Origin of the sequence: Antarctobacter sp. (assembly GCF_965277915.1) — a bacterium.
GTDB lineage: Bacteria > Pseudomonadota > Alphaproteobacteria > Rhodobacterales > Rhodobacteraceae > Antarctobacter.
Genome location: NZ_OZ255848.1, coordinates 57672 through 113121, shown reverse-complemented (window position 1 = coordinate 113121; position 55450 = coordinate 57672). Strand labels below are relative to the sequence as shown.

General features: G+C 63.7%; 57 protein-coding genes (2 of these 57 only partly in view). 32 read left to right on the top strand and 25 right to left on the bottom strand.

Annotated features, from left to right (window positions below; all coding sequences use genetic code 11):
• Nucleotides 1-182 carry the 5' end (the start) of a beta-keto acid cleavage family enzyme gene (locus ACQY5B_RS00560; protein ID WP_420328880.1) on the bottom strand. Its footprint begins 622 nt before the window's first position, so only the first 182 of its 804 coding nucleotides appear in the window; its start codon is at nucleotides 180-182; the stop codon falls past the left edge of the window.
• 155 nt (nucleotides 183-337) lie between these two features.
• On the opposite strand from ACQY5B_RS00560, the gene ACQY5B_RS00555 reads away from it, so the two are divergent.
• Both ACQY5B_RS00555 and ACQY5B_RS00550 read left to right on the top strand, forming a co-directional pair.
• On the top strand, nucleotides 338-1261 hold the full coding sequence (locus ACQY5B_RS00555; protein ID WP_420328879.1) for a LysR family transcriptional regulator: 924 nt from the start codon (nucleotides 338-340) through the stop codon (nucleotides 1259-1261).
• A gap of 228 nt (nucleotides 1262-1489) precedes the next feature.
• Nucleotides 1490-2284: an alpha/beta fold hydrolase gene (locus ACQY5B_RS00550; protein WP_420328877.1), complete on the top strand. Its 795-nt coding sequence runs from the start codon at nucleotides 1490-1492 to the stop codon at nucleotides 2282-2284.
• Nucleotides 2285-2358: 74 nt separating this feature from the next.
• On the opposite strand, the gene ACQY5B_RS00545 is transcribed toward ACQY5B_RS00550, so the two are convergent.
• Nucleotides 2359-3378, bottom strand: coding sequence for a Gfo/Idh/MocA family protein (locus tag ACQY5B_RS00545; protein WP_305969079.1), 1020 nt, complete (start codon nucleotides 3376-3378; stop codon nucleotides 2359-2361).
• 353 nt (nucleotides 3379-3731) lie between these two features.
• On the opposite strand from ACQY5B_RS00545, the gene ACQY5B_RS00540 reads away from it, so the two are divergent.
• The 5 genes from ACQY5B_RS00540 to ACQY5B_RS00520 all read left to right on the top strand — a co-directional run bounded on the left by ACQY5B_RS00540 (nucleotide 3732) and on the right by ACQY5B_RS00520 (nucleotide 8708).
• The gene (locus tag ACQY5B_RS00540; protein ID WP_305969080.1) at nucleotides 3732-4199 is read left to right on the top strand and encodes an OsmC family protein; all 468 of its coding nucleotides are present in this window, start codon (nucleotides 3732-3734) and stop codon (nucleotides 4197-4199) included.
• A gap of 49 nt (nucleotides 4200-4248) precedes the next feature.
• Entirely contained in the window at nucleotides 4249-5196 is a 948-nt protein-coding gene (locus ACQY5B_RS00535; protein ID WP_420328874.1) for an AEC family transporter, read from the top strand.
• Between the two features lie 314 nt (nucleotides 5197-5510).
• On the top strand, nucleotides 5511-6158 hold the full coding sequence (locus ACQY5B_RS00530; protein ID WP_305969082.1) for a tripartite tricarboxylate transporter TctB family protein: 648 nt from the start codon (nucleotides 5511-5513) through the stop codon (nucleotides 6156-6158).
• 27 nt (nucleotides 6159-6185) lie between these two features.
• Nucleotides 6186-7670 (top strand): tripartite tricarboxylate transporter permease, encoded by a 1485-nt coding sequence (locus ACQY5B_RS00525; RefSeq protein WP_305969083.1) that lies wholly within the window; start codon nucleotides 6186-6188, stop codon nucleotides 7668-7670.
• A 66-nt stretch (nucleotides 7671-7736) separates the two neighbouring features.
• A complete protein-coding gene (locus ACQY5B_RS00520) occupies nucleotides 7737-8708 on the top strand; it encodes a Bug family tripartite tricarboxylate transporter substrate binding protein (protein WP_420328869.1) in 972 nt (323 codons plus the stop codon).
• A gap of 59 nt (nucleotides 8709-8767) precedes the next feature.
• Here ACQY5B_RS00520 and ACQY5B_RS00515 read toward each other — a convergent pair whose 3' ends face one another.
• A complete protein-coding gene (locus tag ACQY5B_RS00515) occupies nucleotides 8768-9814 on the bottom strand; it encodes an Ldh family oxidoreductase (protein WP_420328868.1) in 1047 nt (348 codons plus the stop codon).
• Nucleotides 9815-9846: 32 nt separating this feature from the next.
• Between ACQY5B_RS00515 and ACQY5B_RS00510 the strand changes: the two genes are divergently transcribed.
• From ACQY5B_RS00510 to ACQY5B_RS00495, 4 genes are all read left to right on the top strand, one after another.
• On the top strand, nucleotides 9847-10263 hold the full coding sequence (locus ACQY5B_RS00510; RefSeq protein WP_305969086.1) for a cupin domain-containing protein: 417 nt from the start codon (nucleotides 9847-9849) through the stop codon (nucleotides 10261-10263).
• A gap of 136 nt (nucleotides 10264-10399) precedes the next feature.
• Entirely contained in the window at nucleotides 10400-11086 is a 687-nt protein-coding gene (locus ACQY5B_RS00505; RefSeq protein WP_420328866.1) for a FadR/GntR family transcriptional regulator, read from the top strand.
• A gap of 105 nt (nucleotides 11087-11191) precedes the next feature.
• Nucleotides 11192-12262 (top strand): Gfo/Idh/MocA family protein, encoded by a 1071-nt coding sequence (locus ACQY5B_RS00500; RefSeq protein ID WP_420328864.1) that lies wholly within the window; start codon nucleotides 11192-11194, stop codon nucleotides 12260-12262.
• A gap of 146 nt (nucleotides 12263-12408) precedes the next feature.
• Nucleotides 12409-13299: an AEC family transporter gene (locus ACQY5B_RS00495; RefSeq protein WP_420328862.1), complete on the top strand. Its 891-nt coding sequence runs from the start codon at nucleotides 12409-12411 to the stop codon at nucleotides 13297-13299.
• A 3-nt stretch (nucleotides 13300-13302) separates the two neighbouring features.
• On the opposite strand, the gene ACQY5B_RS00490 is transcribed toward ACQY5B_RS00495, so the two are convergent.
• The 9 genes from ACQY5B_RS00490 to ACQY5B_RS00450 form a co-directional block, all read right to left on the bottom strand.
• Nucleotides 13303-14163: an NAD(P)-dependent oxidoreductase gene (locus ACQY5B_RS00490; RefSeq protein ID WP_420328861.1), complete on the bottom strand. Its 861-nt coding sequence runs from the start codon at nucleotides 14161-14163 to the stop codon at nucleotides 13303-13305.
• Between the two features lie 52 nt (nucleotides 14164-14215).
• Entirely contained in the window at nucleotides 14216-15592 is a 1377-nt protein-coding gene (locus ACQY5B_RS00485; protein WP_420328859.1) for an SLC13 family permease, read from the bottom strand.
• A 9-nt stretch (nucleotides 15593-15601) separates the two neighbouring features.
• Nucleotides 15602-16576, bottom strand: coding sequence for a quinone oxidoreductase family protein (locus tag ACQY5B_RS00480; RefSeq protein WP_420328857.1), 975 nt, complete (start codon nucleotides 16574-16576; stop codon nucleotides 15602-15604).
• Nucleotides 16577-16585: 9 nt separating this feature from the next.
• A complete protein-coding gene (locus ACQY5B_RS00475; RefSeq protein WP_305969093.1) occupies nucleotides 16586-16891 on the bottom strand; it encodes a DUF1330 domain-containing protein in 306 nt (101 codons plus the stop codon).
• A gap of 19 nt (nucleotides 16892-16910) precedes the next feature.
• A complete protein-coding gene (locus ACQY5B_RS00470; protein WP_420328855.1) occupies nucleotides 16911-18218 on the bottom strand; it encodes a TRAP transporter large permease in 1308 nt (435 codons plus the stop codon).
• A 51-nt stretch (nucleotides 18219-18269) separates the two neighbouring features.
• Nucleotides 18270-18770 carry a TRAP transporter small permease subunit gene (locus ACQY5B_RS00465; protein WP_305969095.1) on the bottom strand — a complete coding sequence of 167 codons (501 nt, stop codon included), beginning with the start codon at nucleotides 18768-18770 and terminating at the stop codon, nucleotides 18270-18272.
• Nucleotides 18771-18864: 94 nt separating this feature from the next.
• On the bottom strand, nucleotides 18865-19926 hold the full coding sequence (locus ACQY5B_RS00460; RefSeq protein ID WP_305969096.1) for a type 2 periplasmic-binding domain-containing protein: 1062 nt from the start codon (nucleotides 19924-19926) through the stop codon (nucleotides 18865-18867).
• A gap of 159 nt (nucleotides 19927-20085) precedes the next feature.
• Nucleotides 20086-21006, bottom strand: coding sequence for a dihydrodipicolinate synthase family protein (locus tag ACQY5B_RS00455; protein ID WP_420328853.1), 921 nt, complete (start codon nucleotides 21004-21006; stop codon nucleotides 20086-20088).
• A 12-nt stretch (nucleotides 21007-21018) separates the two neighbouring features.
• Nucleotides 21019-22170 (bottom strand): zinc-dependent alcohol dehydrogenase, encoded by a 1152-nt coding sequence (locus ACQY5B_RS00450; RefSeq protein ID WP_305969098.1) that lies wholly within the window; start codon nucleotides 22168-22170, stop codon nucleotides 21019-21021.
• 250 nt (nucleotides 22171-22420) lie between these two features.
• On the opposite strand from ACQY5B_RS00450, the gene ACQY5B_RS00445 reads away from it, so the two are divergent.
• The 12 genes from ACQY5B_RS00445 (at nucleotide 22421) to ACQY5B_RS00390 (ending at nucleotide 34374) form a co-directional block, all read left to right on the top strand.
• Nucleotides 22421-23068, top strand: a complete 648-nt coding sequence (locus ACQY5B_RS00445) for a FadR/GntR family transcriptional regulator (protein ID WP_420328851.1) — start codon at nucleotides 22421-22423, stop codon at nucleotides 23066-23068.
• 4 nt (nucleotides 23069-23072) lie between these two features.
• Nucleotides 23073-23714, top strand: coding sequence for a glutathione S-transferase family protein (locus tag ACQY5B_RS00440; RefSeq protein WP_420328850.1), 642 nt, complete (start codon nucleotides 23073-23075; stop codon nucleotides 23712-23714).
• Nucleotides 23715-23804: 90 nt separating this feature from the next.
• Nucleotides 23805-24398, top strand: coding sequence for a carboxymuconolactone decarboxylase family protein (locus ACQY5B_RS00435; protein ID WP_305969101.1), 594 nt, complete (start codon nucleotides 23805-23807; stop codon nucleotides 24396-24398).
• A gap of 131 nt (nucleotides 24399-24529) precedes the next feature.
• Nucleotides 24530-25552: a tripartite tricarboxylate transporter substrate binding protein gene (locus ACQY5B_RS00430; protein WP_305969102.1), complete on the top strand. Its 1023-nt coding sequence runs from the start codon at nucleotides 24530-24532 to the stop codon at nucleotides 25550-25552.
• A gap of 216 nt (nucleotides 25553-25768) precedes the next feature.
• Entirely contained in the window at nucleotides 25769-26800 is a 1032-nt protein-coding gene (locus tag ACQY5B_RS00425; protein ID WP_420328848.1) for a Bug family tripartite tricarboxylate transporter substrate binding protein, read from the top strand.
• 64 nt (nucleotides 26801-26864) lie between these two features.
• Nucleotides 26865-27431, top strand: a complete 567-nt coding sequence (locus ACQY5B_RS00420) for a tripartite tricarboxylate transporter TctB family protein (protein ID WP_305969104.1) — start codon at nucleotides 26865-26867, stop codon at nucleotides 27429-27431.
• On the top strand, nucleotides 27431-28948 hold the full coding sequence (locus ACQY5B_RS00415) for a tripartite tricarboxylate transporter permease (protein WP_420328847.1): 1518 nt from the start codon (nucleotides 27431-27433) through the stop codon (nucleotides 28946-28948). The genes ACQY5B_RS00420 and ACQY5B_RS00415 overlap by 1 nt, the downstream gene beginning before the upstream one ends.
• A gap of 12 nt (nucleotides 28949-28960) precedes the next feature.
• A complete protein-coding gene (locus ACQY5B_RS00410) occupies nucleotides 28961-30085 on the top strand; it encodes a Gfo/Idh/MocA family protein (RefSeq protein WP_420328845.1) in 1125 nt (374 codons plus the stop codon).
• 7 nt (nucleotides 30086-30092) lie between these two features.
• On the top strand, nucleotides 30093-31022 hold the full coding sequence (locus ACQY5B_RS00405; protein ID WP_420328843.1) for a TRAP transporter substrate-binding protein: 930 nt from the start codon (nucleotides 30093-30095) through the stop codon (nucleotides 31020-31022).
• A 63-nt stretch (nucleotides 31023-31085) separates the two neighbouring features.
• Nucleotides 31086-32342: an LVIVD repeat-containing protein gene (locus ACQY5B_RS00400; protein WP_420328841.1), complete on the top strand. Its 1257-nt coding sequence runs from the start codon at nucleotides 31086-31088 to the stop codon at nucleotides 32340-32342.
• A gap of 42 nt (nucleotides 32343-32384) precedes the next feature.
• The gene (locus ACQY5B_RS00395; protein ID WP_420328839.1) at nucleotides 32385-33101 is read left to right on the top strand and encodes a cytochrome b561 domain-containing protein; all 717 of its coding nucleotides are present in this window, start codon (nucleotides 32385-32387) and stop codon (nucleotides 33099-33101) included.
• Nucleotides 33102-33222: 121 nt separating this feature from the next.
• Nucleotides 33223-34374: an alpha-hydroxy acid oxidase gene (locus ACQY5B_RS00390; RefSeq protein ID WP_420328837.1), complete on the top strand. Its 1152-nt coding sequence runs from the start codon at nucleotides 33223-33225 to the stop codon at nucleotides 34372-34374.
• Between the two features lie 18 nt (nucleotides 34375-34392).
• Here ACQY5B_RS00390 and ACQY5B_RS00385 read toward each other — a convergent pair whose 3' ends face one another.
• The 3 genes from ACQY5B_RS00385 to ACQY5B_RS00375 all read right to left on the bottom strand — a co-directional run bounded on the left by ACQY5B_RS00385 (nucleotide 34393) and on the right by ACQY5B_RS00375 (nucleotide 36914).
• Entirely contained in the window at nucleotides 34393-35322 is a 930-nt protein-coding gene (locus tag ACQY5B_RS00385) for a hydroxyacid dehydrogenase (protein ID WP_305969111.1), read from the bottom strand.
• 79 nt (nucleotides 35323-35401) lie between these two features.
• Nucleotides 35402-36118 (bottom strand): cytochrome b561 domain-containing protein, encoded by a 717-nt coding sequence (locus ACQY5B_RS00380; protein ID WP_305969112.1) that lies wholly within the window; start codon nucleotides 36116-36118, stop codon nucleotides 35402-35404.
• A 169-nt stretch (nucleotides 36119-36287) separates the two neighbouring features.
• Nucleotides 36288-36914, bottom strand: a complete 627-nt coding sequence (locus tag ACQY5B_RS00375; RefSeq protein ID WP_420328833.1) for a GntR family transcriptional regulator — start codon at nucleotides 36912-36914, stop codon at nucleotides 36288-36290.
• A 42-nt stretch (nucleotides 36915-36956) separates the two neighbouring features.
• On the opposite strand from ACQY5B_RS00375, the gene ACQY5B_RS00370 reads away from it, so the two are divergent.
• From ACQY5B_RS00370 to trxB, 6 genes are all read left to right on the top strand, one after another.
• Nucleotides 36957-37082 carry a hypothetical protein gene (locus tag ACQY5B_RS00370; RefSeq protein ID WP_305969114.1) on the top strand — a complete coding sequence of 42 codons (126 nt, stop codon included), beginning with the start codon at nucleotides 36957-36959 and terminating at the stop codon, nucleotides 37080-37082.
• 13 nt (nucleotides 37083-37095) lie between these two features.
• Nucleotides 37096-37980: an NAD(P)-dependent oxidoreductase gene (locus ACQY5B_RS00365; RefSeq protein WP_420328831.1), complete on the top strand. Its 885-nt coding sequence runs from the start codon at nucleotides 37096-37098 to the stop codon at nucleotides 37978-37980.
• 219 nt (nucleotides 37981-38199) lie between these two features.
• Nucleotides 38200-38415 (top strand): hypothetical protein, encoded by a 216-nt coding sequence (locus ACQY5B_RS00360; protein ID WP_305969116.1) that lies wholly within the window; start codon nucleotides 38200-38202, stop codon nucleotides 38413-38415.
• A 391-nt stretch (nucleotides 38416-38806) separates the two neighbouring features.
• Entirely contained in the window at nucleotides 38807-39556 is a 750-nt protein-coding gene (locus ACQY5B_RS00355) for a hypothetical protein (protein WP_420328828.1), read from the top strand.
• A 24-nt stretch (nucleotides 39557-39580) separates the two neighbouring features.
• Nucleotides 39581-40273 carry a carboxymuconolactone decarboxylase family protein gene (locus ACQY5B_RS00350; RefSeq protein WP_305969118.1) on the top strand — a complete coding sequence of 231 codons (693 nt, stop codon included), beginning with the start codon at nucleotides 39581-39583 and terminating at the stop codon, nucleotides 40271-40273.
• A gap of 148 nt (nucleotides 40274-40421) precedes the next feature.
• Nucleotides 40422-41396, top strand: a complete 975-nt coding sequence (gene trxB, locus ACQY5B_RS00345) for a thioredoxin-disulfide reductase (RefSeq protein WP_420328825.1) — start codon at nucleotides 40422-40424, stop codon at nucleotides 41394-41396.
• Nucleotides 41397-41577: 181 nt separating this feature from the next.
• Here trxB and ACQY5B_RS00340 read toward each other — a convergent pair whose 3' ends face one another.
• From ACQY5B_RS00340 to ACQY5B_RS00295, 10 genes are all read right to left on the bottom strand, one after another.
• Nucleotides 41578-42417, bottom strand: coding sequence for a 3-oxoadipate:acetyl-CoA acetyltransferase (locus tag ACQY5B_RS00340; RefSeq protein WP_420328821.1), 840 nt, complete (start codon nucleotides 42415-42417; stop codon nucleotides 41578-41580).
• Nucleotides 42418-42446: 29 nt separating this feature from the next.
• The gene (locus ACQY5B_RS00335) at nucleotides 42447-43199 is read right to left on the bottom strand and encodes an SDR family NAD(P)-dependent oxidoreductase (RefSeq protein WP_420328819.1); all 753 of its coding nucleotides are present in this window, start codon (nucleotides 43197-43199) and stop codon (nucleotides 42447-42449) included.
• Nucleotides 43200-43248: 49 nt separating this feature from the next.
• Nucleotides 43249-44397, bottom strand: a complete 1149-nt coding sequence (locus ACQY5B_RS00330) for a M24 family metallopeptidase (RefSeq protein WP_420328817.1) — start codon at nucleotides 44395-44397, stop codon at nucleotides 43249-43251.
• The gene (locus ACQY5B_RS00325; protein WP_305968928.1) at nucleotides 44373-45383 is read right to left on the bottom strand and encodes an ABC transporter ATP-binding protein; all 1011 of its coding nucleotides are present in this window, start codon (nucleotides 45381-45383) and stop codon (nucleotides 44373-44375) included. Before ACQY5B_RS00325 ends, ACQY5B_RS00330 begins: the two co-directional genes overlap by 25 nt.
• A complete protein-coding gene (locus ACQY5B_RS00320; protein ID WP_420328815.1) occupies nucleotides 45380-46357 on the bottom strand; it encodes an ABC transporter ATP-binding protein in 978 nt (325 codons plus the stop codon). The genes ACQY5B_RS00325 and ACQY5B_RS00320 overlap by 4 nt, the downstream gene beginning before the upstream one ends.
• Nucleotides 46358-46359: 2 nt before the next feature.
• A complete protein-coding gene (locus tag ACQY5B_RS00315) occupies nucleotides 46360-47250 on the bottom strand; it encodes an ABC transporter permease (RefSeq protein ID WP_420328812.1) in 891 nt (296 codons plus the stop codon).
• Entirely contained in the window at nucleotides 47247-48224 is a 978-nt protein-coding gene (locus ACQY5B_RS00310; RefSeq protein ID WP_420328810.1) for an ABC transporter permease, read from the bottom strand. Before ACQY5B_RS00310 ends, ACQY5B_RS00315 begins: the two co-directional genes overlap by 4 nt.
• Nucleotides 48225-48245: 21 nt before the next feature.
• Nucleotides 48246-49853 (bottom strand): ABC transporter substrate-binding protein, encoded by a 1608-nt coding sequence (locus ACQY5B_RS00305; RefSeq protein WP_420328808.1) that lies wholly within the window; start codon nucleotides 49851-49853, stop codon nucleotides 48246-48248.
• A gap of 138 nt (nucleotides 49854-49991) precedes the next feature.
• Complete coding sequence (locus tag ACQY5B_RS00300; RefSeq protein WP_420328806.1) at nucleotides 49992-51431, bottom strand: NAD-dependent succinate-semialdehyde dehydrogenase; 1440 nt, start codon at nucleotides 51429-51431, stop codon at nucleotides 49992-49994.
• 90 nt (nucleotides 51432-51521) lie between these two features.
• On the bottom strand, nucleotides 51522-52640 hold the full coding sequence (locus tag ACQY5B_RS00295) for an NAD(P)/FAD-dependent oxidoreductase (protein ID WP_420328804.1): 1119 nt from the start codon (nucleotides 52638-52640) through the stop codon (nucleotides 51522-51524).
• Between the two features lie 97 nt (nucleotides 52641-52737).
• On the opposite strand from ACQY5B_RS00295, the gene ACQY5B_RS00290 reads away from it, so the two are divergent.
• The 3 genes in view from ACQY5B_RS00290 to ACQY5B_RS00280 are tightly spaced (at most 16 nt apart) and all read left to right on the top strand, a layout consistent with a single transcriptional unit that may run on beyond the window.
• Nucleotides 52738-53568, top strand: a complete 831-nt coding sequence (locus tag ACQY5B_RS00290) for a sugar phosphate isomerase/epimerase family protein (protein ID WP_420328803.1) — start codon at nucleotides 52738-52740, stop codon at nucleotides 53566-53568.
• A 16-nt stretch (nucleotides 53569-53584) separates the two neighbouring features.
• Entirely contained in the window at nucleotides 53585-54523 is a 939-nt protein-coding gene (locus ACQY5B_RS00285; protein WP_420328802.1) for a dihydrodipicolinate synthase family protein, read from the top strand.
• Nucleotides 54520-55450, top strand: the 5' portion of a protein-coding gene (locus tag ACQY5B_RS00280) for an NADH:flavin oxidoreductase/NADH oxidase (protein ID WP_420328800.1). 173 nt of this gene lie beyond the right edge of the window; only the first 931 of its 1104 coding nucleotides appear in the window; it begins with the start codon at nucleotides 54520-54522; its stop codon lies off the right edge, out of view. The genes ACQY5B_RS00285 and ACQY5B_RS00280 overlap by 4 nt, the downstream gene beginning before the upstream one ends.

The window sequence follows — 55450 nt, the reverse complement described above, 5'->3', positions numbered from 1 at the left end:
GCGTCAAGCAGGTGCCGACCCGAAGCATCGCGTATATGCATATGCAACCCGTCCGCACCGGCCAACTGGCACGCACGCGCAGTTTCCACAAGCTCGTCGTCGGTCACCGGCAGCGCCGGGTGATCTGCCTTGCCGCGTCTTGCGCCATTGGGCGCAACCATCAGGCGTGGCAGCGGCGTCAATGAACCTGAATGCCTCGGGGAAATGCTGCTTGGGCTGCAGGTCCCAGTCATGGCGATGTCCTTCGATCCTATTCTTCCTGCCTAGAATAGGTCGCCGGGGCCTTCACAACTACTAATAATACCGGATATCACCTACAAGAGAAACGGATGGCCAAATGAAACTGCAACAACTGCGATACTTCGCTGCGGTCTACGAGCAAGGATCCTTCTCTGCCGCTGCGGAAAAGGTGAATGCAACGCAGTCCGGACTGTCGATGCACGTCAGCCAGATCGAAAAACGCTATGGCGTGTCCCTGTTCGTGCGCAGCTCTTCCGGGGTGACGCCCACCGAAACGGGGCGAAACTTTTACCTGGAAGCCGTGAAGGTGCTGGCCGCGGCCCGCCATGCCGAGGATCGCCTGCAAGCGCTGTCCGGGGCAGTCGTCGGCCATGTTCACGTCGGGCTGATGCCGACCTTTACCCGTGCGGTGCTGACCTCGGTATTGCTGCGCATCGCAAAGGAATACCCCGAGGTCCGCGTTTCGATTTCCGAGGCCTACTCCGGTGTTCTTGCCGATGGCGTGGCAGAGGGGCGGCTGGACTTCGGTGTGGTGCCATCGTCCTTCGAAGTGGACGACCTGCTGATCTCCAAGCCGATGGGAGAAGACCGTGAATGCCTCGTCTGCAGCCCCGGCCGCGACGTCCCATTGACAAAGGGCGGGGTCCAGCTTCGCGATATGGCACCGCTGCGCATGGCCCTGCCGGGACCGGGCAACGCGCGCCGCAACAGGATCGAGAACTACCTGAACGTGAACCAGATCGAAGTGGCGGAACTGCTGGAGCTGGACACGATGCACGGAACGCTGAGTCTTGTGGCGAATTCGGACTGGGTAACGATCCTGCCCGGCATCCTGTGCCTGCCTGACCTGGATGGCAGCCGCCGCAAAGTGGTACCGCTGGCCGATCCGCCGCTGTATGTCGATTACATGCGGATCGAAACGCGCCAGCGCCCGCTGAACCCCGCGGCTCAGGTCTTTGCCGATGTCTTGCAGGAAGAGTTGAACTCCGCCCTGGAAATCGATCCGACAAGCCGGACATAGTTGGGACCGACGGCTATCGGATTTGTCGATACCTGCCCTGACCATATATTATTTCTGTGTATGGTCCTGCCGCCCTAAGCTGGCGCAAGGAAGGCGGCTGTCGCCTTCGCCTTGTGGAGGAGGCCCCATGCCCGGGCAATTGGCTGTGGCCGCGCCACGGATGCCTAGCCACGGACCAGCGCGCCGACTCTCACGTTTGCGCCACAAATTCAGAAAGCTTGGATACGCATGACCGCAGTAACTCTTCATTCCATCGTTTCAGGGCGTGAAAACGCGCCCGTCCTGCTGTTGCTGAACAGCTTCGGCGCCACGCACAGGATGTGGGATCCGCAGATGTCGCTGCTGGAATCGCATTATCGCGTGATCCGGTGCGATACCCGTGGCCACGGCGAAAGCCCGACGCCCACCCCGCCCTATTCCTTTGACGATCTCGTGGCCGACGCCTTTGCCGTGCTCGATCGGCACAACGTGGAAACCGCAACCGTCATGGGCCTGTCTCTTGGCGGCATGACGGGGCTGGGCATGGCCCTGGCCGCACCGGAACGGATCAACAGCCTGGTTTGCTGCGCAGCGCGGGCCGACGCGCCAGAGCCCTTCGTGCAGAACTGGCACAACCGCCTGGGCATGCTGGAGCGCGGCGGGGTCGAGGAAGTGTGGAACAACACGGTCGGCATGTGGCTGGGTGAAGAAACCCGCCGCGATCATCCCGAGCGGGAGGCCGCCCTGCGCGAAAGCTTCCTGAACACGACCGAAGACGGCTATCGTGGTTGCGCACATGCGCTGATGGGGCTGGATTACCTGCGCCACCTTGGTGACATGAAGGTGCCGACACTCTTTATTGCAGGCGAAAACGACATGGCCGCGCCGCCGGATGCCATGCGCGCCATGAAAGAGGCCTGCCCCGGATCCGAACTGGCCGTCGTGCCGGGGGCCAAGCATATCGTGAACATCGACAGCCCCTGTGATTTCAACGTGGCCGTCCTTGATACGCTCGGCCTTGAACGGGGCTACCAGAAGGCCTGACTTGGCCCCGGCCAGAAATGAAAGCGCCGCGCATCCCGTCAAGGGGATGCGCGGCGCAAATCGTTTGGCCCGTCTTAGACGTCCGCCAGCTTGACCGACTGTCCCGTTTCCGCGGAGCGCGCGATGGCCTCCAGCACCTGGATGTTGTGGACCATTTCCGCGTTGGTGAACGGATAGGGCGCACGGCCCTTGGCCGCATGGGCGAAGGCCTCGATATTGGCCGTTACCGCATCCTCCCAGTTGTACTCTGCCTGGCTCACGTCCTTGCCGGATTCCGCGGTCAGGACGCGCACGATTCCGTCCGGCGTGTCGGGATGGCTGTCGTTCAGGACCTCGACCCATTTGTCGGTGCCGAAGACATGCATCCGGATGAAATGCGGCGTATGCAGGACCGCGCTGAAGGTAGCCGTCATGCCGGCCTCGAATTTCATCTGCACCGTCACAACGTCGCCGGTTTCCCAACCCAGAGAGCGGTCCGCGGTAAAGGCGTGCAGGGTCTCCACCGGACCAAAGAAGGAAATCAGCAGGTCGCTCAGGTGAATCCCCATCGCCGTCATACCCGCCGCGGGCGCGACATCCTTGCGGGTGCGCCAGTCGTTGGCGGGGACGTTGATCAGCTTGTCATGACTGAAGGCCGCCTCGGCGTGCATCACGGTGCCAAGCTCACCCTTGTCCAACGCGGAACGCAGCGCCAACATCGCCGGTTCGAAGCGCCGCTCGTGCCCGATCCCCAGCTGCACCCCGGCGTCTTCGCAGGCCTTGACCGAACGGCGTGCGGAGTCCGCGTTCAACCCCAATGGTTTTTCGCAAAAGACATGCTTGCCCGCCGCGGCGACAAGGGCGATCTGCTCTTCGTGCAGGGTATTGGGCGTGGTCAGAATGACCGCGTCGACCTCATCCATCGCCAGCGGGGCGTCGAAATCCGCCCAGGCCGTCAGCCCCATGTCACCGATTGCCGCGTGGTTGGCCGTGACCGGTTCAATGATACCCGCCACGCGCAACCATGGATGGCCCTGCAACCGGGTCGCGATGTGTTTGCCCCACCAGCCAAAGCCGGCGATGGCAACGGTAAAGGTCTCGGTTGCCTCGGTCATTGATGTCTCCCTGTCAGATAAAGTCGTCACACGGCGCACAGGCTCCGCCCGGCGCGTACCCGCCGAATCTACAAAGCGTCTGCCATCGGAACCAACGATGTAATTTGATGATACGCTCCATGAAAACTGATAGCGCAGCAGGCCTCTTTCTATCAGGTTTTCTGAAGGCAGCTAGGAGTAAACACCATTTCCATTGAACATTGAGAGCAGGCATTGTTTTTGTCATCAGAACCGCGTTCCAGGGGAGGGGGCCGCGAGATCAGGCAGCGACTTGAGAGGCGATCTACCGGCCTTTCTGCGCGCCTGCAGCCTCTCCCACCCCACAGAACCGACAAATGCAAGAAGGACCCGAAATGGCCGTCAAGGAAAAACCGATCTGGAAATTCAGTGTAAACGGGCGCCAGAACACTAAAACGCAATCCGTGGCCGAGGCGCGGGGCAAAAGCGTCATCATCGACGAACCGGTCCAGCGCGGCGGCACCGACGAAGGCCCCATGCCGGTTGAATACGTGTTCATGGGACTGGCCGGCTGCACGCATGTGATCTCGAACAAGCTGGCGGCTGCGAACGGCATCAAGTTCACGGCGATGGACATCGACATCAACGTGACAATGGACAGCCACGGCACCCGCTTGATCAACCCGATCGACGTGCCCTTCCCTTCGGTCACGCTGAACATCAAGGCCGACTACGAAGGCCCCCGCGAAGGCGCCATCGAGGTCAGCAGGACGCTGCGGGAATACTGTGCGGTGTCCAAAATGCTGCAGGAATCCGGCACCGAAGTGAATGAGAACTGGACCCTCAACGGCGAAGCCGTCTGAGGCCGAGACCTGGACCGGAGCGATCCCGTGACCCCGAGGACATCACGACATGCTGATGCAGATGGTCGACATACTCGGTCCCATCATCGCGATCACCTTGATCGGCTACCTGATGGGGCGGTCCAAGGTCGGGCTGGAAACGCGCTCGCTTTCGACCGTGGTGATCAACGTCGCGACGCCGGCGCTGATCTTCCACACGCTGACATCCTTGCGGGTCACGCCCGAAACGATCCAGACCATGGCAGGGGCCGCGCTTATGTGCGTTACCATCGCCGGGGTGCTAGGCCTGGTCGGTCTAAAGCTTGCTCATGGGTCCGTGCGCAGCTTTCTGCCGCCGCTCATGCTGCCGAACTCGGGCAACATGGGGCTGCCTTTGGTGGTGCTGGCCTTCGGTCAAGACGGGCTGCAACTGGGCGTCGCGTACTTCTTCGTGGTCGCTTTGGTGCAGTATTCGCTGGGCCTGTCGATCTACGCGGGGTCTTTGCGGCTGTCGATGCTGTTGCGGCAACCGCTGATCTATTCGGTGTCGGCCGTGCTGCTGGTCACCTGGACCGGGCTGCCGGTGCCGAAGATCCTGCTGACCACGACCGAGATCCTCGGCGGCATGATGATCCCGGCAATGCTGATGCTGCTTGGCGTGTCCCTGGCGACACTGAAGGTCGCGGATCTGGGACCGGCGCTGATGGTGGCCGTCGGGCGGCTGGTGCTGGGCCTTGTCTCGGCTTGCGTGGTGATCTGGGCACTGGACCTTCACGGCGTCACCGCGGGAACCGTGTTCCTGCTGGCCACGATGCCGACCGCGATCGTCAGTTACGTGTTCGCCGAACGGTATCAGCACAATGCCCGCCAGGTCGCGGGAACGGTCGTGGTTTCGACCCTGCTGACATTCATCTGCCTGCCGGGCCTCGTCTGGCTGGCTCTCGCGATCTCGGGTTCGGACGGCATCTCGCCGGAACCGGCCGGGACAGCGAAGGATGCCGTTGAGTTGACCCAGTAGATCGACCGCGCGCAACCGAATACGACCCGCCCGCCGGAAGGGAGAACCGGCCCGGGTGCGACAGGACAATCAGGGCGAGTGGAGCGCCCGCAAAGAAGGGAGGACACCATGCAGAACAGATCCGTCCGGATTCACAGCGTTGTGCTGTCCGATGCAGCGCGCACGTCCCGAGGGACAGCGTGATGCCCCGCACCGACCGTCCCGGCATCGCATCAGGGTTCCGGATCTCGCCAAATCGGGCGCAACAGGCCACAAGTCAGCCGACCCGCGCGCCCCGTGCGGCATAGGATCCCGTAGCGAAGGAAGTCTCCTGCATGACCGACAGCCCCGTAATCACCAATGACGAGCTGCCGACGGCCAACGCCGAGGCGCGCTCCACACAACAAGGGAGGATCACCGTGACCCGCAAGAGAGTCCTCAGCTCACCCGAAACGCTGACACTTGTCGCGCTGCTGCTGGCGGCGGTGCTGTCGCTGATTTTCATGCAATACCTGGTTGCAGCCCCGAAAGTGTTGTTCGGTCGCTCCCTCTCGCCCATCGCGCCCAGCCTGTTCCCGACCATCGTGTTGGCACTCATGGCGGTGATGTGCGCCGGCGCGCTTTGGATGATCCGCTCGGGCGTGGTGGCCGAGCAGTCAACGCGGATGACATGGACCGAATGGGTGCGTGCGATCACGCTGTTCGGGATCATGATCCTTTATGCGCTGACGATGAAACCGTTCGGATTCCTGATTTCCACGGCCATCGCGACATCCCTGATCTCTCTGCACATGGGCGCCAGGAACGTGATCCAGATCGCTGCCGTGGCGCTGATCGGTCCGGTCGCGCTGTACCTCGCCGCGACCCAGCTTCTGGCGGTGTCGCTGCCCGAGCTCGACGTGGTCGAAAAGACCTATTCCAGCATTCTTTCAGCCGGATCCGCCGGACCTGCCGAGGCAGTCGATCCGACAGTTGCCGAATGAAACGAATCCAACTCTGAGGCCAGAACCATGCTAGACCAATTCACCGAAGGCTTCGCCATGGCCATGCGTTTCGACACCATGGCACTGATGAGCGTCGGCCTCTTCGCCGGGATGCTTGTCGGGTCGCTGCCGGGGTTCACCACCCTGATGGCGATGGCGATCCTGCTGCCGATCTCATTCTTCCTCGATCCCATCGTGGGCATCCCGTTCCTGCTGGGCATCTACAAGGGCGGGATCTTCGGCGGTTCGGTTCCGGCGATCCTGATCTCCATGCCCGGCACGGGCGCCGCCGTGGCGACATCGCGCGACGGGTACAAGCTGACGCAGAAGGGCAAGTCGCGGAAGGCCCTGGACATCGCCCTGTTCTCGTCGGTCTTCGGCGACACGGCCAGCGACATCTTCACCATCATGATGATCTTTCCGATTGCCTTCCTCGTCATGCAATTCGGTCCGCCCGAGCTGTTCGCGGTTCTGCTGATGAGCCTGGTGATCATCGCGGCCACCTCTGGGGCCAACCCGCTCAAGAGCCTGATCATGATGATGCTCGGGCTGTGGCTGTCCTTTATCGGGACTGATCCGCTGGGTGGGGTAGAGCGCTTTACCTTTGGCCTGTTCGAGTTGAAGTCCGGCATTCCGCTCTTGCCGATGCTGATCGGCGTCTTTGCCCTGCCAGAGGTCGCCAACGTGATCATCCGCAATGAAAAGGGCAAGAAACTTGCTGCGCTGGTCGGCGAACGACTGAGCCGCGTGGAGTTCCGTCGCTGCCTGCCCACGATCTGCCGCTCGACGGCCATCGGCGCCGGGGTCGGGATGGTTCCCGGACTGGGCCAGATCGTTGCGGCCATGATGGGCTATTCCGCGGCAAAGAACGCATCGAAGCACCCGGAAACCTTCGGCGAGGGCGAAATCGAAGGCGTTGCCGCCGCAGAGGCCGCAAACAACGCGGTCAACGGTCCGACGATGGTGCCGCTGCTGACGCTGGGCATTCCCGGCGACAACGTGACAGCCATCCTGCTGGGCGCCTTCGTGGCCCAGGGCCTGCGTCCCGGCCCGGAACTCTTCGAGCAGCAGGGCGCGACCGTCTTTGCCATCCTGGTCGCCATGGTGATCGCCAACCTGCTGTTTCTGGTCATCGGTTACCTGTCGATCCCCATGTTCTCGCGGCTGGTCACGATCAAGACATCGATCCTGATCCCCGTGGTGATCATGTTCGCCTTTGCCGGAACCTACGTGTTCCGGTCGGACATCAACGACCTGATGATCCTGGTGGCCTTCGGTATCTTTGGCATCATTGCCAAGGCGGCAAGGTTCGACGTCATGCCCATGGTGATGGGCTTCATCCTCGGACCGTCGATGGAATATGCCTTCGGACAGACTGTCGCCATGTCGCAAGGCAACCCGCTGGGGTTCTTCTTCACCGACCGCATCGGCGCACTCTGTGTCCTGCTGTCCACCCCCATCATCGGATACCTGCTGTGGAAACGTCTCTACAGCTCACCGGTTGCAGCCTGACTGCAAGGACAGGTGCGGCGCCGGCCGGCGCCGCGCCGAAACAAGACCAAACCAAGGGAGAGACCCATGTTCAAAGACTTCGCAAAGAAATCGCTGGCCGCGCTGGCCGTGACGGGGGCCGCGATCGCGTCCTTCGCGGCGCCGGCCCAGGCGGAATTCCCCGAGAAACCGGTCACGATGGTGATCCCGCTGGGCGCGGGCGGCTCGCACGACCTGAATGCGCGGGTCATCACCTCGATCATCCCCAGCTACCTGAACCAGGCGATGATCGTGCAGTTGTCCCCGGGCGCCGGCGGCCAGAAAGGCACGCATGAGGTCGCCCGTGCTCCGGCAGACGGTTACACGCTTCTGTTCACCCACAACTACATCGACATGCTGCAACAGCACGTCGAGAACCTGCCCTATGATCCGCTGGAGGATTTCGTCACCGTGGCGCGGGTGAACTATGCGCCCATCGCCGTCGCCGTCCGTGCAGACAGCCCTTACCAGACGATGGACGAACTGATTGCCGCCTCAAAGGAGAATCCCGGTGGCATCCAGATGGCCCATTCCGGCAACTGGGGCGCACTGTTCGTGCCCGCCGCGCAGATGATGCAGGCGCTGGACATGCAGTGGAACCTGGTGCCCTACCCGGGTGGCGGACCCGCCCTGCAGGCGCTGCTGTCGGGCGATGCGGACGTGACCATGGGCTTCCCGTCCTCGCTGTCCAGCCATCTTGATGCAGGCACCGTTCGCGTGCTGGCCACCGCAGGCGAAGAGCGCATCTACGAAGGTGTGCCGACCTTTGCCGAAGTGGGTGTCGAAGGCGACGTCGGCTTCATGCACCGGGTCGTTCTGGCCCCGAAAGGCACGCCCGAGGAAGCGCTGACCAAGCTTTCCGAAGCTTTCAAGAAGCTGGAAGAGGACTCCACCTTCACCCGCATGATGGGTCGTCTGGGCGAGAACATCAACATCATCTCCGGTGATGAATACGACGAGATGCGCGCCGAGCAGTCGAAGGCCTATGAGGTCCTGGTCGACGAGCTGACCTCGCAGTAATGTACCGTCGGACGAAACCGATTGCGCCGGGCCTTGTGCCCGGCGCTTTTTTGTTCGCGTCAGAGCGCGGCGACACCAAGATCCTTGGCCAGGTCGTCCAGCGTCTCGCGGAGCGCCGGCGGGATCGGGATTCCGGCTTCGGACCTGTCGTGCATCACCCGGTCAAGCCGCTCCCCCGGCAGGCGGATCTCGTCGACACCGGGCATTTTTTCCGAGGATTTCATCTGCCGCCAGACATCATCGATCCCGGCGCGGAATTCATCGGGATCGGCAAATGCGGCGATATCAAGTGCAAGGATGACCTGTCCGGTATTGGTCACCGTCTTGGGGTCCGCGTTGAAATCCACCACGTCGCGGCCAAGAGCCGCCCCGTTCAGCACACCCGCCAGGATACCGAAGATCAGCGACAGCCCATAGCCCTTGGGGCCGCCGATCGGCAGAAGGAAACCTTCGGCCGCGCGGCGGGGGTCGGTCAGCGGTTTGCCGTCGCGGTCGATCATCCAGCCCTCGGGTATGGTTTCGCCTCTCTGCGCGGCGGTCTTGACCTTGCCATAGGCCGCGACCGTTGTTGCCATGTCGAGCACGATGGGCGGAAAATCCTTCGACGGCAGCGCCACCGCGATCGGATTGGTCGAGAGCAGCATATCCGTCCCGCCCCAGGGCGGCATGTGATTTGCGCTGCCCACCGCCAGGTAAAGCCCGATCATGTTTTCGGCCGCCGGCATCATCGCATAAAGAGACGCGGGCCCCGCGTGGTTCGACTGTCGCGCCCCAACCCAGGCAACACCGGTGGTCCGCGCCTTTTCCATCGCCAATTCCGTGGCGTGCTGCATCACCAGGTGACCCATGCCATTGTCGCCATCGATCAGCGCCGTGGCCGGGCGTTCCTTGAGCCGGCGGAATTCCGGCGTCATGTTCATGCCGCCGGCACGAATGCGCCTGACGTACATCGGCAGCCGAAACACTCCGTGGCCGTCCTGCCCCATCAGGTCAGCCTTGGCCATCAACCCGCCGACCCTGGCAGCATCCGGGGCCGGCATTCCGCAAGCCTCGAGGCAGCGGGCGATGAAAGCAGCCAGATCGGCATGCGTGGTCTTGTCGGTCATGAAGATTTCCTCAAACTTTGAAAGGACAGGATATGGATTCCGAAACACCCCAGGGCACCATCGTGCGCCACGAAGAGATCACGCCCTTCGCCCGGGGCGACGGCGTCGAGACCCGGTTGATGGTTGGTCGTGAGACCGACCCGGCGGCCCCCTTCACCACCGGAACGACGACCTTTCCGGCAGGCTGCGCCGCGCCTTTGCACACGCACAACTGCGCCGAACAGGTCACCATCCTCGCAGGCCAGGCAGAGGCCATGGTCGGCGGCGAGGTGATGCAGCTTGGCCCGATGGACACCAGTTTCGTGCCCGCCGATGTGCCGCACTATTTCCGCAACACCGGCGACGGGCCGCTGACGATCCTGTGGATCTACGGTGCCCGCGAGGTCACGCGGACGTTTGTCGAAACCGGGGAAACGGTGGCGCATATGTCGCCTCGTGATCAGGTGTAGGTGCGAAATTGGTTGACCAATTTGCCGGGGCCGTGCCAGAAGGGCAGAAACCCTTTGCCACAATAGCTATAGGCGCTCCGATGCGAAAGCCTTATGGCGGTGAGTGGCCTCGAAATTAACGCGATTTGGTGAACCAATGCATGACACCGTCCTGACGCGATTGCGCAACTGGATCTCTGGCTCCGGCCTGTCCCGCGGGGATCGTATGCCGCCCGAGCGCACGCTCTGCGAAACGCTTGGCGTCAGCAGGGCCGAACTGCGCAAGGCCCTGCTGGTGCTGGAGACCGAAGGCATCCTGGATCGCAACGTCGGGCGCGGCACGTTCCTGGCAAAGGCCCCCCGCACCACGCGAGGCGGCGACAGGATCGATCGATCCATCGCGACGCTGTCCGAAAGCACCGGCCCGGTCGAAGCGATGAATGCCCGCCTGGCCTTTGAACCGCAGCTTTGTCAGCTGGCGGCACTGCACGCCACGCCGAAACAGTTGCGGGACTTGCGCAGAATGTCCCAGGCCATGCGCGAGGCCACGAACTGGAGCAACTACGAACAGCTCGACAGCGACTTTCACGAGGCCATTGCAGCCGCCTCCGGCAATGGATTGCTGCAATCACTGCACCGCATTCTGAACGGTGTCAGGTTGGCCGTGGTCTGGCGCAGGCTCAACACCTCGGATCGCGGTCCGCACCCGGATTATCACTCTTTCGATGAACATGACGCCATCCTCGCGGCGCTGGAAAGCCGCGATCCGACCGCGGCCGGAGAGGCGATGCGCGCCCATCTGGAAAGCACCCTTTCACAGATGACCGCCGCTTCGCGGGCCTGAACAGCGGCTTCAGAAGAATGCATACCGGGTATCAGGAATGCTTGTTTGTAGCGGCATTTTCCATTTGCGAAACTGATCAGCAACATTGACACGTTGGGAGCGAGAATGAGACAGGTTGAAGTGGCCGTGATCGGCACTGGCTGGTGTGGCGGAATGCGAGCGGAGTCGCTGGCGAAGTCGGCCTTGGTCGACAAGCTTCATATCTGCGAAATCCGGCCCGAGCGGTTGCAGGAAGTGAAAGAGCTGACCAACCCCGCGACGGCAACGGATGATTACCAGGACATCGTCCGCAATCCCGCGATCGAGGTGGTCTACATCTCCACCACGCCGGAACCGACGCATTATCCCATCGCGCGCGATTGCCTGAAGGCGGGCAAGCACGTCCTGCTAGAAAAGCCCATCGCGATGGAACTGGCCGAGGCCGACGACCTGATCAACATTTCCAGGGAAAAGGGCGTCAAGTTCACCATCGGCTACTCGCAGCGTTTCAATCCGAAAATCGCCTGGGCCAAGAAGGCGATCGCCGAGGGCAAACTGGGCAAGATCGTCAATGTCATGGTGTCGCGCCACCTGTCGCGCAGCCTCGGGTCGCGCATCGCCGGCCGGGTCAAGCTGTCGCCCGCGGCGATGGAAAGCACGCATGACCTCGATTTCGTCTACTGGCTGCTCGATGCCAAGCCCACCAAGGTCTATTCGCAAGGCGCCTATGGCTACATGAAGGAGCTGAACGGCTCTTACGACTGCATGTGGAACACGGTGAACATGGACAACGGCGCGCTGGTCGTGATCGGCGGAGGCTGGAACCTGCCCCCGTCCTATCCAAACTACTGCGCGACCTGGATCGAGATCACCGGCACCGAAGGTTCCCTGGTGCTTGACGACACCTCGCGCGACAACTGGTTCAACACCGTCGAGGGTGGCACGCGCTTCCCCATGTCGACCATGCCGGGCGAGCATGTGGACCACATGTATGCCGGTCAGATGGGGCCGGAAACGTTGCATTTCCTCGAATCCGTGTTGCTTGATCGCCAGCCGCTGGTGGCGCCGGAACATGCGCGGATGGTGATGGAAAGCTACCTTGCCGCCGATATCTCGGCCGAGATTGGCGAGCCTGTGGGCCTGCCGCTGTCCAACCACGCGATGGCAACCCTCGCGGACATGAAGGCGGCGGAGTGACCTTTTGCGTCGTCGAGGGCGCGGCCCCTCTGTGCCGCCGTTGACACCAATCCGTCACGGCGGTCGCCGCCGGTCTTGCCGGAGGCCGGCAAGACCGGAGTGGCGGTACGATTTAATGTCTCGGGCTCCACATGATCGGGGGCAACTTGGTATTTGAAATCTTTGAGATAATCGCGCCCATCTTTGTCGTGGCGGCGCTTGGTTTCCTTTTCGAAAAACGCGGGCCCAGCTTCGATTCCACCACGCTTAGCCGCCTTGCCCTTTGGATCGGCACACCCTGCCTGGTGTTTTCCTCGCTGACTAACACGGCCTTGCCGGACGAGGCTCTGGCCCGGATGATCGGGATAACCTTTGCGGTGGCTGTGCTGGGCGGTGCCCTTGCCTGTCTGGTGCTGGTCCTGTTCCGCCTGCCTCAACGCACGTTTCTGTCCCCTCTGGCGCTACCCAACGCAGGGAATGCCGGGCTGCCGGTTGTCTTCTTCACATTCTCGGATGCGGGCTTGGCGATTGGCGCCGCGTTCTTTTTCGTCATCGCACTGGTTCAGTACACGGTTGTGCCTATGGTGGTTTCCGGTGAACTGGGCCTGCGGAAACTGTTGAAGGAACCGCTGATCTGGACAGTGTTGGCCGTCATCGGGTTCCGCGTGGTCGATGTGACGCCCCCCAAGATCATCGCCGACACCACCGCCCTGCTGGGCGGGATGATGATCCCGGTGATGCTGATCCTTTTGGGCGGCGCGCTGGCCCGTTTGCGCGTCAAGGATATCGCGACGTCGATCCTGCTGGCGATGTTGAGACTGACGATCGGCCTCGCGACCGGATTGTCGATGGTCTACCTGTTCGGTCTGGACGGAATCGAGGCGGGTGCGGTCTTTCTCATGTCGGCCATGCCCTCTGCGCTGGTCACCTACGTGATTTCCCAGCACTACGGGCGCGAGCCAGAACGGGTGGCGGCGTTTGTCGTCAGCTCGACCGTGCTGAACTTCTTGTGCCTGCCCGTCCTGATCGCCGCCGCCCTGCATATCGCGGCGCTGTGACGCCTAGGCCTTTGCCATCCGCAGAACCGCCCGGAACACCGCGGAATTGTCGAGATCGCTGTCGCCCGCGGCCTCGGCATTCTCCATGACTTCAAGATAGCGGTTGACCATCGGCATGCCTCCGTGACCGAAACGGCCGGCCATATCGTGGATCAGCTTGAAATCCTTCTGCGATTGGGCAATCCGCCCCAACGGCGTGAAGTCCCGCGACACCATCAACGGCCCCTTGGCGGCCATCACGTCCGACCGCGCGGCGGACCGCAGGGCGGTCTGCAGGAACGTTTCGGGATCCAGCCCCACGGCCTCGGCAAAGACCAACCCTTCGGCCACCGCGGCGCGGGTCAGGCCCAGCACGCAGTTGATCGCCAGCTTTGTCCGGTTGCCGTTGCCGATGGCGCCCACCCGCTCCCGCTGGGTCGAAATCGCGTCCGCGAATTCCTCGAACTCGTCCAGTCCGGTGTCATTCCCGGCCAGCAGCAGCAGCGCGGTGCCCTGCTGCACCTGAAGACTGGTGCCGGAAATCGGCGATTCCACCAAGGTGATGCCCTTGGCGGCAGCACGGCCTTCCAACGCGGCGACCTGTTCGGGATCGCAGGTGCTCATGGTGACCAGCACCTTGCCCGTGCCGTCCGGGGCGGCCTCGATGATATCGGCCAGCTGGTCGGTGCTGAAAACGGCGGACAACAGTACGTCCGTCTGCCATAGCGCCGAAGGCTCTGCCCTGCGTCCCCCCTTCGATTCCAAGAGGTCCAGCCGCCCCTGGTCGACATCGGTTCCAAGCACGGTGTGGCCCGCGGCAAGCAAGCGTTCCGCCAGCGCCATTCCGATCAGGCCAAGCCCGAAGATGCCGATTGTCCTTGTCATGTTTCCTCCTTTGCCCGGTTTCGGGTCTTCTGATGATCTCCGCTGCCCGTTTTCAAACGAAACCGATCACTTGCCACCACAGGTAGGTCAGCGGCAAACCGACCAGGGACACCGCCAGCGCCAGCCAGACACAGAGCCTGACGAACACGGCGTTTGGCACCTTGGAAATCGACATCGCCACGATCAAAGGTGGCGCCTGGTAGGCCAGGACCGGTGTTGCGATCCCGATCATCTGCACCATGGAAACCGCCTTGAGCGACAGGCCCGTCGCCTCGGACAACGAGGCGGCGAAGGGCACCAGCACCGCCGGAGCCGCGGGCGCCGTCGTCAGATGAGAGATGATGACGGAGAACCCATAGACCGCATAGACCGATGACAGGTCACCGGCGGGCGACAACGGCAGGCGGGCAATAAATGCATCCGCCAGAACCCGGTCCAGCCCGGCCTCGCGGGCCACGGCCACAACGGTGACGAGGGCGGCAAAAAAGATCGGCGGCGAGAAATCGATCCTCTCGCGCATCGCATTGCCATCAAGCATCCCGAAACGGGGCCAGATCACGATGGCCGCCGCTGCCATGGCGATCCAGGCGGGTTCGATCCCGTGCATGAAATCCGTCATCCAGCCAAGGATGGCCACCCCCAGGACGATCAGAAGCCGCCGCTGTTCCGGGCGATGCGGCGCCGCCCCCGCTTCGTCGTCACCAGCGCAAACAGGCGTTTCCGTGGTGAAGCGCATCATCAGGACCGCGATCAGCAGGAACCGCAGCGCATTCACCGGCCACTGCTGAATCATGTATTCGGAATAGGTGCTGGCGATGCCATAGCTTTGCTGCATCGCGCCGACCTGTACGATGGTAGGAAGGTTCGCGGTCAGGATCGTGTAGGTCGGCAGCAACGTCGCGGTGACGGCGGTTGCGATCAGGCCGATGCCCCCCCGCCCCTTGGGGTCGAGCCCTAGCCGCTCGGCAAAGGCGGCCGCGACCGGGACCATCACGATGACCCGTGGCATGGTCGAGGGCACCAGGATGCCCAGCAGCAGCCCGGTCGTCGCAATCACCAGCGTCGCACGCCCATAGGACGGGCCCGCCAGCGCGAACAGCCGGCCGGATATCCGGGCCGCCAGCCCCGTCGCGGTGATCGCCGTTCCCAGGATGATTCCCGACACGATCAGCCAGAACCCGCCGGACATGAACCCGGAAAAGATGATGTCGCGCGGGGCCGTACCCAACCCCAGAGCCACCAGGAAAATGGCAATGGCGGCCACGACCTCGGGCACCGCGCGGGTCGCGAACAATGTGATCCCCGCCAAGCCCAGCCCGGCGGCCGTCCATAGGGCACCGGACGCGCCCAGGACCAAGCCATAGGCAATCAGGCCTGCGCCGGTGGCCACGCCGAAGCCGGCCACCGCCAGGGGAGAGACAAGTCGCATGTAGCCGCCTCAGGGGATCAGGATCGTGGATCCGGTCGTCTCGCCTGCCTCCAGCGCGCGATGCGCATCGACCACCTCTGCCAAGGGCAGGCGCCGGCCGATATTGACCGAGACATGCCCGGCCTGGATCATCTCGAAGACCCGTCCGGCCGAATGCTCCAGATCCGCACGGGGACCGACGTAATTCGCCAGCGTCGGCCGGGTAAAGTAGAGCGATCCGGATTTCTGCAGCAGGCTGGGCGGCACCGGTGGGGCCTCTCCGGTCGTGGCGCCGTAAGAAACGAACAGCCCGTAGGTCGCGAGGCAGGCGATTGAGGTCTCGAAGGTGGCCTTGCCGATGCTGTCATAGACCACCGGCACGCCTTCGCCGCCGGTGATCTCCTTGACCCGCGCAACGATGTCCTCGGATTTGCGGTCGATGGCATGGGCATAGCCCAGGTCCAGCGCACGGGCGCAATTCTCCGGCCCCGAGGTGACGGCGATCATCTCTGCGCCCAGGTGCCTGCCCCATTGCCCCGCGATCTGCCCGACGCCGCCGGACGCCGCGAAAAACAGGACTTTGTCTCCGGGTTTCACCTTGTAGGTGCGCTCCAGCAGATATTCGACTGTCATGCCCTTCATCAGGGAAGCGGCGGCCACCTCGTCTGAAATTCCTTCCGGGATGCGGACCATACGCGCGGCGGGGGCGTTGCGCCTTGTGGCATAGGCCCCCAGCACACCGCCATAGGCCACCCGGTCGCCCACCGCGAGACCCTCGACTCTGGCCCCGAAGCCGCGCACCGTTCCCGCCGCTTCGAGGCCCAGCGGGCTTGGCAGGTCCAGCGCGTACAGGCCCGAGCGCTGGTAGACGTCCATGTAGTTCAGGCCGATCGCGCTCTGGTCGATCTGCACTTCCCCTTCACCGGGGTCCGGCAGTTCGGCATCGGTCAGTTTCATGACCTCCGGCCCGCCCTGCTCTTCGATGATGACTTTGGATACTTTCATGGTTCGACCTCAATCCGTGGCGTCGCCGCTTTCGACGACAACCGTCTGCACCTCTCCGGCACCATTGGCGCGACGGAACGCGGCGGCGTCCTGGTATTCCTGCGACTCGAAACAGGTGACCCCTTGTTCAAGCGTGGGAAATTCGATGACCACGAACCGATGGAAATGCTCGGGGCCTTCCATGATCTGGTACTTGCCGCCCCGCGCCAGGACCTTGCCACCGTGTTTCTCGATGATCTCGGGAACCAGGTCGGTATAACGTTTGTATTCGACAGGATCGTTGATCCTTGCGCGTGCTATCCAGTAAGCGGGCATGCGATTTCTCCGTTTGTTTCTACATCACCCTGTTGGGCAACCAGTTGGCGAACTGCGGGAACAGCACGAGCAGCGTCGCTGCCACCAACATGATGCCCCAATAGGGAATTGAGCTCTTGAAGATGTCCCCGACGCGCACCTCGGGATCGTTGATCGCCGCCTTCACCGTGTAGACCAGCAGGCCGAACGGCGGGGTCAGCAGGCCGGCCTCGATCGCGACGATTCCGACGATGGCAAAGGTCAGTTGGTCGAACCCGAAGGCCACGGCGATCGGCTCCACGATCGGCACCGTCAGCAACATGATCGAGATGCTGTCGATCACCATGCCCAGGACGAACCAGATCAGGATGATGATCCCCAGCACATGCCAGGCCTCGAGGCCGGAATTCAGGAAAAACTCGCGGATCGCGCTGGTGACGCCGGTCATCGCCAGCGTTCGGGAATAGAGCGCCGCGGCAAAGAGCAGGATCAGGATGGGCGCGGCGGTCTTGCCGACCGAATAGACCGCGTCCAGGAACTCTCGCAGGTTCATGCCCTTGAAAAATGCAAAGATCAGCGCCAGCGCGGCCCCGGCGCCCGCGCCCTCTGTCGGGGTGAAGACGCCGAACCAGATCCCGCCCAGCACGGCCGCGACGATGCCGCAGACGCCCAGAACGCTGGTCCAGAGTTGCCGTGCCGGCAATTCGGTCTTGTCGCCTTGTGTTTCACGCGCCTCCGGCTCGGCGCCCTCCCCCACGACCTCGGGTGTCGCGATGGCCATGGCAACGATGTAAAAAATGAACATCGACGCCAGCAGCAGCCCGGGGAACACGCCGGCCAGGAAGATCCGGCCGATGGACTGCTCTGTCAGGATACCCCAGACGATCATCAGCACGGAAGGCGGTATCAGCATCCCGAGGCAGCTCGACCCGGCGATGGCCCCCAGGGCAAAGCCCCGGTGATAGCCGAAGGTACGCATCTCAGGATAAGCAATCCGCGAAAATGTCGCCGCCGAGGCGATGGACACGCCGGTGACAAAAGAGAACACCGTATTGCCCAGAACAGTCGCGATCCCCAGCCGCGCCGGCAGTCGCCGCAACCCCCGGTTGATGCCGTAGAATATGTCGGTCACGGAGCCGGATCGCCCCATGAACTCGCCCATCAGCATGAACAGCGGGATGACGGCAAAGGTGAAGCTCCTCAGGGCCTCGGCCGCGGTCGAGGCGACCATCGCCTCGACGATGCGCATGTTGCCGGTGACCAGGTAGATACCCAGCACGCTGGTCACCCCCAGCGCCACGGCCACATGGACTCCGATGACCACCAGCCCCATCAGGACTCCGGCCATCAATATGGCAGTGCTGGCGTCAAACACGGTCCATACCTCGATTTGTGAAGGTCATCGGAACCAGAGCTCCTCGGATTTTCCGGTCAGCTCCACGATCGCCAGGATGACGTAGTTGAGGGCCGCCAGCGCGCTGCCGAAGATGATCATGAAACGTGCTGGCCAGACAGGAACGCGCAACGCGCCTTCGCCGTCGAATTCACCGTTGGCAAAGGACCTGAGGGCGGGGGTTATTCCGGCCTTGGCGAGCAGCAGGAAAAACGCGGCGCCCAGGAGGAAGCCGAGGATCGCCAGAGCGCGGGCAGCGCGCGGGCTCAGAAAACTGGTCAGGAAGTCCGTCCTCAGCATGGAACCCGAGCGCACCGCGAAACCGACCTGGAGAAAGACGATCATCACGACCGAGTTGGCTACGATCTCCTTGGTGCCCTGCAGGGGCATGTTCGCGGCCCGCGCGATGATATCGGCCATGATGAAGAAACACAGGGCAAATGCCCAGGCGGCGGCGAGGACCAAAAGCGATCTGGTCAGACCATCCGCGACCTTGATCAGGAACATGGCATCAAATCCATAAATTCGACGGAACGGCAGGATTGCCCGCGGAATGCAGCGCCGCCGGGGGAGTCCGGCGGCGCCTCCGGATCGGGCCCAGTTACTCGATCACGTAACGAACCGGCCATTCGTGACCGCGCTCTTCCGCCTTGTCGAGCACCAGGTTCAGGACCTGCTTGGCCGGCAGCCCCTGCTGTTCCAGATCGTCGGCCAGGGATTGCGGCCAATCGGCAAGGCTCTGGGCCCAAGCCTTGCGGACCTCGGGATCGATCTCCGAGACGGTGATCAGGTCACGCAATTCGCCGACGAGGCGGTCGTACTCCGCGGCATTCACGATACCCGTCTGTTCCTCGTAGTCCGCCGCGACCTCCAGCAGGATTTCCCGCACGTCGTCGGGAAGCGCGTCGTAGGTCTGCTGGTTGATCGTCAGCCCGTGCCAGGTCATCGAGCCAAAGCCGATCAGCGTGTAGTACGGCCCCGGCTCGTAAAGCTTAAGGTTCACCCAGGCCGAGGGGAACATGATCCAGCCCTCGTAGACGTTGGTGGTCATCTCGGTATAGGCGGTCGCAAGCGACGACTGCACGGGCGAGACGCCAGCATATTCGAGCCAGTTGAGATTCAGGCCCGCCCCGGCGATCTTCTGATCCTGGAGATCGTCCAGGTCGTCCCAGGGAAAGGACGTCCCAAGGTTGTAACCGCCGTCCGCGATCCGCGACAGAAGCACCTGGTTGAACCGGTCCGGAAAGACGTTTTCAAGGTAGGGCACCTCGGCATAGACATCCTGCGCAATCGCAAGCGACATCTCCGGGTCCATGGTCCCAAAGGGCATCATCACCTGGAACGCGTGCAGCGGCAGGTTGGACGGCTCGAAGCAGAAGCAGAAGCCGCCGATGTCGATGATCCCGTCCTGAACGCCCTCAAGAACTTCCGTCACCTTTACGATGGAACCAGAATAACCCTCGACAAAACTGATGGTATGGTCGGTGCGTTCTTCGACCCGGCGCTTCAGCTCTGGCTGGAAATAGTCCTGCATGAGCCCCGCATAGACGACCCCCGGCGGGTGGCCGGATCCGATGCGCAAGGTGATGTTGTCGGCCTGGGCGGCGTGCCCGAGTCCGATCGCGGCAATGGCAGCAGCGCTGCTGGCAAAGAGTCTGTTCATGATTCCCCTCCCGGAATGATGTTTTGTCGTGCCATTCCGACGTTGTGCCCGCCGCTTGGCCTTCTTGCTGTTTCGCTCGATCTCCTTTCGCGGTTCCGGAACCGGGTGGCGTCCCGCCACCTGGTCCGGCCGTGGATATTGCGTTTGCGCGCCCCGGGATCAGGCCGCGCTTGCAGCGACGCCAAGACCGCTGACGTCGGCTTTCAGCCCGGTCTTCTGTTCGTCGGTCAGCGGAACCAGCGGCGGCGCCATGCGGGTCCAGGTGTCGTCGCCCGTGCGCCAAGCCTCCAGCTGTTTCATGGCGGCCATGAGCGGGTATTTCGACGCCGTGGCGCGGGCGGTCTTGACCACCTCCAGCGCGTCCTCACGCGCCTTGCCCTCGGCCGCCAAAGCCGCCTGAACAAGGTTGGCGGTGACATTGGTCGATCCCGAGATGATGCCGGCGCAACCACCGTCCAGCCCGTCAAAGACGAATGCCTCGCTCGAAGGGTAGACATCGAAATCGCCGTCGACACCGCCCGTCGCCTTGGCAAAGGCCAGCGATTGCGACAGGTCTCCGCTCGAATCCTTCAGACCGGCAATGACGGGTCCGAAGTCGGCCTTCAGGCGCTTGACCAAATCCACCGAGAACGGCGTCATCGACATCTGCGGGAAGTGGTAGAGATAGACGCGCAGACGGTCGTCGCCGACTTTCTCGATCAGCCTGGCATAGTAGGCATACAGTCCGTCATCGGACGGGTTCTTGTAGTAGAAAGGCGGCAGCAGCAGGACGTTGAAGAACCCCGCCTTCACCGCGGCGCTGGTCACGTCCACCGCGTCTTGCGTGGCACAGGACCCGGTTCCGAAAATGACCCGGTCGGCATCGAACCCCGCTTCGGCAAAGGCGCCCGGCAGCGCGATCCGGTCGCGGTAGGAAATCGAATTGCCCTCGCCCGTAGTCCCGGTCGGCGCAACACCATCGCAACCGCCATCGGTCAGCAGGTGTTTGCAGTATGCGGTGAGCTTCGGCACGTCGACCGATCCGTCGTCATTGAAAGGGGTGATCGCGGCCGCGTAGATGCCTCGCTTGGCTTTTGTCATCTGGTCTTCGTCCTATTCTGCGGCAGAGGATTCGGCGCTGTTCTCGCGCATCGAAACCACCACCTTGATCGCGTCGTCGATCCGCTCGCGCGCGTGTTTCAGCGCGTTGGGCAGGTCATGCATCGGGAAGGTGTGGGTATGGACCTTGGTCGCGTCGAACCGCTTGTCCGCCATGAACGCCATCGCGCGATGGGTGGCGGACTTGCCCTCTCCACGGATGCCGTAAAGGTAGATGTTGTTCACCGCGAGATGGCCCAGGTCGAATTCCACGGGCTTTTTCGGGAAGGCGGCGAGGCAGACCTTGCCGCCGCGATTCGTCATGTGGATGGCCTGGTTCACTGTCGTTTCGCTGCCGGCACAGTCGACGACATAGTCGGCCCCCTTGCCCCCGGTCAGCTCCTTGACCCGGGCAAGCGCGTCCTCGTTGCGTGCATCGATGGTGACATCCGCGCCCAGCTCCTTGCCGATTCGGTTGCGATTCTCGCGCGTGCCGACCAGCACCACCGGATCCGCCCCCAGCGACTTTGCCACCGCAACCGCAAGCAGGCCGATGGGCCCCGGCCCGATGACGACCACGCTTTCTCCGGCAACCAGGCCGCCCAGCTCCGTCAGGCCGTACATGGACGTGCCGGCGGTCACGACTAGCGTGGCCTCGGCGTCTGACATCTGGTCGGGAACCTTGATCATCGTGTTGATGTTGTTGACCGCGTATTCCGCGAACCCGCCATTGGTGGTGAAACCGTTGGCGCGGTGCCCCTTGTCGCGGTCGCCGTAGTTCAGGCCGTAATTGTGGCATGACGTGTACATGCCCGACCGGCACCGCTTGCACTGTCCGCAGCCGGCATGGATTTCGACGGTCACGCGGTCGCCGATCTCGAACTCGTCGACACCGGGGCCAAGCGCGGCGATCGTCCCCATGTATTCATGCCCGGGCGTGAAGTTCTTGTTGAACGGCGGACCGCCCTCGAACATCGCCGGTGTACCGTAGCTGATGATTTCCAGGTCGGTCGCGCAGATCGCGACCGCATCGATGCGCACCAGCGCTTCGGCACGGCCCGGAGCCGGCACTTCCTTGTCGATCAGCTTGAGTTCGTCGGGATCCCCGAGAACCCATGCCTTCATCTTCGCCGGAACGGGCATCGAGTCGTCGTACTTGACGGTCATCGCAGGTCTTTTCTCCACCCTGCTCCCCCTCGTTTGTATCAAAAATCAATGCGCAAATTGGTTGACCAATTTAGATATTGGCAAGCCGTATCGCGCCCTCTGATTATCGATAATATCGAAATTTTTGGCGCAGTAAATGATATTCTTCTGTTGACAGGTGGCTTCTCCTGCCGTTTCCTTCAACTCGAGGAGGCCGGATTGGTTAACCATTATGGACGTGCACGACAATCATACCGAACCCAGATGTGTCTTGGCCAATTGGCTGGCGTCCTCCGATACCGCTGTCGGCGACCGGCTCCCGCCGGAGCGCCGGCTGGCCGCGGAGCTGGGCGTTTCGCGTGGCGAATTGCGCAAGGCCCTGATGGCGCTGGAGGCCGAGGGCATCATCGAACGGCATGTCGGGCGCGGCACCTTTCTCAAGTCGCCGGCAGACATGGAGGATACCGGCGAAGCGATCGTTCAGCGCCTGTCAGAGATCTCCAGTCCGCACGCCGCGATGATGGCCCGACTTTCACTGGAACCCGAACTTGCCGGACACGCGGCCATCCATGCCGCCCCGCGGCATCTGGCCGAACTCAGGCGGCGATGCGAAGCAATGCGCTCGGCCACGACCTGGGCGGAATACGAACACCACGATTCGCGGTTTCACCGGCTCATCGCCATTGCGTCGGGCAACGCGATCCTGCTGGAACTGCACCGAATCGTGGACGCTGTGCGCGTCTCGGTCGTTTGGTCGGGTCTCGACCTGCCGCAGGGCGGTCCGACGCGCGATTACCACTCCTTTGCCGAACACGACGAGATCCTGGAAGCGCTGGAAAGACGCGACCGCGCCGCCGCTTACCAGGCGATGAAAACGCATCTGAAATCCGTGCGAGCAACCCTACTGAAGGACGACTGACACTGTGATTGACCTTTACACATGGATCACGCCAAACGGCCGCAAGGTTTCCATCCTGCTGGAAGAACTGGGTGTGGATTACACCGTCCACGCGATCGACATCTCGAAGGGCGAACAATTCGCGCCCGACTTCCTTGCAATCGCGCCGAACAACCGGATCCCGGCCATCGTCGACCATGAGACCGGCGTCCAGATGATGGAAACCGGCGCGATCATGCAGTACCTGGCCGAAAAGCACGGCCGGTTCCTGCCGCAAGAGGCAGAACATCGCTGGGCCGCGATCGAATGGCTCAACTGGCAGATGGGCGGGCTGGGCCCCATGCTGGGCCAGGTCCACCATTTCGTGAAGTACAACCCTGGCAAGTCCGAATATGCCGAGGAACGCTACTCCAAGGAGGCGAACCGCCTTTACGGGGTGCTCAACAAACGGCTTGAGGGGCGCGATTTCATTGCCGGTGCCGGGCGCGGGGAATACTCGATCACCGACATGGCCTGCTGGCCGTGGATCTCGCGGTTCGACTGGCAACAGATCGAGCTGAACGACTATCCGAATGTCCGGGACTGGTACCTGCGCATCGCCGAACGGCCCGCCGTGCAGCGCGGCTACGATGTGCCGAAATTCGTGAACGACATCCCGAAACCGTGACCGCGGACCCAGCCGCCCGGCGGATCAGCCGGACGGCCGACCGCCAAACGATTGCCGCCACTGAAACATACGAAAGCTGAAAGCAAGAACATGCCATATGTAGCCCCGCTCGACCTCAACGATTCCGAAGCCAAGGCGGATATCGAATGGCTCGCCTCGGCCACCGGATTTGTCGCCAACTCCATGCTGGCCCTGTCGCACCGGCCGGAAATCGCCAAGGCCGTGCTGGAACTGATCCGCGCCGTGGTCCGCAATCCGGACGGCACGGTCGATCCCGCGCTGCGCTGGATGGTGGCCCATGTCACCAGCCTGGCGAATGGCTGCGAATACTGTTCCGCCCATACCTTCAAGAACGGTGCCGACAACGGGGTGCCTCAGGACAAGCTAGAGGCGCTGTGGGAATTCGAGACCTCGCCGCTGTTCTCCGAGGGCGAACGCGCCGCGCTGCGGGTGGCGATGACCGGCGGGCAATGCCCCTCCTACGCCACCCCCGAGGACATGGCCATCCTGCGAGAGCACTTCTCGGAGGCGCAAATCGTCGAGATCGGGGCGGTGATCGCGCTGTTCGGTTTCAACAACCGCTGGAACGCGCTGATGCAGACCGATCTCGAAGACTCCGTGACCTCGTTCATCGGCAATAGCGACTACCACGGCCCGGGCGACCTGCCCGGCAACAAGACCTGACCCAAGCAGGCTCGACAACCAACATAAGGGAGGAAGACATGACGGACTTCAATCGAAGGACTCCGACCAGACGGGCTTTCCTGGGGGGGGCGGCCGCTGGCGTCGCGACGCTTCAGATCACCATGCCCACCATGGCACGCGCAGCCGGCTACCCGGAACGGCCCGTCAATATCGTGGTGATGTATGCCGCGGGAGGCGGCACCGACACGGTCATGCGCAAGGTGGCCGACGGGATGGCCAAGGCAAAGGGCTGGACGATCCAGGTGCAGAACCGGCCCGGCGCGGTCGGTGGCGTGGCGACACGGTTCGTCGCCAATGCCCCCTCCGACGGCTACACCATTCTCGGCGCCGGCAACTACAACAGGTTCGTCCGCGTCCTGGGCCATGCCGAGTTCACCCCCTGGGAAGACTGGCTGCCGTTCAAGGCCGCCGCGGCCTCGGCCTCCTGGGCGGTGCGCGCCGACAGCCCCTTCAAGACGCTGGACGACGTCATCGAGGCGGCACAGGCCAACCCGGGGACCGTGACACTGTCGACCTCGGGCACCGGTGGCAACTGGCACGAGATGGCGATGATCATCGCCGACGCGGCCGGGATCGACCTGAAGTACGTCCCCTACCAGGGCGGCAAACCCGCAACGCTGGCCGGCCTGCAGGGCGAAACCGATATTGCCGGTGGCGGCCTGCATGAACAGATCGACCTGATCCGTTCCGGCGATCTGCGCTGCCTGCTGCAGACCTCGGGCAAGGACGTGACGCTGGACGACGGCACCGTGCTGCCGACGCTGGGTACGGTCATTCCCTCCGCGGCCAACCTGCCCGTCACCGCAACCATGAACCTGATGGTGCCCCGCGACGTGCCTGCGGACGCGCTGCAGGAAATCGCCGATGCCTTCCTCCAGGCGACCAGCTCGGACGAGTATCGCGAATTCCTCGCCTCCAAGTACCTGCTTGCCGACATCAAAATCGGTGAAGAGGCCGACCGCGAAGGCGCCCTGATGGAGTCGATGACGACCCAGATCTTCAACAAGTACTCCGACCAGTTGGGCACCGAGGTCCGGACCGCAGAGGAACTGGGCCTGCCCGACCCCGCCGATTTCGACAGCTGGTGGCCGCCACAGGGCTATGTGCCGCCGCCGATCAAGTCGAACACCTGACAAAGGGCAGCGACCCGCGCCGATGCGGATACCCGTCCCCGGCGCAGGTCCAGGCAGTCACGAGTGCCGGGCGACCTGCCCGAAACAAGAGCCTGAACCGAGCAGAAACGTCACACCCAAAGGGAGGATGAAATGACAAAGTTCAATGGAAATGGTCCTAGCAGACGGACATTCCTGGGAGGCGCAGCCGCCGGCTTCGCATCCCTTCACATCACCATGCCTTCGGCGGCACTGGCCGCTGGCTACCCGGAACGCCCGATCACCATCGTCGTGATGTACGCGGCGGGCGGCGGCACCGACACGATCATGCGCAAGCTGGCTGAGGAGATGGCCAACGCAAGGGGCTGGACGATTCAGGTCCAGAACCGGCCCGGCGCGGTCGGCGGCGTGGCGACAAGGTTCGTCTCGAATGCCCCGGCCGACGGCTACACCATTCTGGGCGCCGCCAATTACAACCGCTTTGTCCGTGTCATGGGCCATGCCGAGTTCACCCCCTGGGAAGACTGGCTGCCGTTCAAGGCGGGCAGCGCGCCTGCCGCCTGGGCCGTCCGGGCCGACAGCCCCTATCAGACGATCCAGGACGTGATCGATGCCGCCAAGGCCGATCCCGGCGGACTTTCGATCTCGACCTCGGGCACCGGTGGGGTCTGGCACGAGGCCGCCCTGATCATCGCCGACGCGGCGGGGATCCAGCTCAAGTACGTTCCCTACCAGGGCGGCAATCCGGCAACGCTGGCCGGGCTGCAGGGTGAAACCGACATCTCCGGCGGCGGCCTGCATGAGCAGATCGACCTCATCCGCTCGGGCGACATGCGGTGCCTGGTGCAGACCACCGGCAAGGACATCACCCTGGAAGACGGCACCGTGCTGCCCACCCTCAGCACCGCGATCCCGGGCGCCACGAACACGCCGGCCGGCTCGACCTACAACTTCATGGTGAAGCGGGACACGCCGCCGGAAATCCTGCAGGAGATCTCGGATGCCTTCGTGGAAGCAGCAAGCTCCGAAGGGTTCCTCGAACTGTTGGCCTCCAAGTACTATCAGGCCGACATCAAGATCGGCGAGGAAGCGGACCGCGAAGGCGCGTTGATGGAGGCGCTCACCGCCGACATCTTCAACAAGAACGCCGACCAGATCGGCGCCGAGGTCAGATCCGCCGAAGAGCTGGGCCTGCCCGCCCCGGCCGATTTCGACAGCTGGTGGCCGCCGCAGGGCTACGTGCCGCCGCCGATCAAGTCGAACACCTGATACCTGACACCTGGCAGGGGCCCGCGCGTGCGCGGGCTCCTCTCCTGAACCGACGGAAAACGTCATGTCCAATTCCAAAGACCCCGAGTTCGAGTTCGAGGGCGAAGAGGCCGGCACCGGCTACGCATCGCCCGTGCTCGACCTGGTCGCCACGGCCATCCTGATCACGATTGCGGTTGCCGTCATGATCGCCTCGCTGCGCCTGCCGGTCCCCGGCGGGCTGAGAACCGCGCCCGGGCTGCTGCCCTTCATCGTGTCGGCATCGCTGCTGCTCATGGCACTGGGGCTGGGCGCATCCGCGGTCTCGCGGTATCGCAGCGGCGTGCGCGTTCCGCTTCTGGACGGCCGCGATGTGGCGACCGACCTGCGGACCCTCATCCTGGCTGGGGGCGTCGCGACCTATATTGCCGCGCTCCAGTTCCTGGCCTTCCAATACCGGCTTGACCTGTTGGGGCTGAACCTTTCCTTCACGGCGTTCGAACCGGCCACGATCCTGACGCTTGCCGTGATCATGCACCTCAGCTGGCGCGGCCCGATCTGGATCACGACAACCATCGCGACTTGCTGGACGCTGGTCCTGTCGCTGGTCTTCCAGCTGGTGTTCAAAATTCCACTTCCGGGGACATTCTGATGATCGACGGCCTTCTTCTTGCGCTGACGCCCTACCTGCTGATGATGACCCTTGCCGGGGTCAGCCTCGGGATCATCTGGGGCGCCCTTCCGGGCTTGTCGACAACGATGGCCATGGGCCTGCTGATCGGCCTGTCGGCCGGCATGTCGCAGGAGGTCGCCATCTCCTTCATGCTGGGCGTCTACACCGGCAGCGTGTTCGGTGGCGCCATCTCTGCCGTGCTCATCAATATTCCCGGCACGCCCGACGCGGTGCCGACCATGATCGAGGGTCACCAGCTTGCCCAACGGGGCGAAGGCGGTCAGGCGCTTGGCATGTCGATCGCCGCCTCCTTCATCGGCGGCGGCATCGGGATCATCCTGCTGGTCATGATCATCCCGGTGATCCTCAGCTTCGCTCTTAACTTCCGCTCGTGGGAGATGTTCTGGCTGGCGGTGATCGGGATCATGGTGTCCGGCACGATGGCCGCCGGATCGCTGCCCATCAAGGGCTGGATCGCCGGGTGGCTCGGGATGCTGATTGCCTTCATCGGGCTGGATTCGATCCACGCGGTGCCCCGTTTCACCTTCGACTCCTTCGCGCTCTTCGATGGCGTTTCCTATGTCGCGGTGCTGATCGGCCTGTTCGGCATGGCCGAGATCCTGCGCACCCTGCCGGCCAAGGACATGCCGACGATCCCCTCGGATGTGGGACGCGTGTTCCCGCCGCTCCGGCTGCTGGCGCGCTATACGCCTTCGGCCGTCCGTTCGGGCATCATGGGCACCTTCATCGGCGCGATTCCGGGCGCCGGGGCCAACGTGGCCTCGTTCCTGGCCTATGACGTCGGGCGGCGCCGCGCGAATGCCGAGGACCGCGCGAAATGGGGCAAGGGCAGCTATCATGCGCTGGTCTGCGCCGAAACCGCCAACAACGCCAATATCGGCGGCTCGATGCTGCCCACCCTGGCGCTGGGGATCCCCGGAAACGCGGCGGCCGCGGCGCTGCTGGCAGCGCTGACGCTCAAGAACGTCGTCGTCGGCCCGACCATCGAAATCGATCACCCGGGCCTGATCTACTTCATCTACTCGGCGCTGATCGTGGCCAACATCCTGATGTACCTGGCCGCCTTCGCCCTGATCGGCCCCTGCGTCAAGCTGTTCAGCCTGCCGCGCGGCATCCTCATGCCGATGATCCTGCCGGTCTGCATCATCGGCGCCTACGCGGTGAAACTGTCGATGTTCGACGTCTGGGTGATGTTCACCGCCGGGGTCGTCGGCTGGTTGTTCTCGGTGTTCAAGTTCCCGGTCGCGCCGGTCGTGCTGGGCGTGATCCTGGCGCCTCTCGCGGACGAGAACGTGCGCCGGTCGCTGCTGGTGTTCGAAGGCGAAAGCGCCGGGTTCGTCCTGTCGCAGTGGATCGGGACCTTCCTGATGATCTGCGTCGGACTCGTGATCGTGGAAGGTGCTGTCCGGATGATCCGGGCGGCGCGTTCAGGAAAAGATACCGTCGGTGAACAGGCCGATGGAACAGCAAGTTAAGTGGGAGACACCATGCAGGAACGAAATCAGATCGGGTTGGCCATTGTCGGGTGCGGTACTATCGGCCGGATACGCGCCGAACTGGCGCGCGCCTACCCAGGGGTCGGTTGGATCGGCTTGTGCGATCTGAAATCGGACATCGGCCAGAAACTCGCCGAGGACGTCCAGGCCGATTTCTTCACCAACGACTACCGCGAGCTTCTGGAACGGCCCGAGGTGACCGCGACGATCATCGCAACGGACGAGAACTTTCATTTCGACCCCACGATGCTGGCGGTGGAAAAGGGACATTCCCTGTTCATCGAAAAACCCTTGGCGACCGACGCGCGGCAATCGGCGCAGATCCTCGACGCGATCCAGTCGGCCGGGCTGGACGCGGTGATCGGCTACACCAACCGCTTCCGCCGCCGGTTCCTGACCGTGAAGGAACGCCTGATCACCGGCCAGATCGGCGACGTTCACACGGTGGTCACGCGCGCCTTCATGAACCGGATGGTCCCCATCGCCACCGTCCAGCGCACGCAGGAACGCGCCACGCTGACCCCGATGGTCGTCTCCGGTACGCACAGCCTCGACATGTCGCTGTGGCTTCTGGAGGGCAAGAAACCCGTCTCCGTCTTCGCGCAATCCACCGATCCGGTCCTGGGCAAATGGGGCACCAAGGATTCCACGGTGGGCATCTTCACCATGGATGACGGTTCGGTGTTCTCGATGAACATTTCCTGGGGCCTGCCCGAGGTCTGGCCGGGCGCGGTCTACGGGATCGAGATCGGCATCGTCGGCTCCGAGGGCGTAATCGACATCGAGGACACCCACCGCGACCTTGTCATGGCGACGAATTTCGCCCAGGGCGCCGGCTATGCCCCCGAGGGCTACACGGCACCTGACCGGCATGTGGAATTCCTGACCAGCTATCCGCCGGGCGACCTGCACGACGGCCAGCTTTGGGGGCCGATGCGGGAAGAGACCAACGCCTGGTTCCAGCGGCTTTACACCGGGGCCAGCACCCCGCATGCGACTGCCTCTGACGGGCACCGCAACCTGCTGATGACAATGGCGATGGATCTTTCGGCCAAGCGTGGCGCCCCGGTCGCCCTGCCCCCGGATCCCGAAGAGCTGATGAAAGAACTGATGTGAGGCCGCAATGAGCATCGAGTTGAAATTCGGGGGCTACCAGGGCCCCAATTCCGTTCACACACGCGGCGGCCAGGTGCTGGCAAAGGCGGTCGAGGAAGAGACAGGCGGCAAGATCCGCCTGGTCTTCGACGAAAACATCGTCAGCCGCGGACACAAGGCGGCCGACCTTCTCAGCCTGACCGAAAGCGGCGACCTGGACGGGTGCTATTTCTCGTCCAGCTACCTTGCCAAGCGGGTGCCAGAGCTTGGGCTCTTCGATCAGCACTTCGTCGTGCCCGACCGGCGCCGCGCCTATGCGCTGCTGGATGGCGCCCTGGGCGACCGGCTGCGGACAGAGGTCGCCAAGGCAACCGGCTACGAGGTCCTGGGCTACTGGGACAACGGGCTGCGTCATATTTCCAGCGGGCCGCCGATCCGCAGCGTGGCCGATTGCGACGGGTTGAAGATCCGGACACTGGCCAACGAGGCCCACCAGCGCGTATTCCGCGCCCTGGGCTTTGATCCGCAGAGCATCGACGTCCGCGACCTGCCCGACGCTGTGGTCACGGGACGGGTCGATGCGCAGGAGAATCCGCTGACCAACATCCTGAACTTCAGGCTGCACGAGACCCACCGTCACATTCTTTTGACCCGGCACCTGCTGGGTGTCGCGCTAGTGCTGTTCAACGCCGAGCGTCTCGGGACGCTGGACCCGGATCTGCGGGCCGGTTTGCAGCGCGCCGTCGACCGCGCCACCGCCGAGCAGCGCCGCTTTGCCGAAGAGGATGACCAGATCTGCGGCGACGAGATGCGCAAACAGGGCGTCGAACTGGTCGAGCTTGACGATGACACGCGCGCCGCCTTCGCCGCCGCGACCCGCCCCGAGGTGGACGAGACCCGCAAGGCCTTTTCGCCAGAGTTGCGGGATCTCTTCGATCGTGAACTGAGCGCGGCCTGACGCCGGACCCAAGGCCAGAAACAAGGCCCGAACCAAGGCCCGAAGCAAGGAAAGACAGCCCAGATGACACAACCGGACCTGCCCACACCCGACCACGTGCGCAATATGAAGCTGATCGGCTATTCCGACCAGGGCGGACGGCCCGACGGCGTGCAACTCATGGTCAACAAGGGCCACGCCATCGTCGGTCACATGTTCTCGGACGGGTTCAGCGTGATCGATTGCCGCAACCCGCGCGATCCAAAGCCGGTCGCCTATGTCCCGGCCCCTCCCAACACCTGGAACATCCACCTGCAATCCCACGAGGACCTGCTCTTGGTGATCAACGCCAAGAACATGTTCGCGGCGGAGGAATTCCAGAACGAAGAGGAATATTACAAGGGCAAGCTGGGCGACAAGGTGGGCACCGCCGCCACTGCCTCGACCGGGCGCGACTGGACCGCGGGCATGGCAGTCTATGACATCAAAAACCCGGCAGAGCCGAAAAAGATCGGCTTCATGGACATCGAGGGCGGCGGCATTCACCGGCTGTGGTACACCGGCGGCCGCTGGGCCTATGCCTCGGCGCTGCTGGACGGGTTCACGGACTACATCTTCATCACCATCGACATGGCCGATCCGACCAACCCGAAAGAGGCTGGCCGCTTCTGGCTGCCCGGAATGAACGTGGCCGCCGGCGAGGATCCGTCGCAGGACCAGGCGCGCGCCGGCCTGCACCACGCCATCGTCCACGGCGACACCGCCTATGGCGCCTGGCGTGACGGCGGGCTTGTCATCATGGACGTCAAGGACCGGACCAACCCGGAACTGATCGTGCATCGCAACTGGTCCCCGCCCTTTGGCGGCGGCACGCATAACGCGCTTCCCCTGCCCGACCGCAACCTGCTGGTCGTCGCCGACGAGGCGGTGCTGGACAACTGCGCGGACGGTATCAAGCACATCTGGATCTTCGACATCCGCGAGCCGTCCAACCCGGTCAGCATCGCCACCGTGCCGATCCCCAACGAAGAGGATTACTGTGCCAAGGGTGCCCATTTCGGCCCCCACAACATCCACGAGAACCGCCCCGACGGAATGGTCAGCGACCAGCTGATCTTTGCGACCCAGCAGAATGCCGGGGTGCGGGTCTACGACATCTCGAACGAGTATCAGCCCAAGGAGACGGCGGCCTTTGTGCCCCCTGCCCCGGCCCGGCTGATGGACCGCCGCCCGAACCGGGCAAAGGTGATCCAGTCGACCGATATCTGGGTCTCGAAAGAGGGGCTGTGCTACGTGTCCGACTACAACGCCGGGATGTACATCCTGGAATACAACGGCTGACGCCGCCCGCCGGAACGATTGGACAGGACACATGGGCACGCCGTGAACGACCACCCCAGCCACATCCCCACCGAGGTCTACCTGGGCATTCTCGACCGTACGATCGACGTGCATTGGAACTACCACGCGGTTCTGATGTACGTCGTCTGGATGGGCCTTGTGCCGCTCTGCGTCACCATCATGCGGTTCCACAAACCGCCGCCGTCCGAAAAGGGCATCCGGCGCGACGTCAGCCTGTGGCACCGCGAATGGTGGTTCTTCAGCGTGCACAAATACGGCCTGTTTCTGGCCATGGCCGCGGTCCTTGCCGGCACGGCGGTGGCCTTCTGGGCGAGCGGCGGGTTCAGCGGATCGGTTCATGCCTGCCTGGGCGCGCTCACGGTGGCGATGGGGCTGGGCCAGATCCTGTCCTCGCAGATGCGTGGCACCCGCGGCGGGCGATATCGCGTGGGGGCCGACCCCGACGATCCCGCGACATGGCGCGGCGACCAGTACGATCACACGCCCAAGCGGCGCCTGTTCGAGGCGGTGCACAAGACCTGCGGTTACTTCACCCTGATTTGCGCCTTCGCGGCGGTGGGCTCCGGGCTGATGCAATATGCCATGCCCGTGCTGACAGGGGTCGTCGTGCTCACCGGGTTGGCATGGCTGGTGGCCTGGGTGCTCTACGATTTCAGGGGCCGCGCCTATGACGGCTATCGCGTCGCCCACGGCTATGGCCTGGAACATCCCTACAACAAGCAGCGCGAATTCCTGTAGGGCGCCCCGGTCGAAAATTTCGGAAGAAGGAAACTATGGTGACATCCACGACCATGGACAGGGGCTCCGTGCCCGGCGCGGCGCCGACGACAGGCGGACAAACGATTTCGGGCCCGTCGTCATGCTAGGCCCGCGCTGGAAGGGCAAGGTTCAACGCCTGGAGGACCTCGAACCCATTGCCAAGTCGCTGCTGCCCTGGGCCCTGTGGGAATTCGCCGCGCAGGGAGCCGAAAACAACCTGTCCCGGGACGGCAACCGGCAGGCGTTCGAGGATATCTGGCTGCAACCCCGCGTCCTGAGGGATGTCTCGGACCGGTCGATCCGGCAGGACCTGCTGGGCAAGAGCTATGCCGCGCCGTTCGGCATCGCGCCGATGGGCGCCTGCGCCATGTTCGGCTACCAGGCCGATCTGAACTTTGCCCGCGCCGCGAAAGAGGCCGGGATTCCCTTCTGCATGTCAGGCAGCGCGCTGGTCCCGATGGAGCGGGTGGCAGAGGTCAACCCGGATGTCTGGTTCCAGGCCTATGTCGCGGCGGACCGCGCCACCATCGAGGAACTGATCGAGCGTGTTCGCGCCGCCGGGATCTCGACCCTCGTGGTCACGGTCGATGTCCCCGTTCCGGGCAATCGCCGCGCGACCTATCGGCAGGGGTTCGAATACCCGATGCGACCCGGCGTGAGGATCGCGATCGACGGGCTGTGCCACCCACGCTGGCTGACGGGCACCTTCCTGCGGTCCCTGATGACCAGCGGGATGCCGCATATCGAGAATTACGGCAAAGGCCGGGGCATCCCGATCATCTCGGCCCGCGCGCCCCAGCGCAAACATGTGCGCGACGCGCTGAACTGGGAAGACATCAAGTGGCTGCGCGACAAGTGGCAGGGCAAGCTGCTCCTCAAGGGCATCCTGTCGGCAGAGGATGCACGCGCCGCGGCCCAGGCCGGAGTGGACGGGATCATCGTGTCCAACCACGGGGGGCGAATGCTGGATTCATCCGTTCCACCGGTCAAGGTCCTGCCCGAGATCGCCCAGGAAAAGGGCGATATGGCCGTGCTGCTGGACAGCGGCATCCGCAGGGGCGTCGACGTGGTCAAAGCGCTGGCGCTTGGGGCGGATTTCGTCTTTGTCGGTCGGCCGTTCCTCTACGCCGCGGCGGTGGGCGAACAGCCAGCCATCGATCACGCGATCAACCTGCTGTCCGCGGAAATCGACCGGACCATCGCATTGATCGGCAGCACCGACCTCGGCGATCTGGGCGAGCGGCTGGCATAAGCCGCCCGCCCCCATACCCTAACCCAGGACTCGCCGCACGTTTTCGGCCGCCACTTCGGCGATGCGGCGGTTGGATTCGCGCGTCACACCGGCGATATGCGGCGTCAGGATCAGGTTGGGCACACCTTCGAAGATCTTGCAGACCTCGGGCGTGATCGGTTCGACATCCAGCGTATCCAGCGCCGCCCCGGCGATCTTGCCCGCACGCAAGGCTTCGGCGCAGGCGGCCTCGTTCACGATGCCGCCGCGCGCGGAATTGACCAGCACAGCCTCCGGCTTCATGCGGTCGAACTGTCGCGCATCAATGAGGTCGATGGTCTGCGGCAGCTTCGGACAATGCAGCGTGACCACGTCCGCCTCGGCGATCAGATCGTCCAGATCGACCCGGCGGGCATCGGTCCAGGCCGGATGGTCGTCCGGCATCATCGCATCATAGGCGATGACGTTCATGCCCATGCCCCGTGCTTTCTCGCCCACCACCTGACCGATGGAGCCGAACCCGACGATGCCGATGGTGCGCCCCGCGATTTCGCGCGCACCGGCGAATTTCGGGCGGTCCCAGGCGCCGCCGGCCACCTCTGGCGTCGCGAAATAGGCGGGTCCGCGCAAAAGCACCATCGCGGTCGTGATGACGTATTCGGCGACGGAAACCGCGTTGGCCCCGATCGACGGGCAGACATCGACGCCGCGTTCCTTGCAGGCCTCGACGTCGATGTTGTCCAGTCCGACCCCCATCCGCGCAACCACCTTGAGGTTGGGCGCGGCGTCCAGCAACTCCGGGTTCACCTGCGTCGCGTTGCGCACGACGATGGCACGCGCGTCGGCCATCTTTTCCAGCAGTTCCGCCCGCTTGTCCCACAGGTTCGGGTCCCAATGGACATCGTACTCTGCGATCAGCCCTTCGGCCGTTTCCTTGTCCATGAATTCGGAAATGACGACATCCGACATGCTCTGATCCTCTTTCTGGCCCCGTGGCCCGATATGCGGCCCACCGGGGCCAAAACGAATTTCCGATGCGGCGCACCACTCAGAGGTATTCGCGTTCCTTGTTGTAGGGATGTTCCATTCCGTAGCCGTGCACCGCGCGGTAGCCGTCATAGCGCCGCTCGAGGAATTCCATCAGGACCCAGAAGGCCAGGAAAACAAAGGGCGTGATCAGAGCGATGGTCGCAAGGGTCGGCATCGGGTATTGCATCAGGCCGGATCCGATCGCCCCGGCGGCGCAGAACAGCGTGAAATAACCGGCTGTCTTGTGGTACGCCTCGAAGATCCGGCGGCGGGTGGTGCGGCTGTAGTGATCGCCATGCCAGGTCGACGGGTCTTCGGGGTCGGCGTTGTTGTAGTATTTGCCACCGTGGGTGCCCCGCAGCATCCCCGCGGTGACCTGGATCACGCCCAGAATGACGGTCAGGATACCCAGGATCGAATGCACCGATCCGCTGAATCCCTTGCTGACGACAAAGGCCACCGTCACCCCGGCCAGCGACAACAGAACCGCCGTCCAGAGCCCGTATTTGTGGGCGTTGAACCACCACCATTCGATATGCCTGATGTGCACCTTGCGGCGCAGGCCGTACTTGGTCGGCTTGGGCTTGCCGTAGCGGATGATCGTCACGAGAAGCGGCACCAGGAACAACCAGATGCTGACCATCAGGATCGCATGGTAGTTCCAGTGGATCTCGACCGTCCGGTCGAGAAAGCCGATATAGGCCTCTTCCTTGATATGCGGCATTTTCTCGAACATCGGGCGGTCCTCTCCTCATACCTGAGCGCCAGGTTGGGCGGCCTTGGCCGCATGCCTCTGGATTCACCGGCGCATTGCGGTTAAAGTATCGATTATCGATAACTTGTGCAACCGAGAGTCAGCCGCAATCGCCTGGTTTCAAGGAAAAACGGGAATTATGGGCAGGCCGTCACGGCTTGTTGACAAGTACGTGGTCCCGGGCCGCCAGGCGCGCCGCCTCGGGATCGCCAGAGGACAGCGTATCGACCAGCACCTGGTGCGAATCGGTCACCCGCAAAAGGTCGGCGCTGTGGCGCATGACGTTCAGGCTGGTCCGCGACCGCACGTTCAGCCCCTCCCACACCGACAGCAGCGTGTCGTTGCCCGCCGCTTCCAGAATGATGCGGTGAAAGCGCATGTTGTGCTGCGCAAACAGAAACGAATCCGCGGCATGGGCGGCCTTGCGCATCTGTTCCATCTGCTTTTCCAGCTTGGACCGCAGATCGATGCCGGCCTTGGCGACACATTCCGACGCGTAGGCCTCCAGCTGGGCGCGGACGTCATAGATCTCGCGGATCTCGTCGTCGCTGATCACCCGAACCCGCGCGCCCTTGTTGTGGCGGGTTTCCACCAGCCCCATCGCCTCCAGCTCGCGCACGGCCTCGCGCACCGGCGCCTGGCTGGTGTTCAGCTCTGCCGCGATCCGCAACTCCACCAGCCTGTCCCCCGGACGCAGGGCGCCGGACAGAATCTGCTTCATCAGATGCTCGCGGATTTGTGCGGAAAGCGACGAACGTACGATTTGCGAACGGGGCAAGGCGGGGCTTTCAGAGATGATATCGGTCTAGGAACGAAAGTGATGCAGAGATTTCAAGGTCTGGCCGCGAAATGCAAGGGCCAGAAGCTGCGCCTTGACGGGAACGGCACCGATCCGGTCCCGCCCTGCCCCGAAACCCGCCACTCGCAGATGGCACCAAACCACTGAAATGGAAACAGAAATGACCAAAACCGTCGGCGTGATCGGCCTGGGCAACATGGGCCGGGGAATTGCACGGAACATCGCCAAAGCGGGCCACGATCTGATTGCCTGGGACACCACCGAAGAGGCCAGGTCCCGGTTTTCCGACACCGCCCGCATCCTTGAACCGGACGCGATGGCCGCCGAGGCGGAGATCGTGATTTTCGTGGTTCCGGGGTCACCGCAAATCGACGACATCCTTGACAGCATGTTGGCGAACGCCCGCCCCGGCCTGATCCTCTGGGACTTCACCACCTCCGATCCGGTCTACACCAAACGGCTGGCCGCGCGGGCTGCAGAGGCCGGGGTGCCCTACATGGACGCGGGCATGACGGGCGGTGGCGCCAAGGGCGCCGACGAGGGCACGATGACCCTGATGATCGGCGGCGATGCCGAGGTCCTGGAACGGTCGCGCCCGGCGCTGGAGGCCTGCGCCGGCAAGCTGATCCATCTCGGGCCGTCGGGGGCCGGGCACACGATGAAGGTGGTTCACAACCTGATCACCCATACCAATTTCCTCGCCTGTTCCGAGGCCGGCCGCCTTGCCGAGGCGGCGGGGATCGACCTTGCCGACATGATCAAGGTGTTCAACGCGGGCAATGCGCGCAGCTTCATTTCCGAACGCCGCTTTCCCGATCACATCCTCACCGAAACCTGGGACGGCCGCTCGCGCATTTACAACCTGCGCAAGGACGTGGGCATGGCCGTCGCCCTGTCCAAGGAGCTTGGCAGCCCGATGCGGATCGGGCACCAGACGCTTGCCTGGATCCAGGCGGCGATTGATGCCGGCATGGCCGATGAGGATTTCACCCGTCTCTATCCCGCGCTCGACAAGCTGACACAGGACCCGGACGGGACCGCCTGACCGGACCGGCCCGCAGGGTCCGATACGGGCGACATCCCAGGGGCGGTGACCGGTTGCACGACCGGCGCCGCCCCGTTCTTTGCGTCAAGACAGCCATCGCAAGCGTTGCGTCAGGCGCAACGCGGCCTTTCGCGATCGTGGGTGGTCGTGGCGGGCCCTCTGCACGATATCCAATGGGAACCTTGAACCGAAGTCGATATGACGCAAAGGACGGTCCCAATGACTGCTATCACAGAGAATTTCTCCAAAGGCGCGGGCTATTTCCAACAGGCGGTCGGCGCGGTATCGGCATTTTTCGACAGTTTGGCGCGCGCGACTGCCGCGGCAGAAGCCTATGACCATTATTCGAACATGTCGGACGCCCAGCTGGCCGAACACGGGCTCGACCGGATGACCGTGGGCCAGCACATCATGCATCGTCACCTCGACGCCTGACGCCTTAGGTCGGCCGTATGGGCCGACACAGACCGAACCGCGCCTGTCTTGCTGCAAAGTCAGGTGCGGTTACTTCGATCCGCGCGTCCCGCTCACGCCAGATGTCGCATCGGGGCCTGTCGATTCCGCACGCCTCGCAGCACGCCAATCCCCAAGCGGATCCTGGCAGACCCTGTTGCTTTGACTGGGAATTTTGGTCCCTCGAGATGGGCCCCGGCATCCGACAAAAGGATGCCCATTCCATTTATCTATCCAAAAACCTGATAGGCGGCATCAGTAAGGATGTTTACTGACTTGCCTTCAGGGCTGGTACGTCTCGCCGGGCACAACCGGTGGAGGTGACGATGGTCGCCCCACGCAAGACCTGTCCCCGACCTCGCAGGAGACCAGCATGGGCGAAGTGATCAAGGCCGATTGGTTCGATTTAGACAATTCGTCCAGCGTCGCGATCCGGTCCTGGCTGCATGACAGCTACCTGCCGCAAGTCCAGTCCGTTCCGGGCGTCGCATGGACCGCCCATTACGAGATCGTCGAGATCCCCGACAAGCCCTATATCGCGGGCGCCCCGCAACGACGGGAAACGACGGATCCGACCCTGCCCACAGGGTGGCAAAACGTCATTCTCACCGCCGCCGTCTCGCCAGAGGTCTTCTTTGGCCGGAACGACCCGCTGGATACCCTGGCGCAATCCCACGCCGACCAGCTTGCCCGGCTTCGCAATCACCGCAGCGCCGTCTACATCGAGGAACAGGTCGTCAATTCACCCGAATTGCGCGCCTCGCCCTACGGCATGGGCCCGCCCCCGGCCATGCAGCTGGGAAATTACAACGTCGGCACCCCCGAGGACGAGGTCGAACTGGCCCGCTGGTACCGGGCCGAACGCTTTGCCCGCGTCTCTGTCACCCCTGGCATGATCCGTGGCCGCAAGCTGCTTTCGATCGCGGGCTGGGCCAAGCATGGCGTCCTGTGGGAATTCACCGATCTGCCCGAAGGCGACAGCAGCTTCGAGCACCGGTTCGTCGCGGCGGACCGGGGGGAGAACTGGCAGGGGCGGCACGTGCTCGAATACGCGATACATGCCTACGGCAGCCCGCATGCCGGACGCCGCGTCTGGCCACCCGTCACCGACACCACCGCGTAACACCAGCATCCATAGGGAGGATTCATGACACAACGACTGACCGGCAAGAGCCACGAAGAAGCGACGGGAACCGCCAAGCTGATCTTCGAAGCCTCGGACAAGTTTCTTGGCCGCACCGCCAATCTTCAGCGCATCCTGGCCACCCACAGCCCCTACCTGGCGCGCTGGTTTGGTGGCCTCGTCGCCGCCGTCCGCCAGCCCGACCTGGGCGCCACCACCGATCCGCGCCTGCGCGGCCTGGCCTGCATCAAGACCTCGATGACCAACGCCTGCGCCTATTGCACCGCGCACACCTCGACCTTCGGGCAGGGCCTCGGCATCTCCGACGAAGAGCTCGAGGCGATGATGGACGACAGCTACAAGACCAGCCCGCTGTTCGACGAACGCGACCGTGCCGCCATCGCCTGGTCCGAGGCGATGACCAAGAACACGGCACAGCGCGACAAGGACGTCTGGGCCGCGATGAAAGAGAACTTCACCGACACCGAGATCGTCGAGATCTCGATGGCCTGCGCGATGTTCAACATGATCAACCGCCTGAACGACAGCTTCTGGACCAACCTCGAAACCGAGGAATACAACCAGAAACAGTGGAACGCGGTAAAGGGCCTCTCGATCGAGGATATCGAGGCCTATGCCGGTCGCTTCGCCGAGGTGGGCGCCGCCGAGCGCGCCGAACAGGGTCAGGCCGAGTCGAAAGCCAAGGCCACCGCCTGAGCCATCCCGCGGATCGAAACGCACGCTCCCGGTGCGTTTCCGGGGCAGACTCACTCCTCCTGCCCCGCAAGGCGACCTTCACGGTCGCCTTGCCCCATCATCGGCCCGCGTCTCGGGCCGGCCCGTCCATTTGTCAGAGAGTGCCCCAATGCCCAACAAGCACACCAAAGTCCTGATCATCGGTTCCGGCCCTGCCGGCTATACCGCCGCCGTCTACGCCAGCCGTGCCATGCTGGAACCGGTGCTGGTCCAGGGGATCCAGCCCGGCGGCCAACTGACGATCACCACCGAGGTCGAGAACTGGCCGGGGGATGCGATGGTTCAGGGGCCCGACCTGATGGTCCGGATGGAGGCCCACGCCCGCGAGGTCGGCGCCGAGATCGTCAGCGACCACATCAACGCAATCGATCTATCCAGCCGCCCCTTCATCGCCCAGGGCGACGGCGGCACCACCTATACCGCCGATGCCCTCATCCTGGCGACGGGGGCGCAGGCAAAATGGCTGGGCCTGCCCAGCGAAGAGGCCTTCAAGGGCTTCGGCGTCTCGGCCTGCGCCACCTGCGACGGGTTCTTCTACCGTGGCAAGAACGTGGTCGTGATCGGCGGCGGCAACACCGCGGTCGAAGAGGCCCTGTTCCTGACCAGCTTCGCGGCGAAGGTTACCCTGATCCACCGCCGCGACACGCTGCGCTGCGAGAAGATCCTGCAGCACAGGTTGTTCAACAACCCAAAGGTCGAGGTGCTCTGGGATCACGAACTGGACGAGGTCCTTGGCGCCGACAACCCGCGCAGCGTCGAAGGGATCCGCGCCCGCAACGTCAAATCCGGCGAGACGACCGAGATCGCCTGCGACGGCGTCTTTGTCGCAATCGGCCATGCCCCCGCCTCGGAACTGGTCGTGGACCAGCTGGAAACTCACCACGGCGGCTACGTGGTGACCAAGCCCGACTCGACGGAAACATCCATTCCCGGCGTTTTCGCCGCGGGCGACCTCACCGATCACATCTATCGCCAGGCGGTCACCTCGGCCGGGATGGGCTGCATGGCCGCGCTCGAAGCCGAGAAATATCTGGCCATGAACGAAACGGCCCTGGGCGGTGACGAAGTGGCCGTCGTGGCCTGACCCGCCAGTTCCGACGCACCACACCCATCAGGGAGACGCCCAATGTCCGTGTCATCCAAGCGGCGTCTTCCTGCAAAGGGCTTCGAGATGGGCATCCCCCTGTCCGTTTCGGAGCCCTTTGGTAGGTTCTTGCCCCCGATATGCAGCTAGGCACGAACATCGACCTTCAGGCGCAAATGGTTCAGCGCGCCGCTGCCAAGCCAAGGATTTCGCGCGCTTCCGAGGTGGTTGCGACCTTCCGGCCGCTCTCTTCGCAGATCTCCACCGCGCGCGTGACCAGCGCGGCATTGGACGGGGCAAGCCTCGACTTGTCCAGCCGGATATTGTCCTCCAAACCGGTGCGCAGATGTCCGCCGGCCTCTGCGGCCCATCTGTTCAGCTCCAACTGATGACGCCCGATACCGGCCGCGCACCAGGGCACGTCGCCAAACAGGCGATGGACGGTTTTGACATAGAAATCAAATACCTCGCGGTCGGCGGGCATGGCGTTCTTCACCCCCATGACGAACTGGACGTAGGGCGGCGCGGTCAGTTCTCCGCGGTCCATCATGACCCGCGCTTGCAGGATGTGGCTGAGGTCAAAGGCTTCGATCTCGGGCTTGATGCCATATGTCCGCATCTCATTGGCCAGCCACTGAACCAGATCGGGTGGATTCTCATAGACCCGCGTCGGAAAATTGTTGGACCCCACCGACAGCGAGGCCATGTCCGGGCGCAGCGGCAGCATCCCGCCCCGAGCCTGCCCCGCGCCGGACCGTCCACCGGTGGAAAACTGCACGATCATGCCGGGGCAATGTTTGTTCAACCCTTCCTTCAGTCGCGCGAAACGATCCGGGTCCGAGCTGGGCGTGCCGTCATCATTGCGCACATGGGCATGGCAGATCGTGGCCCCGGCCTCGAACGCGGCATGGGTGCTTTCGATCTGTTCGCTGACCGTGATCGGCACGGCGGGATTGTCGTCCTTGGTAGGCAAGGATCCGGTGATCGCCACGCAGATGATGGCGGGTGTCTTGTCAGTCATGGAAGCCTCGTCAGGTCAAAAGATGTGGATCAGGCCAGCCCGGCCTCGACCGGCAGGCAGGTGCCGGTGATCCCGGCAGCCAGGGGTGAGGCAAGGAAGCAGGCGGCATGGGCCACGTCCGCTTCTGTGGCCAGCCGCCCCAGCGCGGTCTCAGACTGAAGCGCGGCAATCGCCTGGTCCGCAGGCGTGCCGCCATTCGCGGCGCGGGTTTCGATCCGCCCACGCAGGGCGTCGGTCAGGATCGGCCCGGGAGCAAGCGCGTTCACCCGCACCCCGTCACGGCCCATGTCCAGCGCGGCGGCCCGCGCCAGCCCCAGAACGGCGTGTTTCGTCGCGGTATAGAGCGCCTGATCCGGATGCGCCGTATACCCGTTGATCGAGGCCATGAGCACCGCCGCCCCCTGCCCCGCCGCCAGCCACGGCGCGGCGCACTTCAGGCTCAACGCCACACCGCGCACGTTCAGCGCAAAGACCCGGTCCCATTCACCCAGATCTAGCGCCGAGATCCGCCGCCACGGCGGCACCATCCCGGCATTCGCGATCAGGATGTCGAGGGCCCCCAGATCGGTTAGCGCGGCGCTCAACAGGGCCTCGGCATCGGGCGCGGTCAGATCCATCGCGATGGCGCGCCACCCCGCAGGCAGGACCGCGTCCCGCAAGACCTCCGGCAGATCCAGCACGCAAACCTGTGCCCCGGCCTGCGCCAGCGTCCCGGCAATGGCCCGGCCCAGCCCGCGCGCGCCGCCGGTCACAAGAGCGGTTTTTCCCGACAGATCGATCATGGCATCCCCCCTTGGCATGGCACCCCCGTGAACCGGGGGCGCAACAGCGTCATTCGATGACGATCAGCTCTTGAAAGCCGCTGGTCAGCGCCTCACCGCCGCCCGGACGGGCAACGATACAGTCTTCGACCCGGGCGCTGAAATCACCATCGCGGAAAATCGACGGCTCGATGGTAAAGATCATGCCCTCGCGCACCAGCGTTTCGTCGCCCTTGGTCAGGAAGGGCGGTTCGTGCACGTCCCAGCCGATGCCGTGGCCCAGACGGTGACGGAAGTCCTTGCCATAGCCGGCGTCTTCCAGCACGTCGCGCGCGGCCTTGTCGACCTGCTCGCAGGTCACGTCACCCGCCTTCAGCGCCGCGATCCCCGCCGCCTGGCTTTCCATGACCAGCTTGTGCACCTTGCGCTGTTCCTCGGTCGGCGCGCCAAAGGCCACGGTCCGGCCAAAGTCATAGCACATGCCGTCCAGCACCGCGCCAAAGTCAAAGTTGACAGAAACCGGCTTGTCCAGCTTGCGCGGCCATGTCTTCAGCTTGTCGCCAAAGATCAGCGGATGATCCGGACCGGAGTTGTACAGCGAGGTGGTGAAGGACGGCCCCAAAGAGCCATGCGCCTTCATCTGGTAGTCGATCTCGGCGCTGATCTCCAATTCGGTCATGCCAAATTTCAGGTTCTTGACCGTCGCGGCAAAGGCCTTTTCCGTGATCTCGCCCGCGCGGCGCAAGAGGTCGATCTCGTCCTGATCCTTGATGACACGAATGGGCCGCAACAGTTTGGTGCCATTGGCGAAAACCACGCCGGGCAGCAGCTTTTGCAGCTCCATCAGGGTCTCGGCCTCGCCGTCCTCGGACACGGCCACGGTTGCGCCCGCACCCACACCAAGGTCCGCAAGAATGCCGCGCGCCATTTCCACCGGGTCATCCCAGTCGCCCAGAACACGCAGGTCGACGCCGGTGATCCCGCCCGCGCTGCCAAACTCGGCGGTCATGCGCGGCAGGGTCAGGATCGGCTCCTTGCCCGGCGCGATCCACATGCCCTCGATCCAATGACCGGGGTGCAGGTTGCGGCCATAGTTGGGAATATCGCGGTGAATTCCCGTCAAGTAATCCAGATCGGTCCCGATCGGGAAAAAGATCAGGTCTGCTTGTCCGTCGATGCTGTTGCGGAACCGGGTCATCCGGTCTGAGTAGCTGGCCACTGGGGCTCTCCTTCTTTGGTCAATTCTTCGGCGTGGTGGCAGGCGGCCTGCCGGCCATCGCCCATGTCTCTCAGGTCGGGCCGTTCGGCCCGGCACAGGTCGGTCGCCAGCGGGCAGCGCGGATGAAAGGCGCAGCCCGAAGGCGGGTTCAACGGTGAGGGAATGTCGCCCTTGATCGGGGCATAGACCGTGCGGCGGCGGTCCAGCCGCGGCACCCCTTCGATCAGCGCGCGGGTATAGGGATGCGCAGGCGCGTCAAAGATACGGTCGACGCTGCCCATCTCGACGACGCGGCCCAGGTACATGACCAGCACCCGGTCCGAGATATGTTCGACGATCCCCAGATCATGGCTGATGAACAGGTAGGTCAGGTCAAACTCATCCCGCAGGTCCATGAAAAGATTGACGATCTGCGCCTGAATGGACACGTCCAGCGCGCTGACCGCCTCGTCGCAGACAAGGATTTCAGGCTGCACCGCCAAGGCCCGCGCGATCCCCACGCGCTGCCGCTGACCGCCGGAAAAGGCGTGCGGAAAGCGGTCGGCATAGCTGGGGTCGATGCCGCAGCGTTCCATCAGTTCGGCGACATAGCTCTCGGCCTCGGCGGGTGAGGTCAGGCGATGCACGCGCGGAGCCTCTCCGATCAGGGTTTTCACCCGCTTGCGCGGGTTGAGCGAGGAGAACGGATCCTGAAAGATCATCTGCATGGGCAGGGCCTTGCCGCCCGGATCGGGGCGGTCGATGGTGCCGGAGGTGGGGTCCAATAGCCCCGCCACCATGCGGCCCAACGTGGACTTGCCACAGCCGGATTCCCCAACAACGCCAAGTACTTCGCCCTTCTTGAGATCAAAGCTCACATCCTCGACGGCACGCACCACCGCGGGCGGCGGCGCAAGACCGACCCGGCGCAGCCCCCGTGTGACGAAATCTCCTTCGGAGCCAAAGCGGCGGCCAAGGTTGCGGACGGAAAGGACGGTCTCGCTCATGCCTCGGCCCCCTTGATCAACGGATGGACGCAGCGCACCGCGCGGGTGCTGTTGACAGGTGTCAACGCGGGCATCGTCGCGCAGGCCTCGGTCGCGCGGGGACAGCGGGGCGCAAAGGCACAACCCGGTGGCAGATCGGTCAGCAAGGGCATCCGCCCGGGGATCTGCTGCAACCGCCCACCGCGCTGGCCCGGCACGGGGACGGAGGCGATCAGCCCCTGCGTATAGGGATGCGCGGGCGCGTCGAGGATGTCATCGACCGGCCCTTCTTCGACGATGCGGCCCGCGTACATGACCGCCACGCGATCGGCCAACCCGGCCACCACGGCCAAGTCATGGCTGATCCAGATCAGCGCCGTTCCCCGATCCCGGCACAGCCGCTGCACCAGGGCAAGGATCTGTCCCTGGATGGTCACGTCCAGCGCGGTCGTGGGTTCATCGGCGATGATCAGGTCGGGCTGATGCAACAACGCGATGGCAATCGCCACCCGCTGCCGCATTCCGCCGGACAACTGGTGCGGATAGGCGCTCAGCCGATCCTCGGGTGCGGGAATGCCCACCTCGTCCAGCGCGGCGATGGCGCGGCGGTGCACCTCTGCCTTGTCCAGTTTCTCATGCGCCAGCAGGGCGTCGCGGATCTGGGTGCCGATGCGCAGAACCGGGTTCAGCGTCATCATCGGATCCTGAAATATCATCGCGATCTTGCGCCCTCGCAGGCCGCGCATCTCGGGTTCGGACAAGGCCAGGATGTTTTGCCCGTGCAGTCGCACCTCGCCCTCTGTCACGCGGCCCGGCGGGCTGATCAGACGGTTGATGGAAAACCCGGTCAGCGATTTGCCAGACCCGCTTTCGCCCACAAGGCCAAGGATTTCACCGCGTTGCACGGTCAGGGACAGATCGCGCAAGGCATGGATGGTGGCGGCGGGGGTGACAAAGCTGGTTTGCAGCCCGCGAAGTTCCAGAACGGCGGTCATGGTCACAGCCTCGGGTTCAGCACGTCGCGCAGCCGGTCGCCCAGCAGGTTGACGCTGATGATGATGGCCAGCAGCACCAGCCCCGGAAGGACGGAGATCCAGTAGCGGCCGGATTGCAGGTAATCGAAGCCATTGGCGATCAGCAGCCCCAGAGAGGGCCGTGTCGGCGGCAGGCCAAGGCCCAGGAAGGACAGCGTCGCCTCCAGCGAGATCGCCATGGCCATCTGCATCGTCGCGACGACCAGCATGGTTGGCAGGCAGTTGGGCAGGATGTGACCCAAGAGGATGCGGATACCGCCAAGGCGCAGGCCCCGCGCGGCCTCGACGTAATCGCGCGCACCTTCGACCAGCGCGACACCGCGCACGGTGCGGGCGAAATAGGCCCATTGCACCACCACCAGCGCAAAGATGATCTTGTCCACGCCGCGGCCAAGGATCACCAGCAGGATCAGCGCCACGAGGATCGTCGGAAAGCTCAGTTGCAAATCGACGATACGCATCAGCACGGTATCGACCCAACCGCGCCGATAGGCGGCCACCAGCCCGACCAGCGTGCCAAAGACCAGCGCCAGCAGACCGGAGGCCAGCCCGACGACCATCGAAATGCGGATACCGTAGAGCATGGCCGACAGCATGTCGCGGCCCTGCCCGTCGGTGCCCAGCCAATAGGTCATGCCGGTAAAGCTTTCCGAACCCGGCGGCATTAGACTGTCGAGGATGTCGACCTGTCGCAGGTCATAGGGGTTCTGCGGCGCGATCCATGGCGCGCCAAAGCCCGCGATGCAGAAACCGACAAAGACGATCAGGGCGATCACCGCGCCCGGGTTGGACAGGAACCGGCGGGTCAGATCACGGGCCGATCCGGCGGCGGGGGCTGTGGTCATGGCGCTCATGCCCGGCCTCCGCCAAGACGAATGCGCGGATCCAGCAGCGAATAGAGGATGTCGACCAACAGGTTCAGCGTCACGAACATGAAGACGACGCAGATCAGGTAGGCCACGATCAGCGGTCGGTCGAGCACGGCAATCGCGTCGATCAGCATTTTGCCCACACCGGGCCAGGAAAAGATCGACTCGATCACCACGGCAAAGGCGATGACCCCGCCGAACTCCATCCCCAGCACGGTGACGATGGGGATCAGGATGTTCTTCAGCGCGTGCACGCCCAGAACGCGGCGTTCGGGCACGCCATTGGCGCGTGCGAACTTGATGTAATCGGTGAACATGACTTCGCGCATCCCTGCGCGGGCAAGCCGGATCACCATCGCCATCATGATCAGCGACAGGGTAAAGGCCGGCATGGCAAGGTGGTGCAGCCCGTCCAGCGTCAGCAGGCTGGTTTCCACGAAACCCAGATCGACGGTATCGCCCCGCCCGACAGAGGGCATCCAGCCCAGTTGCACGGAAAAGGTCAGGATCATGATGATGCCGATCCAGAAAACCGGCAGGGAAAAGGCCACCATGGAAAAGCTCATGATGAGTTTGGCGCCCCAGCCCTCAGGCCGCAGCCCGGCGTAGACGCCCATCGGCAGGCCAATGACCAGCGCAAGAACCAGCGCCGCAAAGGCCAGTTCCAGCGTGGCGGGCAGCCGCTCAAAGATCAGGTGCAGGGCGGGCACTCCGTGAGTGAAACTTTTGCCCATGTCGCCCTGCAGCATGTTGCCGACAAAGGTCAGGTATTGGCGCCAAATCGGCTGATCCAGACCAAGGTCCTTGATGATCGCGGTCAGGCAGGCCTGATCGCATTCGGACGAGGCGAAGATGTAGACCGGGTTTCCGACTACGTTGACGCCGAAAAACACCAGCAGCGTCATGACGGTCAGCACGAGCAATGCCTGTAGCACGCGCCGGGTGATATATTCGGCCATTCTCTTCGCCTCGCCTGTTGGTCAGTCGACCCGGTGGATTTCGGTCGCCAGCGTGCGCTCGTTGGTGCGCGGCTCGTGGCTCAGACCGGACCGCATCGCCCAGCTGTTCACCTGGAAGTGCAGCGGGATGTAGGCGTAATCCTCCATGCCGATGCGGATCGCCTCTTGCAGGAGGGCAAGACGCTTCTCCGGGTCGACGGTACGCTTGGCCAGAACCGAACGCGCGTCAATTTCCGGGTTGGAATAGCGGCCAAAGTTGCCGTTCCCGCCGCCGGTTGCCGCGTTGTAGGTTTCCAGCGTGCCAGAGACGGTATAGGTCGCCTCGCCCGCCACGGTGCCCCAGCCGGTCAGCGACATCGAGAATTCCGGCACGTCGAAGCCGGGCATCGACAGTTCATCGCCGCGGATCAGGCGCGAGAAGAAGATGTTGCGCGGCATGGCGTCGACCTCTGTCGTGACACCGACACGGGTCCACATTTGTGCCACCGCTTCGAGGATGCGGGCATCGTTGATGTAGCGGTCGTTCGGGCCATGTAAGGTGATGCGGAAGCCGTCGCCATAGCCTGCCTCTTCCAGAAGGGCCTGTGCGGCGGCGGGGTCATAGGGGTCGGCCTCCAGCCCGTCGACATAGCCGAAGAAGCCCGGCGGCACGATGTTCTTGGCCGGCAGGGAGGCGCCGCCCATGATCCGGTCGCGGATGGCCTCGCGGTTGATCGACAAGCTCAGCGCCTTGCGCACGCGCCAGTCGCGCAGCGGGTTCGGCACCATGACGTTGCCGTCGTTGTCGGTGATGAAAGGCTCGACATGCTTGTAACCCGGCATGAGGTAGATCAGCCGGTCGGACGGGATAGTCGAGACGGTGAAATCCGGGTTGTCGCGCAGTTGCGGCAGGTCGACCGTGGGCGGATAGTCGATGATGTCCACGTCACCGTTCAGCAATGCCGCAAGGCGCGAAGCGTCCTGCGTGACAGGGCGAAAGACGACCTTGTCCCATTCCACGTCACCACCCCACCAGTCGGGGTTCTTGACCACGGTGACGCTGTCGCCGGGGGTGAAGGTGTCATATTTGAACGGGCCGGTGCCGATGGTGGCCTTGCCGCTGTTGAAATCCACCGATTCCGTGGCGCCCTTGGCCGCGTGTTCGGCCACGATCGGCAGCATGGCCAGGTCCTCGGCCACGGTCGGATAGGGGCCGTCGGTGGTGATGTGGATGGTCAGATCGTCGATCTTGGTCCACTGCTTGCCGCCCTTGTCCAGCTGGAAGGCCGGCGAGGCGGGTGCGCCCGAAATCCCTGCCTTGAGCCGGTCGAAGGTAAAGATGACGTCATCGGCGGTGAAATCCTCGCCGTCGTGCCATTTGACACCTTCGCGCAGCTTGAATTCCCAGGTGGTGTCGTCCAGCGGCTGCCAGGACACGGCCAGGCCCGGGATCGGCTGCGAGGCGGAATCCAACGCCACCAGCTTTTCAAAGATATGTTCATGCACCTGTACGTCGGCGGACAGCTGGGTCCAGTGCGGGTCCAGTGAACTGGACTCGGACCTGACGCCGATGGTCAGGACCTCCTCGGCCACGACGGGCGCAGCCGTCATCAGTACGGCGCACAATGCGCCGGTTATCCAGTGTTTCATGGATCGTCTCCTTGTTGGATGGCAGCGCCCCGGACGGGGCGCCTTGGGGGCGCAACGGTTAAATCCGTTAACTGCTGTAAAACTTTTTTAACGGACCAAGTTGATTCGGTCCAGAAATTTCACAGGGCGAACGAAAGTTCACATCCCGCCGATGCAGGTGTAGCGCGTCTCCAGGTAGTCATCGAGCCCCTGCCAGCCGCCTTCCTTGCCCATGCCGGATTCCTTCAGCCCGCCAAAGGGAATTTCCGGTGCGACGATCAGGACCTCGTTGATGCCGATCAGCCCGTATTCCAGACCGTCCTGCAGCCGGAAGGCCCGGCCAAGGTCGCGGGTGTAGGCATAGGCGGCCAAGCCATAGACCGTGTCATTGGCCATCCGGATCGCGTCTTCTTCGGTTTCAAACCGATAGACCGGGGCGACGGGGCCAAAGATCTCTTCCTGCGTGACGCGCATCTCGGGCGTTGCACCCGCGATCACGGTGGGCGCATAGAACAGCCCGCCGCGTTCATGCGCACCGCCCCCGGCCAGCACGCGGCCGCCCTTGTCGACCGCGTCCTGCACCAGTTCGGAAATCTTCTCCAGCGCCGGGGCATCGACCATCGGCCCCTGTTCGGCGCCGTCTTCGAGACCGGGCGCGACTTTCAGCGCCTTGGCCCGTTCGGCGAGCCGTTCGACAAAGGCATCATAGATGCCCGCCTGAACGTAAACCCGGTTGGAACAGATGCAGGTCTGACCCGCGTTGCGGAACTTGGCGATCATGGCGCCGTCGACCGCGCGATCCAGATCCGCGTCATCAAAGACGATGAAGGGCGCGTTGCCGCCCAATTCCATGCTGACCTTCTTGACCGTCCCGGTCGCCCCGCGCAGCAGTTCCTTGCCGATCTCGGTCGAGCCGGTAAAGGTCACCTTGCGGACCTTGGGGTTGTCCATGATCTCGCCGCCGATGGCGCGGGCCGATCCTGTCAGGATGTTGACCACCCCGGGCGGAAAGCCCGCCCGTTCCGCCAGCACACCCCAGGCGAGGCCACTATAAGGTGTCGCCGTGGCCGGTTTCACCACCACCGGACATCCGGCGGCCAGGGCCGGGCCCAGCTTGCGCGCCAGCATCGACGACGGGAAGTTCCACGGCGTGATCGCCGCCACCACGCCGACCGGATGCTTGGTCGTCATCAGGCGGCGGTTCGGCCAGGGCGAGGGAATGACCTCGCCCCGCGCGCGGCGGATTTCCTCGGCAAACCATTGCACGTAGGCCGCCGACGACATGACCTCTGCCTTGGCTTCGGCCAGCGGTTTGCCCTGTTCCAGCGTCAGGATGCGCGCCAGTTCATCGGCATTGGCGGTGATCTCTGCCGCAAGGGCGCGCAGCAGGGCCGCGCGTTCTGTCACCGTCTTGGCAGCAAAGGCGGGAAAAGCAGCATGGGCGGCCTCGATCGCGCGGCGCGTTTCGGCGGCACCGGATTTCGGCACCTGGCCAATCACATTCCCATTGGCGGGGTCCGTCACGTCAATCGTGGCGCCATCATCTGCGCCGACCCATTCCCCGCCAATCAGGTTGGCCTGCCGCATCAAATCCGACATCTGCATCTTCCTTCGCGATATATCGTACTTTTGTTCGTATAGCGCACGATTCGCGAATCTTGCAACAGAAGTTCGACAGGCGAACCCCGCTCAGAGGGAAAACGGCGCCAGATCGACCTCTGGCACCTGCCCCAGCGCCAGCGCGGCGATGGCCTTGGACACCACCGGCCCGGCAGTGAAGCCCATCCACGGAAACAGGTTGAGGAAAAAGCCTGGCACCTGCGGCACCTCGCCCAGAACCGGTCGCCAGTCCGGGGTGCCGTTTACCATCGCGGCCCAGCTGCGCACGATCTGCACATCGGCCAGCCCCGGAACCAGACGCTGCGCCAGCGCAAGGTTGCGCAGGGTCGACCGATGATCGACCACCGGCCCGCCCCGCATCCGCGCGGGCCAGCCGCCGCCAATCAGAAAGCCGCCCTCTGCCGCCTGTTTCAGCGTGAGCTTTTCCGAGGTGAAATACAGCAGCCAGGGCAGCAGCGGCGGGCGCTTTTCCGTGACGCTGACCTGGATGGCATGGGCCTCTATCGGAACGGTGACACCAACCATGCGTGCCACCTCGGCCGCCTGCGCGCCAGCGGCGTTGACCACCCGCGCCGCGCGGATGCCCTGCCCGCCCGCCGTGATGAGAAACCCGCCCGAATCGCGTTCAACCGCCGTCACAGGCGCATTTCGCAGCAATTCGGCCCCGGCTTCGCGGGCGCGTTTCAGAAACAGCGGCGCCACCTTGAACGGATCGGCCTTGCCCTCGATCGGGCAAAAGGCCCCGCCCGGGAAACCGCCGGTCAGAAATGGCGCGCGCTCGGCAAGGCCATCGGCGCCCCACAGGTCAATCCCCAACCCCTGCGCCTGTTCGATGGCCGATTTCTCGCGCAGCATCTGCATCTCGTGGTCCGACCCGGCCACCATCAGCCCGCCCTTGGCGACAAAGCCAAGATCACCGCCCAGTTCGGCCTCCAACCCCGCCCAGAGGCGGATCGATTCGATGAACAGCGGCAGCACCTCAGAGTAGTGGCGCGCCCAATCGGCCCCAAGATGGCGGAACGGATCAAAGGGGATCTGCGCGTGGATCGACCCCGCGTTGGACCCCGAAGCGCCAAGATTCACGTCCCGGCGTTCGATGACGATCACGCGCGCGCCCATCTGCGCCGCATAAAAAGCAGTCGCCGTGCCTGCCAGCCCCCCACCGATGATCGCAAGATCGTAGCGCATGGACAAAATCCCCGTTGAACCGCCTTCTTTGTTCGATATACTAACTTTTGTCCGCATAATGAACATAGAGAATTCACCGACACGGAGGTTTCCTCAAATGGCTCTCGAAGTCGCCGCCAGCACCTTCCCCCATCTCTACTCGAACACCGGCCTTGAATCCCTGCGCCACCTGCAGGGGCTGGGTTACAAGAAGTTCGAGCTGATGATCTTTCCGCCGCATTGCTGGCCGGCGGACCTGAGCAAGGACCAGATTGCCGAATACAAGGCCTGGCTGGATGGCGAAGGCACGCAGATCACCTCGTTCTGCTATCCGCTGATCGACAACAATCCCAATGCCCCCGACCGGCTTATGCGGGAGTACACGATCGACCGCTACAAGGAGGCCATCGACCTCTCGGCAGAGCTGAACTGCCCCTACGTGGTCATGATCCCCGGCATCTATGGCGGTCTGATCGACCCGCCGAAACCCTGGCTGGACGACTGGTTCGTGGACAGCGCGAAGAAGGTCGTCGAACATGCCAAGGGCGCCGGTGTCCGCATCCTGCTGGAAAACGTGCCCTTCACCCATCGCCCCAGCGCGCAGGACATGAAAGAGCTCTGTGACCGGATCGGCGATGTTGGCGTGAACTTCGACGTCTGCAACTCTGTCTACATCAAGGAAGACGCCGCCGAGGCGATCCGCATGCTGGGCGACCTGGTCGAGAACGTGCACATCTCGGACACACCCGCCGATGTGTTCAAGCATGAGTGCCTTGGCACCGGAATCGTCGATCCCGGCCCGACCATGCAGGCGCTGAAAGACATCGGATACGACAAGATGACCGTGCTGGAGATCATCGCGGATGCGAACGATCCCGCCAACGACCCCGACAGCGACTATCGCAAATCCCACGCCATCCTTGCCGAACACGGCTGGGCGGCGCTGTAATTTCCGGAGAACGACCATGAAAGAGTTTCGCGGAAGCTATTCCGTAAACGTCACCCCCTTCACCGAGGACGGGGGTGACATCGACCTTGCGGCCAACCGCCGGTTCATCGACTGGCAGATCGCGCAGGGCGTGCCGGGGATCATCATCCTTGGCACATCGGGCGAGTTCCTGACCGTCACCGACGACGAGCGCCGCCGTTATATCGAGGACACGCTTGCCCATGTGAACGGCCGGATCGACGTGCTGGTCGGCGCGGCGAATGCCCACTCCCCCACAGCCGCCCGCTACGCGCGCGAGGCGCAAGATGCCGGCGCGCAGGGCCTGATGATCATCCCGCCCTATTACTACACGCCCACCGAAGACGAGATCATGGGCTATTACGACACGATCACAGCGACCTGTGATCTGCCGATCATGCTGTACAATAACCCGGTCACGTCGAACGTGGACATGTCGGCCAAGCTGGTCGGGCGTCTGACGCGCGAATTCGACACGGTGCGTTACATCAAAGAGGCGTCGATGGACGTCGCCCGCGTCTATGACATCATCGAGGAAACCGAAGGTGTCATGAACGTCTTTGCCGGGGAACGCATCGTTGAAAGCTTCCTCTTGGGCGCAGTCGGCTATGTGAACCCCTTTGGCAACTATATCCCGCGCGCCTCTACCCGGATCTGGGATTTCCTCACCGCGGGCCGGATCGAGGACGCCAAGCGCATCCAGCGCCATATCACCGTCATCGAACACGTCATCGCCGAGGGTCACCCGACCTACGGGCACCAGTGCTACTCCAAGGCGCTGGCGGCAAAGGCCGGTTATCCCGTGGGCGACGTGCGCCCGCCGCTGACCACCTTTGCCTCGCTGGGGGCAGAGGATCTGGCCAAGGCCGAACGGCTCAAGGGCATCATGGATGAGCTTGACCGCCTCATGGATGAGCTGGAAAGCAAGGCCGCATGACAGAGATCCCCCTTTTCACGCCCTTCTCCCTGAGGGGCGTCACCTTTCCGAACCGGATCATGCTGGCCCCCATGTGCCAGTATCAGGCAATCGACGGCGTCCCGAACGATTGGCACCGCGCCCACCACGGGCGCTATGCTACCTCGGGCGTCGGCTCTGTGGTGGTAGAGGCGACGGGCATCAGCCCCCGCGGCCGTATCAGCCCCGGCTGCACCGGCCTTTACAATGACGAACAGGTCGCGGCCTGGCGCCAGATCACCGATCTCTACCGAGCGCAGGGCATCCCGGTCTTTGTTCAGATCAATCACGCGGGAGCCAAATCCTCGACCATGCGTCCCTGGGACGGCATGGGGCCGCTGGACCCCGGCAGCGCCGAACCGCCCTGGCAGACCTATGCCCCCTCTGCCGTGCCCGCGCGCGAGGGGTGGCACACGCCCAAGGCGCTGGAGGTCGAAGAGATCGCCGCCATCGTGCAGGATTTCGCCCGCGCCGCCGAACGCGCGATCGAGGCCGGCTTTGACGGCGTCGAGATCCACGGCGCGCATGGCTACCTGTTGCATGAGTTCATGTCGCCCTTTTCCAACCGCCGCACCGACGATTTCGGCGGACCGGTGGAAAACCGGATGCGGCTGCCGGTCGAGGTCGCCCGCGCGGTGCGCGCCGTGCTGCCCGATGACATGCCCTTGCTCTACCGCGCGTCCTGCGTGGACGGCGAAGGGGGTGGGCTGACGCTGGACGATACCGTGGCGCTGTCGCACGCGCTGAAGGCCGAGGGCGTGGACATGATCGACGCCTCGGGCGGCGGCATTCCCGCCGGGATGCGACTGGCGCAGCAGAAACCGGAACCGGGGTTCCAGGTACCTTTCGCGGACCGCATCAAGGCGGACACCGGGTTGGCCACCGTCGCCGTCGGCATGATCACCGAGG

Excerpts from the sequence above, each read along its gene's own strand:
- ACQY5B_RS00390 (WP_420328837.1), top strand. The coding sequence starts at position 33,223 with ATGCTAGGCCCGCGCTGGAAGGGCAAGGTTCAACGCCTGGAGGACCTC.
- ACQY5B_RS00295 (WP_420328804.1), bottom strand. The coding sequence starts at position 52,640 with ATGCGCTACGATCTTGCGATCATCGGTGGGGGGCTGGCAGGCACGGCG.
- ACQY5B_RS00410 (WP_420328845.1), top strand. The coding sequence starts at position 28,961 with ATGCAGGAACGAAATCAGATCGGGTTGGCCATTGTCGGGTGCGGTACT.
- ACQY5B_RS00340 (WP_420328821.1), bottom strand. The coding sequence starts at position 42,417 with ATGACTGACAAGACACCCGCCATCATCTGCGTGGCGATCACCGGATCC.
- ACQY5B_RS00460 (WP_305969096.1), bottom strand. The coding sequence starts at position 19,926 with ATGAACAGACTCTTTGCCAGCAGCGCTGCTGCCATTGCCGCGATCGGA.
- ACQY5B_RS00555 (WP_420328879.1), top strand. The coding sequence starts at position 338 with ATGAAACTGCAACAACTGCGATACTTCGCTGCGGTCTACGAGCAAGGA.
- ACQY5B_RS00355 (WP_420328828.1), top strand. The coding sequence starts at position 38,807 with ATGGGCGAAGTGATCAAGGCCGATTGGTTCGATTTAGACAATTCGTCC.
- ACQY5B_RS00515 (WP_420328868.1), bottom strand. The coding sequence starts at position 9,814 with ATGACCGACAAGACCACGCATGCCGATCTGGCTGCTTTCATCGCCCGC.
- ACQY5B_RS00400 (WP_420328841.1), top strand. The coding sequence starts at position 31,086 with ATGACACAACCGGACCTGCCCACACCCGACCACGTGCGCAATATGAAG.
- ACQY5B_RS00450 (WP_305969098.1), bottom strand. The coding sequence starts at position 22,170 with ATGACCGTCAAGTACGACGACTCGATGCCCGTTCCGGCGAAGATGAAG.
- ACQY5B_RS00315 (WP_420328812.1), bottom strand. The coding sequence starts at position 47,250 with ATGAGCGCCATGACCACAGCCCCCGCCGCCGGATCGGCCCGTGATCTG.
- ACQY5B_RS00325 (WP_305968928.1), bottom strand. The coding sequence starts at position 45,383 with ATGAGCGAGACCGTCCTTTCCGTCCGCAACCTTGGCCGCCGCTTTGGC.
- ACQY5B_RS00305 (WP_420328808.1), bottom strand. The coding sequence starts at position 49,853 with ATGAAACACTGGATAACCGGCGCATTGTGCGCCGTACTGATGACGGCT.
- ACQY5B_RS00485 (WP_420328859.1), bottom strand. The coding sequence starts at position 15,592 with ATGCGACTTGTCTCTCCCCTGGCGGTGGCCGGCTTCGGCGTGGCCACC.
- ACQY5B_RS00320 (WP_420328815.1), bottom strand. The coding sequence starts at position 46,357 with ATGACCGCCGTTCTGGAACTTCGCGGGCTGCAAACCAGCTTTGTCACC.
- ACQY5B_RS00480 (WP_420328857.1), bottom strand. The coding sequence starts at position 16,576 with ATGAAAGTATCCAAAGTCATCATCGAAGAGCAGGGCGGGCCGGAGGTC.
- ACQY5B_RS00455 (WP_420328853.1), bottom strand. The coding sequence starts at position 21,006 with ATGACAAAAGCCAAGCGAGGCATCTACGCGGCCGCGATCACCCCTTTC.
- ACQY5B_RS00500 (WP_420328864.1), top strand. The coding sequence starts at position 11,192 with ATGAGACAGGTTGAAGTGGCCGTGATCGGCACTGGCTGGTGTGGCGGA.
- ACQY5B_RS00430 (WP_305969102.1), top strand. The coding sequence starts at position 24,530 with ATGGCACGCGCAGCCGGCTACCCGGAACGGCCCGTCAATATCGTGGTG.
- ACQY5B_RS00530 (WP_305969082.1), top strand. The coding sequence starts at position 5,511 with ATGACCGACAGCCCCGTAATCACCAATGACGAGCTGCCGACGGCCAAC.
- ACQY5B_RS00550 (WP_420328877.1), top strand. The coding sequence starts at position 1,490 with ATGACCGCAGTAACTCTTCATTCCATCGTTTCAGGGCGTGAAAACGCG.
- ACQY5B_RS00465 (WP_305969095.1), bottom strand. The coding sequence starts at position 18,770 with ATGTTCCTGATCAAGGTCGCGGATGGTCTGACCAGATCGCTTTTGGTC.
- ACQY5B_RS00425 (WP_420328848.1), top strand. The coding sequence starts at position 25,769 with ATGCCTTCGGCGGCACTGGCCGCTGGCTACCCGGAACGCCCGATCACC.
- ACQY5B_RS00350 (WP_305969118.1), top strand. The coding sequence starts at position 39,581 with ATGACACAACGACTGACCGGCAAGAGCCACGAAGAAGCGACGGGAACC.
- ACQY5B_RS00285 (WP_420328802.1), top strand. The coding sequence starts at position 53,585 with ATGAAAGAGTTTCGCGGAAGCTATTCCGTAAACGTCACCCCCTTCACC.
- ACQY5B_RS00475 (WP_305969093.1), bottom strand. The coding sequence starts at position 16,891 with ATGCCCGCTTACTGGATAGCACGCGCAAGGATCAACGATCCTGTCGAA.
- ACQY5B_RS00385 (WP_305969111.1), bottom strand. The coding sequence starts at position 35,322 with ATGTCGGATGTCGTCATTTCCGAATTCATGGACAAGGAAACGGCCGAA.
- trxB (WP_420328825.1), top strand. The coding sequence starts at position 40,422 with ATGCCCAACAAGCACACCAAAGTCCTGATCATCGGTTCCGGCCCTGCC.
- ACQY5B_RS00405 (WP_420328843.1), top strand. The coding sequence starts at position 30,093 with ATGAGCATCGAGTTGAAATTCGGGGGCTACCAGGGCCCCAATTCCGTT.
- ACQY5B_RS00335 (WP_420328819.1), bottom strand. The coding sequence starts at position 43,199 with ATGATCGATCTGTCGGGAAAAACCGCTCTTGTGACCGGCGGCGCGCGC.
- ACQY5B_RS00300 (WP_420328806.1), bottom strand. The coding sequence starts at position 51,431 with ATGTCGGATTTGATGCGGCAGGCCAACCTGATTGGCGGGGAATGGGTC.
- ACQY5B_RS00470 (WP_420328855.1), bottom strand. The coding sequence starts at position 18,218 with ATGGCCGGAGTCCTGATGGGGCTGGTGGTCATCGGAGTCCATGTGGCC.
- ACQY5B_RS00290 (WP_420328803.1), top strand. The coding sequence starts at position 52,738 with ATGGCTCTCGAAGTCGCCGCCAGCACCTTCCCCCATCTCTACTCGAAC.
- ACQY5B_RS00380 (WP_305969112.1), bottom strand. The coding sequence starts at position 36,118 with ATGTTCGAGAAAATGCCGCATATCAAGGAAGAGGCCTATATCGGCTTT.
- ACQY5B_RS00510 (WP_305969086.1), top strand. The coding sequence starts at position 9,847 with ATGGATTCCGAAACACCCCAGGGCACCATCGTGCGCCACGAAGAGATC.
- ACQY5B_RS00535 (WP_420328874.1), top strand. The coding sequence starts at position 4,249 with ATGCTGATGCAGATGGTCGACATACTCGGTCCCATCATCGCGATCACC.
- ACQY5B_RS00370 (WP_305969114.1), top strand. The coding sequence starts at position 36,957 with ATGCAGAGATTTCAAGGTCTGGCCGCGAAATGCAAGGGCCAGAAGCTG.
- ACQY5B_RS00490 (WP_420328861.1), bottom strand. The coding sequence starts at position 14,163 with ATGACAAGGACAATCGGCATCTTCGGGCTTGGCCTGATCGGAATGGCG.
- ACQY5B_RS00435 (WP_305969101.1), top strand. The coding sequence starts at position 23,805 with ATGCCATATGTAGCCCCGCTCGACCTCAACGATTCCGAAGCCAAGGCG.
- ACQY5B_RS00505 (WP_420328866.1), top strand. The coding sequence starts at position 10,400 with ATGCATGACACCGTCCTGACGCGATTGCGCAACTGGATCTCTGGCTCC.
- ACQY5B_RS00415 (WP_420328847.1), top strand. The coding sequence starts at position 27,431 with ATGATCGACGGCCTTCTTCTTGCGCTGACGCCCTACCTGCTGATGATG.
- ACQY5B_RS00420 (WP_305969104.1), top strand. The coding sequence starts at position 26,865 with ATGTCCAATTCCAAAGACCCCGAGTTCGAGTTCGAGGGCGAAGAGGCC.
- ACQY5B_RS00545 (WP_305969079.1), bottom strand. The coding sequence starts at position 3,378 with ATGACCGAGGCAACCGAGACCTTTACCGTTGCCATCGCCGGCTTTGGC.
- ACQY5B_RS00540 (WP_305969080.1), top strand. The coding sequence starts at position 3,732 with ATGGCCGTCAAGGAAAAACCGATCTGGAAATTCAGTGTAAACGGGCGC.
- ACQY5B_RS00525 (WP_305969083.1), top strand. The coding sequence starts at position 6,186 with ATGCTAGACCAATTCACCGAAGGCTTCGCCATGGCCATGCGTTTCGAC.
- ACQY5B_RS00365 (WP_420328831.1), top strand. The coding sequence starts at position 37,096 with ATGACCAAAACCGTCGGCGTGATCGGCCTGGGCAACATGGGCCGGGGA.
- ACQY5B_RS00360 (WP_305969116.1), top strand. The coding sequence starts at position 38,200 with ATGACTGCTATCACAGAGAATTTCTCCAAAGGCGCGGGCTATTTCCAA.
- ACQY5B_RS00520 (WP_420328869.1), top strand. The coding sequence starts at position 7,737 with ATGTTCAAAGACTTCGCAAAGAAATCGCTGGCCGCGCTGGCCGTGACG.
- ACQY5B_RS00310 (WP_420328810.1), bottom strand. The coding sequence starts at position 48,224 with ATGGCCGAATATATCACCCGGCGCGTGCTACAGGCATTGCTCGTGCTG.